The organism is Arthrobacter sp. SPG23 (genome assembly GCF_000876655.1).
Lineage (GTDB): Bacteria > Actinomycetota > Actinomycetes > Actinomycetales > Micrococcaceae > Arthrobacter.
This window is the reverse complement of record NZ_JYCN01000017.1, coordinates 114,217-171,887: the sequence shown is the minus strand read 5'-3', so window position 1 is coordinate 171,887 and position 57,671 is coordinate 114,217. Positions and strand designations below refer to the sequence as shown.

General features: G+C 66.7%; 50 protein-coding genes and 2 pseudogenes (2 of these 52 only partly in view). 19 read left to right on the top strand and 33 right to left on the bottom strand.

What is annotated here, in order from left to right:
• Positions 1–1,049, bottom strand: the 5' portion of a protein-coding gene (locus TV39_RS10615; RefSeq protein WP_043481496.1) for an ABC transporter ATP-binding protein. 688 nt of this gene lie to the left of the window's left edge; only the first 1,049 of its 1,737 coding nucleotides appear in the window; it begins with the start codon at positions 1,047–1,049; the stop codon falls past the left edge of the window.
• A gap of 40 nt (positions 1,050–1,089) precedes the next feature.
• Positions 1,090–1,869: a trans-aconitate 2-methyltransferase gene (locus TV39_RS10610; RefSeq protein WP_043481386.1), complete on the bottom strand. Its 780-nt coding sequence runs from the start codon at positions 1,867–1,869 to the stop codon at positions 1,090–1,092.
• A 112-nt stretch (positions 1,870–1,981) separates the two neighbouring features.
• Here TV39_RS10610 and TV39_RS10605 point away from each other — a divergent pair, with 112 nt between their 5' ends.
• The 3 genes from TV39_RS10605 to TV39_RS10595 are packed head-to-tail and all read left to right on the top strand — an operon-like array spanning position 1,982 to position 6,432.
• A complete protein-coding gene (locus TV39_RS10605; protein WP_043481385.1) occupies positions 1,982–4,528 on the top strand; it encodes a DEAD/DEAH box helicase in 2,547 nt (848 codons plus the stop codon).
• 19 nt (positions 4,529–4,547) lie between these two features.
• Entirely contained in the window at positions 4,548–5,048 is a 501-nt protein-coding gene (locus TV39_RS10600) for a GNAT family N-acetyltransferase (protein ID WP_043481384.1), read from the top strand.
• 31 nt (positions 5,049–5,079) lie between these two features.
• On the top strand, positions 5,080–6,432 hold the full coding sequence (locus tag TV39_RS10595; RefSeq protein WP_043481494.1) for an alpha/beta fold hydrolase: 1,353 nt from the start codon (positions 5,080–5,082) through the stop codon (positions 6,430–6,432).
• Between the two features lie 74 nt (positions 6,433–6,506).
• Here the strand turns inward: TV39_RS10595 and TV39_RS10590 are convergent, their stop codons facing one another.
• From TV39_RS10590 to coaE, 3 genes are all read right to left on the bottom strand, one after another.
• The gene (locus tag TV39_RS10590; protein WP_043481383.1) at positions 6,507–7,535 is read right to left on the bottom strand and encodes a TerC family protein; all 1,029 of its coding nucleotides are present in this window, start codon (positions 7,533–7,535) and stop codon (positions 6,507–6,509) included.
• A gap of 164 nt (positions 7,536–7,699) precedes the next feature.
• On the bottom strand, positions 7,700–9,781 hold the full coding sequence (gene uvrB / locus TV39_RS10585; RefSeq protein WP_043481381.1) for an excinuclease ABC subunit UvrB: 2,082 nt from the start codon (positions 9,779–9,781) through the stop codon (positions 7,700–7,702).
• 40 nt (positions 9,782–9,821) lie between these two features.
• Complete coding sequence (coaE, locus tag TV39_RS10580; protein WP_043481379.1) at positions 9,822–11,099, bottom strand: dephospho-CoA kinase; 1,278 nt, start codon at positions 11,097–11,099, stop codon at positions 9,822–9,824.
• Positions 11,100–11,193: 94 nt separating this feature from the next.
• On the opposite strand from coaE, the gene TV39_RS10575 reads away from it, so the two are divergent.
• The 3 genes from TV39_RS10575 (at position 11,194) to TV39_RS10565 (ending at position 12,938) form a co-directional block, all read left to right on the top strand.
• A complete protein-coding gene (locus TV39_RS10575) occupies positions 11,194–11,880 on the top strand; it encodes an IMPACT family protein (RefSeq protein WP_043481377.1) in 687 nt (228 codons plus the stop codon).
• Positions 11,867–12,415, top strand: a complete 549-nt coding sequence (locus tag TV39_RS10570; RefSeq protein WP_043481376.1) for a GNAT family N-acetyltransferase — start codon at positions 11,867–11,869, stop codon at positions 12,413–12,415. Before TV39_RS10575 ends, TV39_RS10570 begins: the two co-directional genes overlap by 14 nt.
• 94 nt (positions 12,416–12,509) lie before the next feature.
• Positions 12,510–12,938 carry a DUF1810 domain-containing protein gene (locus tag TV39_RS10565; RefSeq protein ID WP_043481374.1) on the top strand — a complete coding sequence of 143 codons (429 nt, stop codon included), beginning with the start codon at positions 12,510–12,512 and terminating at the stop codon, positions 12,936–12,938.
• 111 nt (positions 12,939–13,049) lie between these two features.
• On the opposite strand, the gene rpsA is transcribed toward TV39_RS10565, so the two are convergent.
• The 3 genes from rpsA to polA form a co-directional block, all read right to left on the bottom strand.
• Positions 13,050–14,525, bottom strand: coding sequence for a 30S ribosomal protein S1 (gene rpsA / locus TV39_RS10560; protein ID WP_011691911.1), 1,476 nt, complete (start codon positions 14,523–14,525; stop codon positions 13,050–13,052).
• 251 nt (positions 14,526–14,776) lie between these two features.
• A complete protein-coding gene (locus tag TV39_RS10555) occupies positions 14,777–16,066 on the bottom strand; it encodes a GNAT family N-acetyltransferase (protein WP_043481491.1) in 1,290 nt (429 codons plus the stop codon).
• A 75-nt stretch (positions 16,067–16,141) separates the two neighbouring features.
• Entirely contained in the window at positions 16,142–18,997 is a 2,856-nt protein-coding gene (gene polA, locus TV39_RS10550; protein WP_144406390.1) for a DNA polymerase I, read from the bottom strand.
• On the opposite strand from polA, the gene TV39_RS10545 reads away from it, so the two are divergent.
• Positions 18,996–19,460 (top strand): hotdog fold thioesterase, encoded by a 465-nt coding sequence (locus TV39_RS10545; RefSeq protein ID WP_144406389.1) that lies wholly within the window; start codon positions 18,996–18,998, stop codon positions 19,458–19,460. The two genes, polA and TV39_RS10545, sit on opposite strands and share 2 nt — an antisense overlap.
• A gap of 24 nt (positions 19,461–19,484) precedes the next feature.
• On the opposite strand, the gene TV39_RS10540 is transcribed toward TV39_RS10545, so the two are convergent.
• The 8 genes from TV39_RS10540 to TV39_RS10505 all read right to left on the bottom strand — a co-directional run bounded on the left by TV39_RS10540 (position 19,485) and on the right by TV39_RS10505 (position 26,863).
• Positions 19,485–20,057, bottom strand: a complete 573-nt coding sequence (locus TV39_RS10540) for a dihydrofolate reductase family protein (RefSeq protein WP_043481372.1) — start codon at positions 20,055–20,057, stop codon at positions 19,485–19,487.
• Positions 20,058–20,070: 13 nt separating this feature from the next.
• The gene (locus TV39_RS10535) at positions 20,071–20,940 is read right to left on the bottom strand and encodes a hypothetical protein (protein WP_043481369.1); all 870 of its coding nucleotides are present in this window, start codon (positions 20,938–20,940) and stop codon (positions 20,071–20,073) included.
• Positions 20,937–21,707, bottom strand: a complete 771-nt coding sequence (locus tag TV39_RS10530; RefSeq protein ID WP_052500560.1) for a hypothetical protein — start codon at positions 21,705–21,707, stop codon at positions 20,937–20,939. Before TV39_RS10530 ends, TV39_RS10535 begins: the two co-directional genes overlap by 4 nt.
• Before the next feature lie 395 nt (positions 21,708–22,102).
• A complete protein-coding gene (locus TV39_RS10525; RefSeq protein WP_043481366.1) occupies positions 22,103–22,324 on the bottom strand; it encodes a hypothetical protein in 222 nt (73 codons plus the stop codon).
• Positions 22,325–23,533, bottom strand: a complete 1,209-nt coding sequence (locus tag TV39_RS10520) for an inorganic phosphate transporter (RefSeq protein WP_043481364.1) — start codon at positions 23,531–23,533, stop codon at positions 22,325–22,327. It abuts the gene before it with no gap.
• Positions 23,534–23,702: 169 nt separating this feature from the next.
• Complete coding sequence (locus tag TV39_RS10515; protein WP_043481362.1) at positions 23,703–24,197, bottom strand: HAD domain-containing protein; 495 nt, start codon at positions 24,195–24,197, stop codon at positions 23,703–23,705.
• A gap of 145 nt (positions 24,198–24,342) precedes the next feature.
• The gene (locus TV39_RS10510; protein WP_043481360.1) at positions 24,343–25,593 is read right to left on the bottom strand and encodes an FAD-dependent oxidoreductase; all 1,251 of its coding nucleotides are present in this window, start codon (positions 25,591–25,593) and stop codon (positions 24,343–24,345) included.
• Positions 25,586–26,863: an MFS transporter gene (locus TV39_RS10505; protein ID WP_043481358.1), complete on the bottom strand. Its 1,278-nt coding sequence runs from the start codon at positions 26,861–26,863 to the stop codon at positions 25,586–25,588. Before TV39_RS10505 ends, TV39_RS10510 begins: the two co-directional genes overlap by 8 nt.
• A 118-nt stretch (positions 26,864–26,981) precedes the next feature.
• On the opposite strand from TV39_RS10505, the gene TV39_RS10500 reads away from it, so the two are divergent.
• The 4 genes from TV39_RS10500 (at position 26,982) to TV39_RS10485 (ending at position 30,716) form a co-directional block, all read left to right on the top strand.
• Positions 26,982–27,815, top strand: coding sequence for an IclR family transcriptional regulator (locus TV39_RS10500; RefSeq protein ID WP_043481356.1), 834 nt, complete (start codon positions 26,982–26,984; stop codon positions 27,813–27,815).
• A 140-nt stretch (positions 27,816–27,955) separates the two neighbouring features.
• Positions 27,956–29,089, top strand: a complete 1,134-nt coding sequence (locus TV39_RS10495; RefSeq protein WP_043481354.1) for a cupin domain-containing protein — start codon at positions 27,956–27,958, stop codon at positions 29,087–29,089.
• Positions 29,086–29,913, top strand: a complete 828-nt coding sequence (locus tag TV39_RS10490) for a fumarylacetoacetate hydrolase family protein (RefSeq protein WP_043481352.1) — start codon at positions 29,086–29,088, stop codon at positions 29,911–29,913. The genes TV39_RS10495 and TV39_RS10490 overlap by 4 nt, the downstream gene beginning before the upstream one ends.
• Positions 29,913–30,716 carry a maleylpyruvate isomerase family mycothiol-dependent enzyme gene (locus tag TV39_RS10485; RefSeq protein WP_043481350.1) on the top strand — a complete coding sequence of 268 codons (804 nt, stop codon included), beginning with the start codon at positions 29,913–29,915 and terminating at the stop codon, positions 30,714–30,716. Before TV39_RS10490 ends, TV39_RS10485 begins: the two co-directional genes overlap by 1 nt.
• Positions 30,717–30,824: 108 nt before the next feature.
• On the opposite strand, the gene TV39_RS10480 is transcribed toward TV39_RS10485, so the two are convergent.
• From TV39_RS10480 to TV39_RS10470, 3 genes are all read right to left on the bottom strand, one after another.
• Complete coding sequence (locus TV39_RS10480; protein ID WP_043481348.1) at positions 30,825–31,694, bottom strand: universal stress protein; 870 nt, start codon at positions 31,692–31,694, stop codon at positions 30,825–30,827.
• A gap of 168 nt (positions 31,695–31,862) precedes the next feature.
• The gene (locus TV39_RS10475; RefSeq protein WP_043481347.1) at positions 31,863–33,194 is read right to left on the bottom strand and encodes an erythromycin esterase family protein; all 1,332 of its coding nucleotides are present in this window, start codon (positions 33,192–33,194) and stop codon (positions 31,863–31,865) included.
• Positions 33,191–34,573, bottom strand: a complete 1,383-nt coding sequence (locus TV39_RS10470; protein ID WP_043481345.1) for an MBL fold metallo-hydrolase RNA specificity domain-containing protein — start codon at positions 34,571–34,573, stop codon at positions 33,191–33,193. Before TV39_RS10470 ends, TV39_RS10475 begins: the two co-directional genes overlap by 4 nt.
• Positions 34,574–34,829: 256 nt before the next feature.
• On the opposite strand from TV39_RS10470, the gene TV39_RS10465 reads away from it, so the two are divergent.
• Together TV39_RS10465 and TV39_RS10460 are read left to right on the top strand one after the other, a co-directional pair.
• Complete coding sequence (locus tag TV39_RS10465) at positions 34,830–36,473, top strand: helix-turn-helix transcriptional regulator (protein ID WP_043481343.1); 1,644 nt, start codon at positions 34,830–34,832, stop codon at positions 36,471–36,473.
• A gap of 207 nt (positions 36,474–36,680) precedes the next feature.
• A complete protein-coding gene (locus TV39_RS10460) occupies positions 36,681–37,793 on the top strand; it encodes a class I SAM-dependent methyltransferase (RefSeq protein WP_235347357.1) in 1,113 nt (370 codons plus the stop codon).
• Positions 37,794–37,836: 43 nt separating this feature from the next.
• Here the strand turns inward: TV39_RS10460 and TV39_RS10455 are convergent, their stop codons facing one another.
• Positions 37,837–38,253: a VOC family protein gene (locus TV39_RS10455; protein WP_043481342.1), complete on the bottom strand. Its 417-nt coding sequence runs from the start codon at positions 38,251–38,253 to the stop codon at positions 37,837–37,839.
• A 186-nt stretch (positions 38,254–38,439) separates the two neighbouring features.
• On the opposite strand from TV39_RS10455, the gene TV39_RS10450 reads away from it, so the two are divergent.
• Positions 38,440–39,060, top strand: a complete 621-nt coding sequence (locus tag TV39_RS10450; protein ID WP_043481340.1) for an L-threonylcarbamoyladenylate synthase — start codon at positions 38,440–38,442, stop codon at positions 39,058–39,060.
• Positions 39,061–39,103: 43 nt separating this feature from the next.
• Here the strand turns inward: TV39_RS10450 and ligD are convergent, their stop codons facing one another.
• Positions 39,104–40,126 carry a non-homologous end-joining DNA ligase gene (ligD, locus tag TV39_RS10445; protein ID WP_043481339.1) on the bottom strand — a complete coding sequence of 341 codons (1,023 nt, stop codon included), beginning with the start codon at positions 40,124–40,126 and terminating at the stop codon, positions 39,104–39,106.
• A gap of 159 nt (positions 40,127–40,285) precedes the next feature.
• On the opposite strand from ligD, the gene TV39_RS10440 reads away from it, so the two are divergent.
• Positions 40,286–42,202, top strand: coding sequence for an alpha-amylase family glycosyl hydrolase (locus TV39_RS10440; protein WP_043481337.1), 1,917 nt, complete (start codon positions 40,286–40,288; stop codon positions 42,200–42,202).
• Between the two features lie 19 nt (positions 42,203–42,221).
• A complete protein-coding gene (locus TV39_RS10435; RefSeq protein ID WP_043481335.1) occupies positions 42,222–42,899 on the top strand; it encodes an alpha/beta hydrolase family protein in 678 nt (225 codons plus the stop codon).
• A gap of 18 nt (positions 42,900–42,917) precedes the next feature.
• On the opposite strand, the pseudogene TV39_RS10430 reads toward TV39_RS10435, so the two are convergent.
• From TV39_RS10430 to TV39_RS10390, 10 genes and pseudogenes are all read right to left on the bottom strand, one after another.
• Positions 42,918–45,099, bottom strand: a pseudogene (locus TV39_RS10430) (elongation factor G-like protein EF-G2).
• A gap of 111 nt (positions 45,100–45,210) precedes the next feature.
• Entirely contained in the window at positions 45,211–45,363 is a 153-nt protein-coding gene (locus tag TV39_RS22265) for a hypothetical protein (RefSeq protein WP_160292500.1), read from the bottom strand.
• Positions 45,364–45,501: 138 nt separating this feature from the next.
• Complete coding sequence (locus tag TV39_RS10425; RefSeq protein WP_043481482.1) at positions 45,502–46,104, bottom strand: PadR family transcriptional regulator; 603 nt, start codon at positions 46,102–46,104, stop codon at positions 45,502–45,504.
• Positions 46,105–46,177: 73 nt separating this feature from the next.
• Positions 46,178–47,206, bottom strand: a complete 1,029-nt coding sequence (locus TV39_RS10420; protein ID WP_043481334.1) for a sensor histidine kinase — start codon at positions 47,204–47,206, stop codon at positions 46,178–46,180.
• A complete protein-coding gene (locus TV39_RS10415; protein WP_043481332.1) occupies positions 47,199–47,873 on the bottom strand; it encodes a response regulator transcription factor in 675 nt (224 codons plus the stop codon). The genes TV39_RS10420 and TV39_RS10415 overlap by 8 nt, the downstream gene beginning before the upstream one ends.
• Positions 47,874–47,878: 5 nt before the next feature.
• Positions 47,879–48,646, bottom strand: coding sequence for a DedA family protein (locus TV39_RS10410; protein WP_326942416.1), 768 nt, complete (start codon positions 48,644–48,646; stop codon positions 47,879–47,881).
• The gene (locus tag TV39_RS10405) at positions 48,606–49,382 is read right to left on the bottom strand and encodes a phosphatase PAP2 family protein (protein ID WP_235347355.1); all 777 of its coding nucleotides are present in this window, start codon (positions 49,380–49,382) and stop codon (positions 48,606–48,608) included. Before TV39_RS10405 ends, TV39_RS10410 begins: the two co-directional genes overlap by 41 nt.
• A gap of 109 nt (positions 49,383–49,491) precedes the next feature.
• Positions 49,492–49,812: pseudogene (locus TV39_RS10400) on the bottom strand (AAA family ATPase); the annotation flags it as partial.
• Between the two features lie 153 nt (positions 49,813–49,965).
• Positions 49,966–52,659, bottom strand: a complete 2,694-nt coding sequence (gene hrpB, locus TV39_RS10395) for an ATP-dependent helicase HrpB (protein ID WP_043481329.1) — start codon at positions 52,657–52,659, stop codon at positions 49,966–49,968.
• A 30-nt stretch (positions 52,660–52,689) separates the two neighbouring features.
• The gene (locus TV39_RS10390; protein WP_043481326.1) at positions 52,690–53,451 is read right to left on the bottom strand and encodes a VOC family protein; all 762 of its coding nucleotides are present in this window, start codon (positions 53,449–53,451) and stop codon (positions 52,690–52,692) included.
• A gap of 206 nt (positions 53,452–53,657) precedes the next feature.
• Here TV39_RS10390 and TV39_RS10385 point away from each other — a divergent pair, with 206 nt between their 5' ends.
• Positions 53,658–54,623: an amidohydrolase family protein gene (locus tag TV39_RS10385; protein WP_043481323.1), complete on the top strand. Its 966-nt coding sequence runs from the start codon at positions 53,658–53,660 to the stop codon at positions 54,621–54,623.
• Between the two features lie 47 nt (positions 54,624–54,670).
• Here TV39_RS10385 and TV39_RS10380 read toward each other — a convergent pair whose 3' ends face one another.
• Positions 54,671–55,015: a hypothetical protein gene (locus TV39_RS10380; protein WP_235347347.1), complete on the bottom strand. Its 345-nt coding sequence runs from the start codon at positions 55,013–55,015 to the stop codon at positions 54,671–54,673.
• Between the two features lie 227 nt (positions 55,016–55,242).
• Here TV39_RS10380 and TV39_RS21415 point away from each other — a divergent pair, with 227 nt between their 5' ends.
• Together TV39_RS21415 and TV39_RS10370 are read left to right on the top strand one after the other, a co-directional pair.
• Positions 55,243–56,394: a DUF6226 family protein gene (locus TV39_RS21415; RefSeq protein ID WP_144406388.1), complete on the top strand. Its 1,152-nt coding sequence runs from the start codon at positions 55,243–55,245 to the stop codon at positions 56,392–56,394.
• A gap of 213 nt (positions 56,395–56,607) precedes the next feature.
• The gene (locus TV39_RS10370) at positions 56,608–57,135 is read left to right on the top strand and encodes a DUF427 domain-containing protein (protein ID WP_043481321.1); all 528 of its coding nucleotides are present in this window, start codon (positions 56,608–56,610) and stop codon (positions 57,133–57,135) included.
• Positions 57,136–57,185: 50 nt separating this feature from the next.
• Here the strand turns inward: TV39_RS10370 and TV39_RS10365 are convergent, their stop codons facing one another.
• Positions 57,186–57,671, bottom strand: partial view of an MFS transporter gene (locus TV39_RS10365; protein ID WP_144406387.1) — the 3' portion only. Its footprint extends 378 nt past the window's final position; 486 of the gene's 864 nt are visible here — the last part of the coding sequence; the start codon falls outside the window, past its right edge; its stop codon occupies positions 57,186–57,188.

The window sequence follows — 57,671 nt, the reverse complement described above, 5'->3', positions numbered from 1 at the left end:
GGCGCTTCCGCTCCGGGATAGGCAAAGGTGACGTCGCGGAATTCCACCGTGCCGCCCGGCGTGCGCCGGCCCGGGGGCAGCCCTGCGCGTGAGATCGGAGGATCAGCGATGGCCGGGCTGGTGTCCAGCACGGCCTGGATCCGTTCGGCGCAGACCGCGGCGCGGGGAGCTGTCATCAGCACGTACATCGCCATCATGATGGCGATGAGGATCTGCAGGATGTAGGCGATGAAGGCTGTCAGCGAGCCGAGCTGCATGTCGCCGGCCTGGATCCTGTGGCCGCCGAACCAGACGACCGCCACGGACGACAGGTTGACCACGATCATGATCAGCGGAAGCATCCCTGCCACCATGAGTGCCGACTGCAGGTTGTTACGGGTCAGTTCGCGGTTGACGACGGCGAAGCGGCGCGCCTCGTGCGCCTGGCGGACGAACGCGCGGATCACGTTGGCGCCGATGATCTGCTCGCGCAGCACGCGGCTGATCCGGTCGATCAGCACCTGGCCCTGCCGGTACAGGGGTACCAGGCGGCGGACGATCACATACATGATGAGGACCAGCACGGGCACGATGGCCACCACGATGCCGGAGAGGACCACGTCCTGGTTCAGGGCCAGCACGATGCCGCCGATGCCCATGGCGGGCGCCGCCACCAGCATGGTGAAGACCAGGACGGCCAGCGCCTGGATCTGCTGGACGTCATTGGTGGCCCGGGTCACCAGGCTGGTCACGCCGAACGTCCCCACTTCCTGGGAGGACAGCGACTGGACTTTCGCGAAGAGCTCCTGGCGCAGTTGACGGCCAAGCTTCATGGCCACGTTCGCACTGAAGTACCCGGCAGCCAGGGCGGCGGCAACCTGGACGGCGGCAATTGCGGCCATCCACCCGCCCAGCCGCAGGATCAGGTCCGTGTTTCCCTTAACGATTCCATCGTCGATGACGGAGGCATTGAGCGTGGGCAGGAAGAGGTTGGCCGTGGTCTGGACGAACTGCAGCACCACGATGGCCAGAACGGCAGGCTTATGCGCGGCGAGCAGCCGCATCATCATGCCCCGGAGCACCGCAGCTCCTCCCGCCGTGGCGCCATATTCAGCCCCGTTTCCGCGCGACTGCGAAGATCCTTCGGAACGGAAACACTGTGCCGTGGGCCGTGGCCGGATAGGCATCCCGCAGCCCCGCGGAGTACTCCGCTTCGAATTCAGCCGCCTCGTCGGGTGAGAGCGCCGCCAGCACCGGCCGCAGCCCGGCTCCCCTGACCCACTCCAGCACCGGATCCGGCCCGTGGAGCACCTGCTGGTAGGTGGTTTCCCACGCATCCGCGTCGCAGCCGGCGTCGAGCATGATGTTCAGGTATTCGGCCGGTTCGGCGACGGCGTCGTCGTGGCGCAGCACGCCGTCGAGCGTATCCTTCCAGCGGCGGGACTCCGCGAGCTGCCGCATGAGCACATGCGAGGATGACGTGAAATTGCCGGGAACCTGCAGGGCGAACCATGCGCCGGGCCTGAGTGCCTCCAGCCAGCCGGCCAGCAGTGCGGGGTGTCCGGGGACCCACTGCAGCGCCGCGTTGGACACCACCACATCGGTGCGTGCCGATGGCCTCCAGTCGGTGATGTCCTGAAGCGTGAAGGACAGGTTGGCAGCCTGTGCCGAGTGCTCCGCTGCCTTGAGAAGCATCTCGGCGGACGAGTCGACTCCCACCACCCGGGCATCAGGCCAGCGTTCCGCCAGGGTGGCGGTCAGGTTGCCTGGCCCGCAGCCGAGGTCAACCACGTGGCGGGGACCCTCGGCGTGGATGCGCGCAGTCAGGTCAAAATACGGCCTGTCGCGGTGGTTGCCGAACTCCACGTACTTCGCAGGATCCCACTTCAAAGACGCCCCCTCCAATGGCTCATGCTGTTGCCGTCAGGCCGAGCCTAGCCCGGGCCGGGCCCGCGACCAAGGAAGAACCACCCATTGGCGGCTGGCACTAAGCTTGAAAGCAATGAAACTCGTTGAGCAGCTCCCCGTCCCGGCCGAACGCACGTCCAGCGGGACGGACCTCGATCCGGACGAGCTCTACACCCGCTTCGTCGAATGGACCGAAAGCCGCGGATTGTCCCTTTACGCCGCACAGGACGAAGCCATCATGGAGCTGGCGTCCGGGGATAACGTCATTCTGGCTACTCCCACGGGTTCCGGCAAGTCCCTGGTGGCAATCGCCGCACACTTCCAGGCCATGGCGCGCGGGGACCGCAGCTACTACACGGCGCCCATCAAGGCGCTTGTGTCGGAGAAATTCTTCGCCCTGTGCGAGATATTCGGCGCCGAAAACGTGGGGATGATTACCGGCGACTCCGGCGTCAACCAGGACGCCCCCATCATCTGTTGCACCGCCGAAATCCTCGCCAACATCGCCCTTCGCGAGGGTGCGGGAGCGGATCTTGGCGCGGTCATCATGGACGAGTTCCACTTCTACTCCGACCCGCAGCGCGGCTGGGCCTGGCAGGTGCCGTTGCTGGAACTCCCGCAGGCGCAGTTCCTGCTGATGTCCGCCACACTGGGCGATGTCAGCCGCTTCGAGGCCGGCCTCACGGAACTGACGGGGCGCCCGACGACGACAGTCAGTTCCGCTGAACGCCCGATTCCGCTCCACTACTACTACGAGCAGACTCCTGTGCACGAGACCCTCGAGGAGCTTCTGTCCACCAAGCAGGTCCCGGTCTATGTGGTCCACTTCAGCCAGCTTGAGGCGATAGACCGGGCTCAGAACCTGATGAGCATCAACGTCTGCACCCGCGAGGAGAAGGACAAGATCGCGGAGCTGATTGCCGGCTTCCGTTTCGCGGCCGGCTTCGGCAAGACCCTCAACCGGCTGGTGCGGCACGGCATCGGCGTCCACCACGCCGGGATGCTGCCAAAGTACCGGCGGCTGGTGGAACAGCTGGCGCAGGCCGGCCTGCTCAAGGTCATCTGCGGCACGGACACCCTGGGCGTCGGGATCAACGTGCCCATCCGCACCGTCCTGCTCACCGCCCTGAGCAAGTACGACGGCGTCCGCACCCGGCTGCTGAACTCGCGCGAGTTCCACCAGATCGCGGGCCGCGCGGGGCGGGCCGGCTACGACACCGCCGGCACCGTGGTGGTGCAGGCTCCCGAACACGTCATCGAGAACGTCAAGGCGATGGCGAAAGCAACCGCCAAGTTCGGCGACGACCAGAAGAAACTCCGCCAGGTGGTCAAGCGCAAGCCGCCGGAAGGCTTCGTGTCCTGGGGCGAACCGACTTACAACCGGCTGGTGAGCTCAGTCCCGGATCCGCTGACCTCAAGCTTCACCGTGACGCATGCCATGCTGATGAACCTGATGGAACGTCCCGGCGACCCGTTCAAGGCGGCACGCCGGCTGCTCACCGAAAACCACGAGCCCCGCAGTTCGCAGCTGCAGCTGATGAAGAAGGCCCTCGGAATCTACCGCGAGCTGCTGGCCGCAGGAGTGGTGGAGCGGATCCCGCCGGAGGAGCAGGGCCCCGACGGCAGAACCGTCCGGCTCACGGTCCACCTGCAGGCCAACTTCGCGCTGAACCAGCCGCTCTCGCCGTTTGCGCTGGCGGCGCTGGAGCTCCTTGATCCGGAGTCGCCGTCGTACGCCCTCGATGTGGTGTCCGTCATCGAATCCACGCTGGAAAAGCCCCGGCAGATCCTCTCCGCCCAGCAGAAGAAGGCCCGGGGCGAAGCCATCGCCGCCATGAAGGCCGACGGCATCGAGTACGACCAGCGGATGGCCATGCTGGAGGATGTCTCCTACCCGCAGCCGCTCGCGGAAATCCTGGGTGAGGCCTTCGATGTCTACCGCAAGGCCGCACCGTGGGTGGGCGACTTCGAACTCGCCCCCAAATCGGTGGTCCGGGACATGTACGAACGGGCCATGAACTTCGGAGAATTCGTCCAGTTCTACGGACTGGCCCGCTCCGAAGGCATTGTGCTGCGGTACCTCGCCGACGGCTTCAAGGCACTGCGGCAGACGGTGCCGCAGGACGCCCTGCGGGAAGACCTCGAGGACCTGATTGCGTGGCTGGGCGAGCTGGTCCGCCAGGTCGATTCCAGCCTCCTGGACGAATGGGAAGAGCTGACCTCCGGGGCAGCCCCGACTCCGCATGACGCTCCCCCGCCTCCCCCGCCGTCACTGACCTCCAACATCAGGGCTTTCCGGGTGATGGTCCGGAACGAGATGTTCCGGCGCGTGGAGCTTTTCGCCGACGAGGCGGCCACGGAACTCGGTGAGCTCGACGGCGGCGCCGGCTGGGATGCCGACCGCTGGGAGGACGTCCTGGATGACTACTTTGACGAACACAACGACATCGGCACCGGGCCGGACGCCCGCGGGCCTGGCCTGCTGATCATTACCGAGGAACCCGGGATCTGGAAAGTGCGGCAGATCTTCGACGATCCCGCCCGAAACCACGACTGGGGCATCTCGGCGGAAGTGGACCTTGCGGCATCCGACGAGACGGGCACGGCCGTGGTCCGGGTGACCGACGTGAACCGCCTGTAGGCGCTAGTAAACTCGAACAATGAGTGTAATCCGCCCCGCAACCGTTGAAGACGTCCCCGTCATCCTGCAGATGATCCATGAACTGGCCATCTACGAAAAGGAACCCCACGCAGTCCGGAACACCCCGGATATGCTCACCAGGGTCCTCTTCGGCGAAAACCCTCGGGTGTACGCGGCAATGGCCGAGAATGAATCCGGCCAGGTCCGCGGCTTCGCGCTCTGGTTCCTGAACTACTCCACGTGGGAAGGCGTCCACGGCATCTACCTGGAGGACCTTTACGTGACTCCGGAGGCCCGCGGCGAAGGCCACGGCAAGGCGCTGCTGCAGCACCTGGCGGCCACCGCCGTCGAACGCGGTTACGCGCGCGTTGAGTGGAGCGTCCTGGACTGGAACGAACCGTCCATCAACTTCTACAAGAAGCTGGGCGCGTTACCCATGGACGAGTGGTCCACCTTCCGGCTGACCGGGGAGGCCCTCAAGTCGTTCGGAACGTCCCGCGAGGCGCAGGTCATTGGCTGATCTTCCGATGACCGGGCTGGCTGCCGTGGGGATGCTGGAGGCTGCGGCCGATGCCGCGGCCACGCTTCCCAACACCGTCCCGCACACCGTCAAGGCGCGCCACGAGTACCGCGGGATGCGCACGGCAGAACACTATTTCGAGGTGCCGCTGGACCATTTCAGCGGCGGCACCGGGGAGACCGTCACCGTGTTTGCGCGCGAGTACGTCTCCGCCGGCCACACCGAGGAAGAAGCCGCCAAGCTGCCGTGGCTGCTCTACCTGCAGGGCGGTCCCGGCGGACGGGGCAACCGGTTCCCCTCCCTCGGCGGCTGGAGCAAGGCCGCCGCCAGGGACTTCCGCATCCTCATGCTGGACCAGCGCGGGACGGGGCTGTCCACGCCGATCGACCGGAACACGCTCCCGCTCCGCGGGAACGAGACAGACCAGCTTGAGTACCTGGCGCACTTCCGGGCGGACTCGATTGTTGCCGACGCCGAAGCGATCCGGCATGCCCTCGGGTCCGCGCCGTGGACCATCTACGGGCAAAGCTACGGCGGCTTCTGCGCACTCAGCTACCTCTCCTTCGCCCCGGAAGGCCTGCGCGGGGCGCTCATCACCGGCGGCCTGGCTCCGCTGCACGGTCCTGCGGACCGGGTGTACCAGGCCACCTACCGGCGCGTCGCCGCCCGCAACGCAGAATACTTCAAGTCCTACCCCGAGGACCGCGCCGCGGTCACCCGGATTGCCCGGCACCTTCGCGAAACGGAAGAGCACCTGCCCGACGGCGAGCGGCTCACCGTGGAGCGTTTCCAGATGGTGGGGTCGTTCCTTGGCGGAAATACCCGCGTGGACACCCTGCACCATCTGCTGGAGGACGCCTTCGTGGCCACGCCCGGCGGCGAACGCCTCTCGGACGCGTTCCTGGAGCAGGTACGCGGAATCGTCACACGTGCAGGGAACCCGCTGTATGCCCTCATGCACGAGTCCATCTACGGGCAGGGGGAAGCCACGGACTGGGCCGCGTTGCGCGTGCTCCAGGACTTTCCCGAATTCCGCCCGGACGCGGCCGAGCCGCTGCTGACCGGAGAAATGGTCTATCCCTGGTATTTCGAACAGGACGCGGCGCTCCGGCCGCTGCGCAATGTTGCCCAGCTGCTGGCTGAGAAGTCTGACTGGAAGCCGCTGTATGACGCAGGGCAGCTGGCATCGAACGCCGTTCCCGTGGCCGCCGCGGTGTACAGCGAGGACATCTACGTCGACCGGGACCTTTCGCTCGAAACGGCGTCGGCCGTCCGCGGGCTCCAGGTCTGGGAGACCGCGGACTTCCACCACGACGGCATCGCGGACGACGGCGAAGGCATCTTCGGGCGGCTGTTGGGCATGGTGCGCTCAGTCCGTATCTGAGCGGATCCGCAAAGCAGACAACCCCGGCCACCCATATGGCCGGGGTTGTCTGCTACGTGGTACGGCGCGGAGGCCTACTCGGCGTCGCTCATGCTCTTGCGGGCGTCCTCTTCGAGGCGAGCGTCCACCTTCGCCTGGGCAGCCTTGGAGCTCACCAGGCTGGCGATCACGGCCACGATGATGGTGCCGACGATGACGGCAAGGGACACGAACGTGGGGATCTCGGGAGCCCACTCGATGTGCTTGCCGCCGTTGATGAACGGCAGTTCGTTGACGTGCATCGCGTGCAGGACCAGCTTGACGCCAATGAACGCCAGGATGAAGGACAGCGCGTGCTTCAGGTAGATCAGGCGGTTCATCAGGCCGCCCAGCAGGAAGTACAGCTGGCGCAGGCCCATCAGGGCGAAGAGGTTGGCGGTGAAGACGATGAACGGGCTCTGCGTCAGGCCGAAGATTGCCGGGATGGAGTCAACAGCGAACAGCAGGTCGGTCAGCCCGATCGTGACGAAGACGATCAGCATCGGGGTGAAGACCTTCTTGCCGTCAACCGTGGTGCGCAGCTTGCCGCCGTCGAACTTCTCCGACATCGGGATCACCTTGCGGAGCTTCGCGATCAGCGGGTTTTCCTTGTCCTCCTCGTCTTCACCCTCGTCCTGGGCCTGCTTCCAGGCGGTCCAGAGCAGGAAGGCGCCGAAGATGTAGAAGACCCAGCTGAACTGCTCGATCACGATGGCGCCCAGCAGGATGAAGATGCCGCGCAGGATCAGGGCAATGATGATGCCCACCATCAGTACTTCCTGCTGGTACTTACGGGGCACCGAGAAGCGGGCCATGATGATGATGAACACGAAGAGGTTGTCGATGCTGAGGCTGTACTCCGTCACCCAGCCGGCAACGAACTGCCCGCCGAACTCCGGGCCCGTAAAGGCAAACATGGCACCCGCAAAGACCAGGGCCAGGGCCACGTAGAAGGTGACCCACAGGCCGGCTTCCTTCATGGACGGCTCGTGCGGGCGCCGCAGCACCAGGAGGAGGTCGAAAGCGAGGATGAGGCCGAGGACGACGAAGGAGCCGACCTCAAACCAAACGGGTAAATCGAGCACAGGGATGCCTTTCGCAGGGTACAGAGAAGCGGTGTAAGTCTCTCCGGCTTGCCTGTGCACTTGGTGCTGAATTGGCAGCCCGCTACGCCCGGCAGGGCATCTATGCCGTGCGTGTTGACGATCGTAGCGCTTGGGATACTCCCCTACGTGAGAACAACTTTACCCTAGGCGTGGCCGGCGGCCTGCATCTGCCGCAGTTCCTTCTTCAACTCCCCTACTTCATCGCGCAGCCGGGCCGCGAGTTCGAACTGGAGTTCGCCGGCCGCGGCGTGCATCTGTTCCGTCAGCTGCTCGATGAGGCCCACGAGGTCCTCCGCCGGTGCGGCCGCCAGGCCGTCCGCCCGCACGGTGGACGCGCCCTTGCCCTTGCCGCGGGTCTTCCCTGCGGCGGCAAGCAGCTCGCGGGTGTCCGCGTCCTCCTTGGCCAGTTGGTCGGTGATGTCCGCGATCTTCTTGCGCAGGGGCTGCGGATCGATGCCGTTTTCCGTGTTGTAGGCCACCTGGATGGCCCGCCGCCTGTTGGTTTCGTCGATGGCGTGCGCCATGGAGTCCGTGATGCGGTCGGCGTACATGTGCACCTGTCCCGAGACGTTACGGGCGGCGCGGCCGATGGTCTGGATCAGCGAGGTGGACGAGCGCAGGAAACCTTCCTTGTCCGCATCCAGGATGCTCACCAGCGAGACCTCCGGCAAGTCCAGGCCTTCACGAAGCAGGTTGATGCCCACCAGGACGTCGAAGACACCCATCCGGAGTTCCCGGAGGAGTTCCACGCGGCGGAGCGTGTCAACATCGGAGTGCAGGTATTCCACCTTTACTCCGTGGCCCAGCAGGTAGTCCGTGAGGTCCTCCGCCATCCGTTTGGTGAGGGTGGTGACCAGGACGCGTTCGTTCTTCGCCGTGCGCGTCTTGATCTCGCCCAGCAGGTCATCGATCTGGCCCTTCGTGGGCTTGACCACCACCTCGGGGTCGATCAGGCCGGTGGGACGGATGATCTGTTGCACGAAACCGTCGGACTTGCCGAGTTCGTACTTGCCGGGGGTGGCCGAAAGGTAGACCGTCTGGCCCACGCGCTCCTGGAACTCGTCCCACTTGAGCGGCCGGTTGTCCATGGCCGAAGGCAAGCGGAAGCCATGGTCCACCAGGTTCCGCTTGCGGGACATGTCGCCCTCGTACATGGCGCCGATCTGCGGGACGGTGACGTGGGATTCGTCGATGACCAGCAGGAAGTCGTCCGGGAAATAGTCGAGGAGGCAGTGTGGCGCGGTTCCGCGGGCGCGGCCGTCGATGTGCGAGGAGTAGTTCTCGATGCCGTTGCAGAAGCCCATCTGCTGCATCATTTCGAGGTCGTAGGTGGTGCGCATGCGGAGCCGCTGGGCTTCCACTAGCTTGTTCTGGCTTTCCAGCACCTGCAGCCGCTCGGCCAGTTCGTCTTCGATGCGCTTGATGGCCCGGCTCATGCGTTCCGGACCTGCCACGTAGTGCGAGGCAGGGAAAACGTACATTTCGTCTTCGTCACGGATCACTTCGCCGGTCAGCGGATGCAGGGTGTGGATGTTCTCGATCTCGTCCCCGAAGAACTCGATCCGGATGGCCAGTTCCTCGTACATCGGAATGATTTCCACGGTGTCGCCGCGGACCCGGAACGTGCCGCGGTGGAAGTCCATGTCGTTGCGGGTGTACTGCATGGAGACAAACTTCCGGAGCAGGTCATCGCGGTTCATCTCCGCCCCCTTGCGGAGGGTGACCATGCCGGCGATGTACTCTTCCGGCGTGCCCAGACCGTAAATGCAGGACACGGTGGCAACCACGATCACGTCGCGGCGGGTCAGCAGCGCGTTGGTGGCGGAGTGCCGGAGCCGTTCGACTTCCTCGTTGACCGAGGAGTCCTTCTCGATGAACGTATCCGTCTGCGCCACGTAGGCCTCGGGCTGGTAGTAGTCGTAGTAGGACACGAAGTACTCGACAGCGTTGTTCGGGAGCAGTTCCCGGAATTCATTGGCCAGCTGCGCGGCGAGGGTCTTGTTCTGCACCATCACCAGGGTGGGCCGCTGGACCTGCTCGATGAGCCAGGCCGTCGTCGCGCTTTTACCGGTACCGGTGGCGCCAAGCAGCACCACGTCTTTTTCGCCGTTCTTGATGCGCTCCGTCAGTTCCGCGATGGCGGCCGGCTGGTCGCCTGCCGGCTTGAACTCGCTGATGACCTCGAACGGAGCCACGACGCGGTTGATTTCCTGGGCAAGACTCATGAATCTAATCTACCGCCGGGCACCGACATCGTGCCCTGATTCAGCTTTGGGCGGTACGGCCCGCGGTGGCGCCGGCCGCGCTGCCGCCGGAACCGGCGGCCGTGGCCGTCGCATACGACGGCGGCTGCCATCCCGTGCGCTTCACCCAGTCGTCCATCCGGCCCGCGGCGTGCTCGCTAAACCATGCTTCCTTGTCCGCAGCGTAGCCCGCCGTCGACCTGTCCACACTGTGAAGGGCCGCGACCCTCCGCTTCTCCGCCAGGTATTCGGTCCTGGCCGCAGCGTCGTCGCGAAGCCAGTCGCGGAAACACAGGGCAAACCGCCACCCAGGCGAGCCCGCAGGCCGGATATGCAGGTTCACCGGACGGCCGGGGTCCGCGTTGCCGTGCAGGCGCTTGGCCCAGGCCGCCGGATCGGGGTGCGAAGGCTTGGGACTGTCAGCAAATACCCCGGGCCACAGCGGAAAGCCTGCCGCGGCGAGCAGCGGCGCAATCCGGTCGGCAGTCGCCAGGTCGGCAACAGTCAGCTGGAGGTCGATGATGTCCTTGGCGTCGAGCCCGTGGACCGCCGTGGACCCGATATGATCCACCGCCAGGATATCCGCCGGGACGGCAGCCTGGATCCGGGCGGCGAGCCGCGCCGCCTGCGTTGCCCACGTGGGATCGGCCGGGGCAAGCACGGGGCCGCCCGTGCGCGGGGCCGGCCGTTCCTTGCTGATGTTGTCCGCGAAGGGGGCCAGCCGGCCGGTCCACAGCGCGTCGACGGCGGCTTTAAGCTCGTCGACGGTTCCGGAGTTGTCCAGCACCACGTCCGCCGCAGCAAGGCGGACATCCCTGGCGGCCTGCGCCGCCATCCTGGACCGCGCCTGCTCCTCGGTCATGTCCCGGTGTTCCACCATGCGCTGAACCCGCGCCTCGTCCGGGGCATCCACCACCAACACCAGATGGAAATTACTGCCCTGGCCCGTTTCCACCAGCAGGGGTATGTCCTGCACGACGACGGCGCCGCGGGGGGCGGTGCCGATCATCGCTGCGGCCCGCTCCCGGACCAGCGGATGAACGATGCTGTTGAGTACTGCGAGCCGGTCCGGGTTGCCGAACACCAGCGCGCCCAGCCGCGCCCGGTCCAGTCCGCCATCGGCACCCAGCATGTCCTCCCCGAAGGCCTCCACCACGCTGGCAAGTCCGGGGGTGCCCGGCTCCACCACCTCACGGGCGAGGGCGTCGGCGTCGACCAGCACCGCCCCCAGCTCCCGCAAACGCGAAGCAACAACTGACTTCCCAGAGGCGATGCCGCCCGTCAACCCGATCTTCAGCACCCCACCAGACTAGTCCCCACCGCCCCCCTGACCTCGCTCCGCTCGCCCAGGGAACCCTGGCGGCGTGGGCCCATGCCCGGACTAGACTTGTGCGGTGCAAGAGCAAGAAAGCAGGGCAACTGCCTACACCACCCTTGCGGCCGGGCCCGACTTCCGCCATGAACTTGAGATCAAACGGTCCAGGTTCATCACCGTGCTCCGGCGAACCGGGGACGAGGACGGCGCAAGGGCACTCGTGGCCGGACTGCGCAAGGAATTCCACGACGCCCGTCACCACTGCTCAGCGTTCGTCCTGGGGCCGGACCGGGGCATCCAGCGTTCCAGCGACGACGGGGAGCCCTCCGGAACCGCGGGCATCCCCATGCTGGAGGCTCTCATCCGGCGCGAAACCGCTCCCGGGGTGACGGACCTCAGCGACGTCAGTGCCGTCGTCGTCCGCTATTTTGGCGGGATCCTCCTGGGAGCGGGCGGCTTGGTGCGTGCCTACTCGGAGTCCGTGTCCTCCGCGCTGGACCTGGCACCACTGGTTCGGCGGAGCCGGCTGAGGATCTGTTCCGTGGAGGTTCCGCATTCGGCGGCCGGCCGGCTGGAGAACGACCTCCGGGCTGCCGGCTACGTGATGGCGGAAACCAGCTACGGGGCCAGCACCACGGTCCTCAGGCTTGCCCTGGCTGACCAGGCTGAAGAACTTGAGCGCGGCGCCGAACGGCTTGCGTCCATGACAGCAGGAAGCGCCGTCCTGCGTCCGGGAGAAACGGAATGGATCGATGTGCCCTTCTGAACCGACGGCCCCTTCTTCGCCGGCACCTCTCGCCGGCCGCGTGGAACTGCTGGACGTCACCGAGGAGATCCTGGAGAAGCTCCTGGACGTCGCCCTCACCGACGCCGCTGCCGACGACGTCACTCCCCCGTTGGGTGCATCTGCCGGTTGGAACCAGGAGCGGATCAGCTGGTTCCGCAACTACCACCGCGCCGCCGCAGCGGGCCTCGACGGCCCGGCCGCCGAGAAATCCTGGGCGGTCAGTTGCGGCGGACGACTTGCCGGTTCCATCCGGCTCAAGTGCACCGGGACGGAGCCGTCGGGGATGCCGGCGCTGGAAACGGGGCTGTGGCTGGGCCGCAGCTTCCGGGGCCGGGGCATCGGACGGGAGGCGTTGAAACTCGTCAGTGCCGTGGCCTCAGCCGTCGGCGCCGCGGTGCTGCAGGCCGAAACCACCGCCGGGAATACGGCTGCCCAGGCACTCCTGCGCTCTGCCGGTGCGGAGCTTGCCGGGGACGGCGTTATCACGCCCCTGACGGCCAGGATCACCCTCTAGCGGTCAGCAGCCCCCTCGCCCCACGGCGGGGCCGGTGGTTGGATGGACGGACGGTACCCGACCGGAGTACCCAACTCAGTTAGGGAGGCAGCCCGTGGAAGATCCCTTCAACCTGGAACGGTTTGTGCAGGCCCAGGACGCCAACGGAACCTATCGAAGGGCCCTTGCCGAGCTAACCGGCGGGTCCAAGGAGTGCCACTGGATGTGGTTCATCTTTCCCCAGATAGCCGGGCTGGGACAGAGCCCCACCTCCCGGAGGTACGCGATCACCTCCCTGGCCGAGGCAAAAGCCTATTTGGGGCACCCCGTACTCGGCCCGCGGCTGCTCGAGTGCGCCCGGGCTGTTGTTGCCCACACCGGGGTCAGTGCAGTCCGGATGTTCGGCGGGATCGACGCCCGGAAGCTGCAGTCCTCCATGACACTCTTCCTGCGTGCGGATCCTGCGGAACCGGTATTCCAGGAAGTTCTTGACCAATATTTCAACGGGAGCGCGGATCCTGCGACCGACCGGTTGCTGGGGTAGGCACCGTTGCTGCGTTAAACAAAAGGTGGCCGCCCCCTTTCGGGGACGGCCACCTTCAGCGTGCTAACTGCCTGGGCTCTCCGGAATCACGTCCGGAGGAGAACCGGGAAATTAGTTGCCGGTCAGCTTCTCGCGCAGTGCAGCAAGAGCCTCGTCCGAAGCAAGCGTGCCTGCACCGGTCTCGGCTGCAGCCGGCTCGGAGGAGTAGCTGGTGGTGCCGGAATCGCTGTCACCGGACGTTGCAGCTGCAGCGTCGTCGGCAGCGTGCTGGGCAACCTGCTTCTTGTGTGCTTCCCAGCGGGTCTGGGCGTCAGCGTACTGCTGCTCCCAGGCTGCGCGCTGGTTCTCGTAGCCTTCAAGCCACTCGTTGGACTCCGGGTCGAAGCCCTCCGGGTACTTGTAGTTGCCCTCTTCGTCGTACTCAGCGGCCATGCCGTAGAGAGCCGGATCGAATTCGGTGCTGTCGGCGTCAACGCCCTCGTTAGCCTGCTTGAGGGAGAGGGAGATGCGGCGGCGCTCGAGGTCGATGTCGATGACCTTGACGAACAGCTCGTCACCAACGGAGACAACCTGCTCTGCCAGCTCCACGTGGCGGACTGCCAGCTCGGAGATGTGAACGAGGCCTTCGATGCCGTCTTCGACGCGAACGAACGCACCGAACGGAACCAGCTTGGTGACCTTACCCGGAACAACCTGGCCGAGGGCGTGGGTGCGGGCGAAGGTCTGCCACGGATCTTCCTGCGTAGCCTTGAGCGACAGGGAAACGCGCTCGCGGTCCAGGTCGACCTCGAGAACCTCGACAGTGACTTCCTGGCCAACTTCGACAACCTCGGACGGGTGGTCGATGTGCTTCCAGGACAGCTCGGAAACGTGAACCAGGCCGTCTACGCCGCCCAGGTCCACGAAGGCACCGAAGTTGACGATGGAGGAAACGACGCCGGGACGGACCTGGCCCTTTTCCAGCTTGTTGAGGAACGTGGAGCGGACCTCGGACTGGGTCTGCTCGAGCCATGCACGGCGGGACAGCACAACGTTGTTGCGGTTCTTGTCCAGCTCGATGATCTTGGCTTCGATCTGCTGACCGATGTACGGAGCAAGGTCGCGCACACGGCGCATCTCGACGAGGGATGCGGGCAGGAAGCCGCGCAGACCGATGTCGAGGATAAGACCACCCTTGACAACCTCGATGACGGTACCGGTGACGACACCGTCTTCTTCCTTGACCTTCTCGATGTCGCCCCAGGCGCGCTCGTACTGAGCACGCTTCTTGGAGAGGATCAGGCGGCCTTCTTTGTCTTCCTTGGTGAGCACCAGGGCTTCGACCTGATCGCCAACGGAGACGACGTCTCCGGGATCAACGTCGTGCTTGATGGACAGCTCGCGGGAGGGGATGACACCTTCGGTCTTGTAACCGATGTCGAGCAGAACTTCGTCGCGGTCGACCTTGACGACGGTACCTTCGACGAGGTCTCCGTCGTTGAAGTACTTGATGGTGGCGTCGACTGCTGCGAGGAAGTCCTCAGCGGTACCGATGTCGTTAATCGCGACTACGGGGGTACCGGGCTTCTCGGTGGAGGTGATGGTCATGTAGTAGGGGCTCCGTTGTGGATAGTTAGTCGGTCAGGCGGACCGCCGCACACCCGTATGGACGGGGGCGCGGGTGATGGCCGACCACAGGGGTCTGCCAGGTTCATCCTGATTTTGTGGATTCTAGACACGTGCACGTAGTACACGCCCGTTTATTCTAGTCGCCGCGGCCAACACCGGTCAAAGCGGCCGGCATGGTCGCCGGCCGCTTTCACCTGGGGCTGGCCGCGGGGCGGCCGGCCGGAATCGGCTTAGAAATGCGTCAGGCAGTGGGGCGCGCGTTCGACGGCGAACATCAGCCGCGCCCGAAGGGCGGCACCGGGCGCGTGTTCCTGGATCCGTCCTGCCGCCTTCAAGGTCACCGGACACACGGCACCGAGGTAGATGGAGGCGAGGTCGGCCACGTCCATGGACAGGTCCGGCCGCGCCCCTGCCGGCGCCGCCGAAACCCTGGCCTCGCCGCCGCTAACGTCCAGGATGAACGTGCCGCCGGCGAATCCCAGGGCATCCTCAATAGCGAGGACCAGCCTTCCGTCCGCGGAGTAGCGCCGGGCACCCAGGGCCTTATCGCTGTCCAGTATCCGCAGCCACAGCATGTCCCGGTGGTCGGAGGCCTCAACACAGCGCGGGTCCGAGAGGGCCCACACCAGCGGATCGTCCAACGGCGCATCCGCCCAGCTGACCCGCTGGATCAGGTCGATGCTGCCGAGGAACTGCCAGAGCTCCAGGTACGCGGCATCTGTTCCTGCCACGAGGTCCACCACTTCCACCGTGTAGGGCTTGGTGTCCCAGCCGGCGAACTTGTACGAGACGTAGCCGTCCACTGTTCCGGCGGCGTCATAGTGGAGCGCGCACTTGATGGCTTCGTCTTCGTTCCCGTCACGGCCCACGGTTCCGGAGACGTTCTGCCGGTAGGCGTCCTGGCGGACGATGGAGCCCGGGGTGTGCCGGTGCACGCGCTCAAACACTTCAGGGGCCAGTTCGAGCAGCACCTTGCGGTCGGCGATCTCCACCGTGCCGGAAGGCTGGTGACGGAGGCCGAACCGTGGTCCGGTATCCACCTTGATGCTGCGTTCAAAGGTCGCAACACCGTAGCCGAACCTGCCGTAGATGGAACCCTCCGACGCGGTCAGGGCCGCCATGGCCAGGCCGTCACCCTTCGCCGCGGTCAGGTCTTCGGTCATCATGCGGCGCAGCAGGCCCTGGCGGCGGTGCGTCCCCCGCACGGTCACCGCCGTCACCATATGGGTCAGCAGCTGGCGGCCGTAGCCGACGTTCAGGTCCCTGCGGAGTGTGCCGAAGGTCGCCACGGGAATGACGGCGCCGAGGGCATGCGGCGGGGCCTCCCCGGTTTGGTAGACACCGGTCAGCTCGCGCCCGTCCGACCGGTACATGGACATGATCTTGTCCACGAAGCCGTCGTTGCGGCGGGTGTCGTGGAATCCGAAGCCCACCGCCTGGATCCAATCGGTTCCCTGTTCGTAGCCGGGCTCACCCTTCTCTGCCGCCCTGAACCGCCGGATCTCGTACTTGTCTGCCACGTGCTGCTCCCCCTTGAACCGAATGAATGACACACGCAGGACGCCTGTCGCGGCGTCCTGCGTGCCTTGTAACGCTTAGTGGCCGGCGTCGTACCAGCTCGGCCCGACGCCGATCTGGACTTCCAGCGGCACGCTGAGGTCCGCAGCGGAGCCCATCTGCTCTGTCACAAGTTTCTCCACCGCCTCCCGTTCGCCTGCCGCCACTTCAAGCACCAGTTCGTCGTGGACCTGCAGGAGCATGCGGGACTTGAGGCCCTGCGCCTTCAGTTCGGCATGCACGCCCAGCATGGCCCGCTTGATGATGTCCGCCGCCGAGCCCTGGATGGGTGAGTTGAGCGCAATGCGTTCCGCGTTTTCCCGCAGCTGGCGGTCCGTGCTGGTGAGGTCCGGCAGGTACCGGCGGCGCCCCTCGATGGTGGCGGTGTAGCCGTCGACCCGGGCCTGCTCCACCACGCCGCGAAGGTAGTCGCGGACGGCTCCGAAGCGGTCGAAGTACTCCTTCATCAGCGTCCGCGCCTCGTCGACGGAAATCTCCAGCTGCTTCGAGAGCCCGAACGAGGTCAGGCCGTAGGCAAGGCCGTAGGACATCGCCTTGACCTTGGAACGCATGGCGCTGGTGACCTGGTCGGTGGGCACATGGAAGATGTTCGATCCCACGAACCGGTGCAGGTCCTCGCCGTCCCGGTAGGCCTGGATCAGGCCGGCGTCCCCTGAGAGGTGGGCCATGATCCGCATCTCGATCTGCGAATAGTCTGCGGACAGGAGGCATTCATAGCCGTCGCTGACCACGAAGATGCCACGGACGCGCCGGCCCTCTTCGCTCCGGATGGGGATGTTCTGCAGGTTGGGGTTGTTGGATGAGATGCGGCCGGTGGCTGCGACGTTCTGCGCGTAGGTGGTGTGGATGCGGCCGTCCTCGGTGACGGACTTCTTCAGCGACTCCAGCATCTGGCGGAGTTTCGAGGATTCCCGGTGCGCCATCAGCTGGACCAGGAATTCGTGGCCGGTCTTTTCGAGCAGGTTCTTGAGCGAAGCGGCGTCGGTGGTGTATCCGGACTTGATCTTCTTCGTCTTGGGCAGCTGCAGTTCGTCGAAGAGCACGGTCTGCAGCTGTTTGGGCGACCCGAGGTTGACCTCGTGGCCAATGGCGGCGAAGGCAAGTTCCTGGGCGTTGTCGATCACCTTGGCAAGGTCAGCCAGCTGCTCATCCATCCGCTGCATGTCGATGGCGATTCCGGCGAGTTCCATATCGGCAAGGACCCGGCTCACGGGAAGTTCCAGCGTGGACAGCAGCTCCTCCGCCTTGCGCTCCTTCAGTTCCGCTTCGAAGTAGCGGCTGAGGGCGTTCACGACGGCGGCAGCGTGGACCAGTTCGCCGGCGGCGGCTGCATCGTCGCCGTCGAACGCCAGTTCCAGCTGCCCGGCCTTCGCAACGGCCGTGGAGATTTCGATGTTGAGGTGGTGCTGAGCAAGCTCCGCGAGCTCGTAGGTGCGGCGGTCCGGCTGGATCAGGTAGCCGGAAATCGACGTGTCATCGACGACGCCTTCCAGTTCCAGGCCGCGGGCGGTCAGGGCCTTCAGGGCGGCCTTGAACCCGTGCATCACCTTGGGCGCTTCCGGGTCGCGCAGCCACGCTGCCAGGACGTTCTCGGCCTCGGCGTCCTGGCTGGACAGGTCAAGGTAAACCGCCGCTCCGTCCCGGACAATTGTCAGCGCGGCGGCGTCCTCGCCGATGCGGCCGGGAACGAGGTCGACGGCGACGGCGGACCGCTGTCCGGCACCCGCGGCCAGGAATGCGCTCAGCTCGGCCGCTCCGGCGGGCGTGCTGTAGTCGGGGATGTCAAGGCTCTCCCGCTCCGCGAGGTCCACATCGTCGGCGCCGTAGAGGGCAAAGAGCCGGGTGCGGATGGTCTTGAACTCGAGGTCGTCAAACAACTGTTCCAGCGCAGCCTGGTCGGGCCGGGGATCCGCGAGGTCGTCCAGCGTCACGGGAAGCTCCAGGTCGGTGTGCAGCCTGTTCAGCCGGCGGTTCCTCTTCACGGCCTCCACGTTTTCGCGGAGGGCGTCCCCCACCTTGCCGCCTATTGAGTCGAGGTGTTCCAGCACGCCTTCCAGCCCGCCATAGAGGTTGATCCACTTGGCGGCCGTCTTGGGGCCAACGCCGGGAACGCCCGGGAGGTTGTCCGCCGACTCCCCCACCAGGGCGGCAAGGTCCGAATACTGTGCCGGGCTGACGAAATACTTTTCCTGGATGGCGGGGGCGTCCAGCCGCGGAATATCGCTGACGCCCTTCCTGGGGTACAGCACAAAGACGTTGTCCGTAATCAGCTGGAAGGCGTCGCGGTCGCCCGTCACCAGCAGCACTTCATAGCCCGCCTTTTCCCCCATCGCGGCGAGCGTGGCCAGGACGTCATCTGCTTCGTAGCCGGGCATCTTGATGGTTTTGATGCCCCACGCGCCCATGACCTTGTCAATGAGGTCGATCTGGCCGCTCATCTCGCGGGGAGTCTCGTTGCGGCCGCCCTTGTACTCGCTGTACTCGGCCTTGCGGTGGGTGGTCTCATCGGAGACGTCAAAGGCAACCGCGACGTGGGTGGGCTTCTGTTCCTTGATCAGGTTGATGAGCATGGACGTGAATCCGTGGATCGCATTGGTGTGCTGGCCGGCTGCGGTGGAGAACTTGTCCGCGGGCAGCGCGAAGAACGCCCGGAACGCCATCGAGTGCCCGTCCAGCACCAGGAGGCGGGGCTGGTCGGTGATGGGAATCACGGGGGCCACGGTGGCGGAAACCGGCTCCGCGGTGCGTGTGGTTTTCCGGGCGGGTTTGGCCGCAGTCGCTGATTCGGACTCAGCTGCCGGGAAGGTGTCTGTTGCAGAGGGGGCAAGGGCCGGTTTGGTAGTTTCGCTCACAGGTGCCAGCCTAGTTCCCATGATGGACAATTTCACGCCCGGGCAGTTCGCCGACGAACTGGCAGCCGCCGGAGTCCCGGAAGAAATGCATGAGTGGCTCGGCGAATACGGCGTGGGTGCGCTGGTGGTGAAGATGGGCATCCACTTCCTCGAAATGAGCCCGGAACGCACAGTGGCCACCATGCCGGTCGAAGGCAACACGCAGGTTGCGGGGATCCTGCACGGCGGCGCCCACGTGGTGCTGGCCGAGACCCTCGGTTCGTTCGCTGCCGGGATGCACGCCGGCCCGGGACGGCAGGCACTGGGCATCGAGGTGGGGGCGACGCATCACCGCGCCATCGCCTCCGGCACTGTGACGGGAACCTGCACGGCCATCCACTTGGGCCGCACGCTCACCACGCACGAGATCGTGATGACCGACGAGAAGGGCCGCCGGCTCTCCACTGCACGGATCACCAACCTGATTCGGGACATCGCTGACTGACTGCCCGCTCTGGCTGGCAGGGGCTCAGCCGGAAGCTGCGCCGTCGGACGGCGCTTTGCCGAGCCGGTAGCGAAGCTCGACGATTCCCCTGCCCATGGTGCTGGACGCCGCCAGCTCCAGCGGCCGGGTGGGCCCTGTCCTGATGGGCAGCACGGGCTTTCCGGCACCAAGTACCACCGGGATGATGGAAACGATGATTTCGTCCAGCAGGCCGGCATCGGCGAACTGGGCCGCGAGCTCTCCCCCGCCAACCAGCCAGATGTTGTTGCCGGCCGCCTCAGCGGTGAAATCGTCCATGAACTCTCGGACGTCGCCGCGGACGAACGTGACGTCCGCGCCCCGGGGCGCCGAGTGTTCATGGTGCGTGAAGACCCAGCACGGGGTGTCCGGGTACGGCCAGTTGCCCGGCTCATGCTCCATCAGCCAGGCGTAGGTGTCCCCGCCCATCACAATGCAGCCGACCTCGGCCATAAAGGCTTCGTAGCTTTCCCGGCCGCCCTCGAACCCGTCGAACTGGAGGAGCCATGCCAGGTTGTCATCGGGCGTGGCGATGAATCCGTCGAGGGATGAGGCCACGAAGTACTGGAGTCTGGACATGGCCCCAGCCTAGTCATTTGGACTCCGGGTTCCCATACTCCACGCGGACGCCGGGATCATCGCGGAGCACCACCACCTTGCCGCTCCGGAGCGTCCAGCCCTCGTTGAGCAGGAAGATACGTCCGCCGCTGACCACGAGCAGCCGCAGGCCGCTGTACTGGTACACCGGATGTTCCGCCGTGCCGCTGGATTGTTCGGTGACGTTGGGTGCGCTGATGCCCAGCCGGTCCTTGCTGTAGACAACTGCGGTGGGCAGGAGCGCGGACCGTTGCTCGTAGCTCACCGCAAGTCCCCGGCCCAGGGCCTGGGCGTAGTCGGACGTTCCCCAGAAGAGCAGGAGTGTCACCAGGCAGAAGATGAGCGTCTTCTCGGACCCGCGGGACAGTGCGGCGAGGCTGCGTCCCGGTGCGTCCGCGGACCGCCGCCAAAGGCTCAGGCCCCAGGCCGCCAGAAGGACGCCGCCGGCCATAACGTACGGCACGAACAAGACGGTGCGTTCAGGCTGGAGAATCACCACCAGCCACATGGTTGCCGCACAGGCCAGTCCGGCAACCAGTATTGCCGCGGCGAGCCTCCGGATGCCCGCGCCCCGGCCGGCAGTGAGGCGTCCGGCCAGGAACCTGTCCACGGAAAGCCATATGGCAGCCACAATCAGCAGCCAGACCAGCGGGATGAACAGGGACGGGATGCTCCTGAGGACAAAATCCTGCACGGTGTAGCCGAAGAGGCTGACGTCCAGCCCCATGGCCTTTGCCTGGGCATCCGTCCGCGCCCAGCCGAAATAGACCAGCAGGGCTGTCGCAATGGTCAGTGGCGGCCCGATGACCGCCAGCATGTCCACGGCACGTTTCCAGCGGGGGTCGGCCTCGGGTTCGCCGGTCATGGCGTCGCTCCTGCCGGCGTCTCCGGCGGCGGCGAGGAAGTGTCAGGGGGTGGGGTGGGCGGTGTGGTTGGCGTGGGGCCGGGAACGGGCGGTGTCGGGTCGGCGTAGAGGAGCGCGGCTTCACCGGAGACGGGCGGCGTGGCTACGACTGCCACGGTGGCGGACGTGGCGCCGGAAGCGGCCGGCGGGGCATAAAACTCGAAGGGACCGAACGGCGTGCCTTGGACATCGACCGGGTTGCCGTCCACCAGGACTTTGTCCACGTTCACGAAGAACCCCTCAAGCCGCACTTTGGCGCCGCCGCCGAAAGGAACGGATGGCGGGGCGGCGCCGGCGGAAGGCCCGTCGAGGACCGTTAAGCCGGTCAGCTGCCGGGGGCAGTCGTCCCCTGCCCCGGCGGCATTTACGAGGAGCTGGACTCCCGGGTGGGCGGTCCGCAGGGCGACTGCCTGATGCAGCGATTCCGTGACCTTGATTTCCCAGCACCGCCCGGGCGGCAGGCCGGGAACCCCGGCCAGCGCGGCCTGTGCCTGCTGCCAGTCCGCGGGCAGGTCCGTGGCCAGTGCCTGGCACGTGGCCTCCGCGGCCTTCCAGACAGCAGGAAACGCCGTGTTCAGCGTTGACTCGCGAAGACCGGCGCAGTCACGGTTGCGCAGGAGCTCGTAGAGCGTCCCCTCTGGCGGATCGGTGGGTGCGGCCGGTCCGATGGGGACCCACCGGATGACAGGGCCACCGGCTACGGGCGGGCCGTCTGCCGGACCGGGCAACGGCGCAGCCGTGGGCGGATTCGCGCTGGAGGAGGTGGTGGCGGCGGGCTCCGGCGCGGGAGGTGCCGCCGTCGTCGTCGTACTTGCCTGCGATTCCGGTGGCGCGGAAGGCTGAGCGGCGCATCCGACGGCGAGGACCAGGAGGCACAACGCCGCTGCGGTTCCTGGGAGTCGGGCCGCAGGCCGAGCTGCTGCCCCGGTTTGACTGTGCATGAGAGACCCACCTGCTTGCGGTTCCCGGCAGGGGAACCGGCCTGGATAAACCCTTCGGGATGGCTCCCGGCACCGGCCGGCCGCGGAGCCGGACCAAACACGCTGAAACAGTGTTAACTATTCCCCCGTTGGGTGATATCCGCCAGAGCAGTCCCGTGCGCTCCAGGGGTAACGGCCTGTGGCTACTTGCTGAAGTAAGGAATGATCAGGTAAAGGCCGAACAGCACCGCCAGGCCGCACAGCCCGAAGCAGGCGTAGGCGAGCGATTTCATCCACCGCGGCGTAGCCTGCTCGGGATCACCGGCGATGGCGGTAAAACGGACCCCGACGGAGTAAAGGACCACCACCGTCACGGCGGCCAGCAGCGTGGCACCGGCCACCTGGACCAATTCCAACCATTTCATTTAGTTGCCACCCTTCAGCTTGTTGGCGCGGCTGGCGGCCAGTGCCTTCTTCTTGCGGAAGCGGACGGCCTGCCCTGCTTCCTCGACCTCCACGGCGTTGTGGTGGCCCACATGGGACTTGCGGGAGTGGAGGAACATGAACAGCACTGCACCGGTCCCGGCAACGGCGGCAATGATTACCCCCACGGGTCCGGTCATCACGAGCAGGGCGGTCAGGGCACCGACGATTCCGGCGGCCGGGAGGGTGAAAAGCCAGCCGACGGCGATGCGACCGGCAGTGCCCCAGCGCACCGAGGTGCCCTTGCGGCCAAGCCCGGAACCAATCACTGATCCGGAGGCCACCTGGGTGGTGGACAGCGCGAAGCCCAGGTGCGAGGACGCGAGAATGGCCGAGGCCGTGCTGGCTTCCGCTGCGAAGCCCTGGGCGGGCTTGACGTCGGTGAGGCCCGAGCCCATGGTGCGGATGATCCGCCAGCCGCCGGCATACGTGCCGATGGCAATGGCGAACGCACAGGCTGCAATGACCCAGAACTGCGGGCCTGAGCCCGGCGCCTGCGTTCCGGCGGCGATGAGCACCAGGGTGATGATGCCCATGGTCTTCTGCGCATCGTTGGTGCCGTGCGCCAGGGCCACCAGGCTGGACGTGAAGATCTGGCCGGTTCGGAAACCACCGCGCTTCTGCGTGAGCTTGCTGCCGGTCTCAGGATCGTGACGGGACGTCAGCGCGTACGCAAGGCGGGTACAGACGTAGGCCACTCCGCCGGCGATGACCGGGGCGAAGATGGCGGGAAGGATGACCTTCTGCATGAGGGATTCGAAGTTCACCGAATGGATGCCGATGCCGGCGATCGCGGCCCCGATCAGCCCGCCGAAGAGGGCGTGCGACGAACTAGACGGCAGGCCCTTCAGCCACGTGATCATGTTCCAAAGGATGGCGCCCATCAGACCGGCGAAAATGATGTCCGGGGTGATCTGAATGCCGTCTGAACCTTCCTTGATGATTCCGCCGGAAACCGTCTTGGCCACTTCCGTGGAAAGGAACGCTCCGACCAGGTTCAGGACTGCTGCCAAGGCAACTGCCGTCTTGGGTTTGATGGCACCGGTGGCGATGGGCGTAGCCATTGCATTGGCGGTGTCATGAAAGCCGTTGGTGAAGTCGAAAAAAAGTGCCAGCGCTATTACCAGCGCCACCATGAAGGTGATTTCCACCTGTTGCCCAATCTGCAGAGTCGACGGTCAGCAGTTCCACTTCCCCGTGCCCTGTCCGCACGCAGCATTACCCGGATGTTTGCCGGAGATTCACGTGTTGTTGTTCGGAAGGGGCTTGAAACCCTAACGATCGTACGCGTCAACGCCCTGAGGACAAAACAACCAGCGGTCAAAGGAAAGCACGCACGGCCTCCAGTTCAGCGCGGGACAATCCCCGTCTGGGATGCGGTGAAATCAGCAGCAGTCTCCTGCCGAGGACGGACGCCCACGCGCGGGCCTCAGCTTCGAAATCGAGTTGGTCGTCGATCCACACGGCACGGTCCGGTGCCGACGCCTCGATGTCCCGTTGCAGGGCCTGCAGCTTCCACCAGCCACCGCCGCCGCCCAATCCATCGCTGGCAAGGACGGGCCATTCCCGTCCTGCCAGCCCGATGGCGGGGCACAGGTAGTCCGGCGCCATCTCCTCCCAGCTGGTAAGCCAGACGCACCGGAGGCCGGGTGTCACGGCCAGCGCGTTGAGGGATTCCACGAGCTCCCCGGCGTACGTCACTTCAAGAAGGCCGGCGTCGGAGGTCCGCCACGGGCTCCCCCAGTCCGTGGCCCCGGCGGCCCCGAACGGGCAAATCACGCCGTCCACGTCCAGGTAGAGGGAGACATTCCTCACGGCCGCGTCCTCTCGTCCAGGAGCCCCACCAAAAACGTTACCGAGGGGCCGTGGGGCGGGCAATACGGCACCAAACGGAAAAGTACCGGACACAGAATGGTGTCCGGCACTTTTCAGGGTGCTGCGCTATGCCTGGGGCGGAAGATCAGGCGGGGACTTTCGCCGCCGCTGCCGCGCTCTTGGCGGCGGGAACTCCCTCGCCCTCCTGGCCGTACAGCCAGTCGTTGTACTGGAAGTCGTTGTCCTTGCGGCTCTTGAAGAGCAGGTTACGCAGTGTGCGGGCCAGGCCGGAGACGTGCCACGATTCGCCCCAGACGCGGGCGGTGCGCTGGACGCGGGCGGTGCGGCCGGCGCGGATGTTGTTGAACTCCTTGATGGCACCGTCCCAGGCGTCCGGGTTGACGCCTTCGGCGGTGAAGACAGTGCCCATGCTCGCGTCCTGCAGCACGGCGGCGTCCTCAAGCGCCTGGCAGGCGCCCTGGGCGAGGTACTGGAGCATCGGGTGCGCTGCGTCGCCCATCAGCACCATCCGGCCGGCAACCCAGTTTTCGATCGGGTCGCGGTCGTACATGGGCCAGCGGATGCCGGTAGCCAGGTTCTTCAGAGCTTCCTGAACGACCGGGACGCAGTCCTTGTAGGCTGCCTCTAGCTCGTCCACTCCGCCGTACTGCTCAACACCGGCTTCGAAGGACGGCGACTTGAAGACGGCCACTGTGTTCAGCAGCTCGCCCTTGCGCAGCGGGTACTGCACCAGGTGGCAGTCGGGGCCGAGGTAGACGATGACGTCCTCAAGGTCGGCCTTGGGGGTGTTCTCGGTGATCGGCACCGTGCCGCGGTAGGCGACGTAGGCCGAGGAGACGGGCTCGTCGTTGGCCACGAGCGGGCGGAGGGTGGACCGGAGACCGTCGGCACCAATCACGACGTCGGCTTCGTAGTCAACGCCTGCGGCTGTGTGCGCCACGCCTCGGCCGTTCACGGTTTCGACGCTCTCAACCATGACGTCGTTGACGAGCGTGACGCCGGCAGCTTCGCAGCCTTCGAGCAGGACCCGGTGCAGGTCGCTGCGGTGGATCACGACGTAGGGTGCGCCGTAGCGTTCCTCGAATCCCGCGCCGAGGGTCTGGCGGGTGAGCTCCTCGCCGGTGACGGCGTCGCGGAAGACCAGGTGCTTGGGCTGGACACCGATTTCCAGCGCTTTCTCAAGCAGTCCCCAGCGCCGAAGGACGCGGGAGGCGTTGGGGGCCATCTGCAGGCCCGCGCCGACCTCGCCGAATTCCGGAGCGCGCTCCACGAGGGTGACGTTGGCGCCGTTTTCACGCAGCGCGAGGGCTCCGGCCAGTCCGGCCATTCCCCCTCCGATGACGAGGACATCGGTGGACGTGGCGTGCTCAGACATTGCTTACTCCTGTTGGTGAGGGTGAGGGTGAGAGTTTCGACTTGAGTTTGATGCCGACGGCGGCCAGCAGGACCGCTGCAATGGCGGCTGCACCGGCGAAGGCGAGGAAATTGGAATTGACGCCGAGTCCGGCAGCGAGGAGGAGTCCGCCCACCTGGGGCGCGACGACGGCGCCGATACGGCCCGTCCCCAGCGCCCAACCCAGGGCGGTTCCCCGCAGGTGGCCGGGGTAGTGGCTTGCGACGGCGGCGATGATGAGGCACTGCGTGCCGTGGGTGCCGACGCCGGCAAGGACCAGCATGAGGTACACGACGGTGACGGACGGTCCCGTGATGAGGACCACCAGCGCGACGGCGGCGACGGCGGCCGCTGCGATGGCAGTCGGCACCGGACCGAAGCGGGTCCCGGCCCAGGCCGTGATGACCGAACCGGCCACCGCACCCAGGTTGAGGGCCAACGCGAAGGTCAGGGCGGAACCGAGGTTGTAACCCGCCAGCTGCATCAGGTTGGGCAGCCAGGTTCCGAGTCCGTACCAGGCGAACAGGGTGGCGATCGTCGCCAGGGCAAACAGCATGCTGACGCCCAGGTACGGGGCGCGGAGCAAGGAGGAGAAACCGGACGGTTCCTTCATCGTGCCGGCACTGCCCGCAGCCTTGCGGGCGGCCTTCTCGGCCGCACTGACCGGCACCAGCGTCTCCGGGAGGTATTTCAGTCCCAGCGGCACCACGATCACCAGGGCCAGCACGGCCACGAGGAACATGGCCTGCCACCCGAAGGCTGGAATCAGCTGGATGCCGACAAGGGCGGCGATGGATCCGCCGATCGGTACACCGGACATCATCAGGGTGGCAATGGTGGACCGCCACTTGGTGGGGACGAGTTCAGCAACGAGGGCGTTCGCCGAGGGCACCAGGCCGCCAAGCCCGATGCCGGCGAGGAGCCGCAGGCCGCCGAAGACGGCAGCGTTGGGAGCGAAGGCACAGAGGGCGGTGAAGACCGAGAAGACCACGGCGCACCCCAGAATGGTGCGGCGTCGACCCCACGAGTCAGCCATCCGGCCGGCGAAGATCGCTCCGATCATCATGCCGAGGAAGGCCATGGACCCGATGGTCCCGGCGGTGGCCTTGTTCAGGCCCCAGCCGGTCTCGGAGATCAGCGAAGACTGGACAGTGCCGTAGACGATGAGATCGTAGCCATCGAAGACCACCAACAGCCAGCAGACGAGGACGGCCGCGGCCGACGCTTTGGAAAACCGCGAATGCAGGCCCATCAGCGGAAGTGGGGACGGGATCCCCTTGAGAGGACCGTTGCGGCGCTGCAGCGGAAGTTGTGTGATTCATGCCACTACTGTCATGGCCAGGGAAGGTGAACCACAATAGAATTCTGATGTGCAGAAACAGCAAACCCCCAAACCGGCATCCAGATCAGCCCGGAAACCAGTGCAGAAGCGGCCCACCTATTCCATTGAGGCGGTCGACAACGCGCTGCAGCTCCTGCAGCTGCTCCGTGACGGTGGAGCGCTGCGCCTCAAGGACGCCGCCGAGGAGCTGGGCGTGGCCCCTTCCACTGCCCACCGCCTCCTGGCAATGCTGGTTTACCGGGGTTTCGCCGTCCAGGATGAAACCCGGCGCTATGTGCCCGGCCCGGCAATGGGCGTGGGGCCGGCGGGGCTGAGCTGGACCCGGCTGCTTCGCTCGCTCGCCCAGCCGCACATGGAACTGCTCTCCGCGCAGCTGAACGAGACCGTCAACCTCATGGTGAGGGTGGGTACGAAAGTACGTTTCCTGGGCACCGTGGAAGGGAACAACGTGTTGCGGGTCGGTGACCGGCAGGGAACGGTGATGCCCGCCAACAGGACCTCCGGGGGCAAGGCCATGCTCGCCGAACTGGATGTTCCCATGATCGACCAGCTCTTCCGCAGCAACAACGCAGAGATCGGCGGGGACACCATCGCGGCTGCGGAGTACCCGGCATTCCTGCGCGAGCTGGAGTCGATCCGCAACAACGGCTTCGCCGCCAACTTCGAAGGAACCGAGGAAGGTGTGAGCGCCCTCGGGATCGCCCTGCACAACAGGCACGGGAAGGTGGTGGGCGCGCTCAGCGTGGCCACCCCCGCGACCCGCTTCCGCAGGGTGTTTGACGCCGGGCTGGTGCCCGCCCTGCGGGAAACCTGCCGGCAGCTGGAAATCGACATCGCAGCAAATCCGGCCGAGCCGGACTGAACACCGGGCAAGGCGCCCGCAGGTCCCGCCGTCGGACCGCTCAGTCAATTCTGCCCAGCAGAATATGTTGGGGGTCACACCACGGCATCCGTAGAGTCGAACTACGCCAAGAACCGTTCTGACCTATCGAGGAGGCCCACGTGTCCATCAGCGCCGAGAACACGACTCATGAATCAGTGGCCGCGGGGCACACTGCTCCGGAGCCGACGCCCGAAGAAGCTGCCCAGCTGAAAGAGCTGTACCGGGATTTTGACCGGGAGAACCTGATTCCTTTGTGGACTGAGATCGCGGATTTGATGCCGATGGTCCCGTCCCCGAAGGCGGTGCCGCATGTGTGGCGCTGGAGCGACCTGTATCCGCTGGCCGCCCGTGCCGGTGACCTGGTGCCCGTGGGCCGCGGCGGGGAACGCCGCGCCATTGCCCTGGCCAACCCCGGCCTTGCCGGTACCCCGTACGCCACCCCGACGCTGTGGGCTGCGATCCAGTACCTCGGTGCCCGCGAGACCGCCCCGGAGCACCGCCACTCGCAGAACGCCTTCCGCTTCGTCGTCGAGGGCGAAGGCGTGTGGACCGTGGTGAACGGGGACCCGGTCCGGATGTCCCGCGGTGATTTCCTGCTGACCCCGGGCTGGAACTTCCACGGCCACCACAATGACACTGATGAGCCGATGGCCTGGATCGACGGGCTGGACATTCCGTTCGTGCACTACGCCGACGCGGGGTTCTTCGAGTTCGGCACCGAACGGGTCACCGATGAGGCCACCCCGGACATCTCCCGCTCCGAGCGGCTCTGGGCCCACCCGGGGCTGCGTCCGCTTTCGGGCCTGGATGACACCACCAGCTCCCCCATCGCGGCGTACCGCTGGGAATACACCGACCGGGCCCTGCGCGAGCAGCTTTTGCTTGAGGACGAGGGCCACCCGGCCACCGTGTCCCAGGGCCACGCCGCCGTCCGGTACACGAACCCCACCACGGGCGGGGACGTGATGCCCACCATCCGGGCCGAGTTCCATCGCCTCCGCACCGGCGCGTCCACCCAGGGCGTCCGTGAGGTCGGCTCCAGCGTCTGGCAGGTCTTCGAAGGAACCGGTTCCGTGGTCCTGAACGGCGAAACCAGGAACCTGGAAAAGGGCGACCTTTTCGTTGTCCCGTCCTGGGCCGAGTGGTCCCTGCAGGCCGGGAGCGAATTCGACCTCTTCCGGTTCAGTGACGCCCCCATTTTCGAACGACTGAACTTCAACCGCACCTACATCGAAGGACGCAAGAACGCATGAGACTCCTCACCCTCCGCACCGGCAACGGCACGACCCGGGCTGTCCGCCAGGACGGGACCACCCTGACCGAAATCGACGGGTTCTCCGATGTGGGAGCGCTCCTGAAGGATTCCGCCTGGGAGTCCATCGCCGCCGCCGCGAACGGCGCGACGCATCCGGCCGAGGGCGCCGACCTCGCCCCGGTGGTCCCGTTCCCGGGCAAGATCATCTGTGTGGGCCACAACTACCGGAACCACATCAAGGAAATGGGCCGGGAAATCCCGGAGTACCCCACCCTGTTCGCGAAGTACCAGGAATCCCTCATCGGCCCCAACGATGACCTGGCGCTGCCGCAGGAATCGGACACCGTGGACTGGGAAGCCGAACTCGCCGTGGTGATCGGCAAGAAGGGCCGCCGGATCAGCGAAGCCGACGCCAAGGACCACATCGCCGGGTACTCCGTGCTGAACGATGTGTCCATGCGCGACTACCAGTTCCGCACCATCCAGTGGCTCCAGGGCAAGACCTGGGAGAACTCCACCCCGTTCGGCCCCGCCCTGGTCACCCAGGATGAGTTCACCGCAGGTCCCCTGATGACCTCGGCCGTGGACGGCGAGGTCCAGCAGAGCACCCCCACCGGGGACCTCGTGTTCACCCCGGAGTTCCTGGTCTCCTACATCTCCACGATCATCACGCTGAACCCCGGGGATGTGATCGCGACCGGCACCCCCGGCGGCGTCGGCCACGCCCAGGATCCCAAGCGCTACCTGCAGGAAGGCCAGATCCTGGTCACCACCATCGAGGGCCTGGGCCAGCTGAGCAACCGCGTGGTCAAGGAAGCCTGATGGTCGCCCGCCACGACCAGACCACCGACCCGCAGCTCCTTGAGGGTTTGCTGCAGGCACGGCGGGGCACGGCGTTCTTCGCCCGCAAGCTCAACGAGCTCTCCGACGCGGACCTCGATGGGGACTCGCTGCTGCCGGGCTGGACCCGGCGGCACGTAACGGCCCACATCGGCTACAACGCGCGGGCCATCGCGCGGCTCATCGAGTGGGCAGCCACCGGCGTGGAGACGCCCATGTACGCCTCCACGTCGGTGCGCGACCACGAAATCAATTTCGGGGCAACCCTTCCGCCGATCGCGCTGCGGCACCTGTTCGACCACTCCGCCGTGCACCTGAACGTCGAATGGCGGGACCTCCCGGCAGAAGCCTGGCACCACAAAGTCAAAACAGCCCAGGGCCGGATCGTCCCGGCCGAGGAAACCGTGTGGATGCGGACCCGCGAAGTCTGGGTCCACGCCGTGGACCTGGACAACGGCGCCACCTTCACCGACATCCCCGCCCCCGTCCTGTCCCGGCTTTTGGCGGACATCACCAGTGCCTGGCACACCCGCGGCACCGACACCGGCCTGCTCATCAAAGTCACCGACCAGCCGGGCGGGATGACCTTCGGCGACACAACCGCCGAAGCACCAACAGTAATCTCCGGCCCGCTCGCCGCCATCACCCAATGGGCCACCGGCCGCGGCACCCACGGTGTGACGGCAACGAGCACCGCAGCACCAGCCGGCACGGGAACGGACGCCGCTCCACCGGCGTCGGACGCTGACCTGCCCGAGGTGCCCGCAGCACCGAAGTGGATCTAGCGCCGAGGACCTGGTGTCCGGAGCGGCAGTGAAGCGCGACGGCGACTTCCGCACATGGCGATGGCCCCCTCCTCGGAGGGGGCCATCGCCATGCACTGACAGTGCCCGCTATTCCTCGTGCTTGACCTTGTGGACCCTGGTGACCACCGTGGGGCACGGAACACGCAGCAGAACCGCGTGGGCCGTGGAGCCAAGGACAAGGCGGCTGAATCCCCCGCGTCCGCGGCTGCCGATGACCAGGAGGCGCGCGTTCGCAGCGGCCTCTACGAGAGCCTTGGCCGGATCGGTGTCCTTGTCCAGCACCTGATTCACCACCAGGTCCGGGTATTTATCCCGCAGCCCGGCGACCGACTCGGCAAGCACAATCTTGTCCTCTTCTTCAATGACCTCCGCCAGCCCGCTGGCCGGCATCCCGCTCTGCACCCAGCGGGCGGGGCGGCGGAAAGCCAGCACGGCAGTCAGTTCGTCCCCTTCGCGGTCCGCTTCAGCCGCAGCAAACGCAACGGCCTGCAGGGACTCCTCGGAGCCGTCCACGCCCACCACAACGCCGCGGCCCTCAGGCCCCTGGTCCTGCGGAATAACCGCCACGGGACTGTCCGAGGCCGTAACGACCTGAAGGGCCCGGTCGGTCATCGGTCCTCCGTCGGCCCAGTGGCGGTGGTGGGATCCGATGACCACCATGGCGGCGTCTTTGGACATTTCCTTCAGTGCGGCGCCGGCGCTGCCGTGCCGCAGCTGCACGTCGACGGCCACGTCCGGTTCCTTCTTGGCGGCATCCTCCTGCACCTGCCTCAGGAGCTCCATGCCTGATTCCCTGATCAGTTCGTGGTACTGGAAGTCCGGCGACATCCACCGGTCATCCACCGCATGGACGGCGATCACCGGAAACTTGAGCCTGGCTGCCCGGTGGAGCGACCACGACATTGCGGCCTCACTTCCGGTGGAGCCGTTGATGCCGACGACGATTGGTTTGCTCATTCTGAATCCTGCTCTTCTCCATCGCGTTTTCGGATCAGCACGCCGGAGGCCGCTGACACCTTCAGTGTGCTCCGGTGGCAGACACGGGGGTTAGGGCCTTAAGCCCCTCAACCCGGCGCTGGTGACCGGGCTGGTGATGAACCGGCTGCTGCGCGTCCAAACGGCAGCTCAGAAGCCCGTGGGTTCCGTTTCGAACTCCGGCTCACCCGGCGGAGCCTCGTGATGGAGCGGACGGAGCGCCGAGGTCTGTTCCAGCCAGATAAGGGCGTCATAGCGCCCTCCCATCCGGGTGGGCACGTAGTTCCCGTATTCCCGGGCGGGGCGGTAGACCACCCCGATGGCGCGGTGCCCCAACCAGGCCGACAGCCACGGCCCGGACCTGTCCCTGCCGAATTCCAGCAGCGCAGGTGCACCCAGGGCCCTGTGCAGCAGGTCCTCGTGGCTGCCGGTCCGGGCTTCCGGCACGGTCAGTACCCGTTCAGGGGACCCCCACGCATCCGCGGCCATCACTGTTCCCCGGTACGATCCAAAACCCACCAGGGTCACGCCTTCGGCCCCGTGGCGCTCGCGGAGCATCTGGCCCACGTTCACCAGCCCGTCCCGTGCCATGTCCGTGGCCCGGGCATCGCCCACGTGGGTGTTGTGCTCCCAGATGATCCCTTTGGACGCAGGGCCCAGATGCGCGCTCACCCTGTCCACCGTGTCCGCCATGTGACGGTCCCGGACGTTCCAGGACTCCCGGCTCCCCTGCACCATGATGCGGTAGTAGTGCTCGGCGTTGGCGGCAACCACGGCATTCTGCACTGCGTCGAACGCTTCGTCGCTTTCGGCGCGCGGTTCGTGGTCCCGCAGCGCCAGTGCCCGGTTCCGCACCTCGGTAAGCAGGGCAACGACGTCACCCTCGCACGATTCGGGGACCAGCCGGGTGCTCCAGGCGTATTCGTGCGGGTCTTCGTGATGCGGAAGGAAACACTGCCACGCCCGCATGGCCGCGGGAACGGCGTCGGGCTCGTTTTCCTCCAGCCAGCCGATGATTTCCCGCAGGGAATCCCATAGTGAGTAGACGTCCAGGCCGTAGAAGCCCACCCGCTCCTCCAGGGGACGCTCCAGGTTCCAGCCGCGCAGCCAGTCGAGGAAGCCCGCCACTTCCTCGTTCGCCCACATCCAGGTGGGCCAACGCCCGAACCCGGCGAGCATGGTGTGGACGCCCGTGTCCTGCCCGCTTTGTCCCCGCACCCAGCGGTTGATCCGCCAGCAGTCCGGCCAGTCGCCTTCCACCCCGATCCAGCTGTAGCCCTGTTCTTCGATCAGCCGCATGCTCAGGCGGGCGCGCAGCGTGTAGTACTCGTGCGTGCCGTGGGATGCTTCGCCGATGGCCACAAAGCGTCCGGCACCGGCCCTGTGGACCAGCCGGTCAAGATCCCGGAACCCGCTGAGCGGCCGGGCCAGGGTGCGGATCTCGTCCAGCATGCTCAGGACGGCACGGTTTCCGTTGGTCATGTCGGGTCCTCGAGCGAGATGCTTTCGAGGTACTCCGGAACGCGCACCCGCCACCCGAGTTCGCGCTTGATGCGGATCCGGAGGGCATCGGACGCCTCGGGTTCGCCGTGGGTGATGTACGTCATCCGCGGTTCCCGCTCGGCGGCCCTCATCCACTCGATCAGCCCGTCGGAATCCGCGTGCGCCGAAAGGCTTTCCATCTGGATCACTTCGGCGCGGATGCGGACATCCTCTCCGTAGATCCTAAGTTCCCGTTGGCCGGCGGCGAGCGCCGCTCCGCGGGTTCCACCGGCCTGGTACCCGCTCAGGATGATGGCGTTCTTCGGATCGGGCCCGTATTCGGCGATGTGGTGCAGGATCCTGCCGCCTGTGAGCATTCCGCTGGCGGAAATAATCACCATCGGCCCGCCGCGGAGGTTGAGCAGCTTCGAATCGTCCACCGTCCGCGTCATCTTGGCCACTTTGTACATGTCCTCGTACTCCCGCTGCTTGAGCCTGTGCTCGTCGGGGTGCCGCTGGTACATGCCGGAAGCGTCGATGGCCATGGGGCTGTTGAGGTACACGGGGATGTCCGGAATCGCGTTCCTGGCGCGCAGGCGGGACAGATGCAGCATCAGTGTCTCCGCCCGTCCGACGGCGAACGCGGCAATCATGATCACGCCGTTCTTCTTTGCCACACGGGTGATGATTTCGCCCAGCTGCAGTTCAGGAGCCAGACTCGAGTGCTTGCGGTTACCGTACGTGGATTCGGTGACCAGGATGTCAGTGGCACCAAGCCCCCGGGGCGGAAACATCAGCGGATCATCATTGCGGCCCAGATCGCCGGTGAAATGGATGGAGTGCTGGCCGACCTCGAGCCTGATCTGGGCGGCCCCGAGGATGTGGCCCGCGGGCAGGAACGTCGCGGAGACGCCCCCGCCCAGCTCCAGCGGAGTGTCGAAGCCCTGTTCGCGGAAGCTGTCGAGCGACCGGACCGCCTCGGCAGCCGTATAAAGCGGAACCGGCGGGCTGTGCCGGGACGATCCGTGCTCGTAGGCGTATTTGGCTTCCTCTTCCTGCAGGTGCCCGCTGTCCGGCAGGAGCAGGGTGCAGAGCTCGGTGGTGCCTTCCGTGGCGTACACCGGTCCGTTGAAGCCGTCCCGGACCAGGGCGGGAACGTAGCCGGTGTGGTCCAGGTGGGCATGGGTCAGCAGGACGGCGTCGATGGAGTCCGGCCGGACGGGGAAGGGGATCCGGTTGCGGTCGCGGAGGACCTTGTAGCCCTGGAACAGCCCGCAGTCCACCAGGATGCGTTTCCCGCCGGCTTCCACCAGGTACCGGGAGCCGGTCACGCTGTCCGTGGCTCCGAGGAACCGGAGTTGCGGGTGTTGGTGTTTCATGGTGCTCCCTGCTCCCGTTGCGCAGCGTTCCCGTTGCCGTCCGGCAGTCGGCAGCGTCGCGGAAGCGCCAGGGCCGCGGCAGGCGTGGCAGGCGCACGGACTGCAACGAGCCGGACTGCGCAGTCGCGATGTACGTCCTAGCTTCCGCTTCTTCCGGCAGCCCACCTAGGGCCGAAAGTCACGGCTGCGGGCGCATTCGTGCCTTTCGGGGAACCGGAGCCGGCAGTACGCTGGAACCACCCCTTGGAGACGTCGTATGGCTGAACAGGATTTGATCACCGGCGCCCGCGCGGCGTTCGCCCGCAGGGACTGGCCCGCGGCCCGGAACGGGCTGCTTGCAGCCAGGACCACCACCGGCCTGGAGCTGCAGGACCTCGATGCCCTCGCCGACGCGATGTGGTGGCTGGGCGACATTCCCGAAGCGCTGTCGGTAGCAGAGGACCTGTACCGCGGCCTGGCCGGGGCCGGCGACCTGCGGGCGGCCGCGATGAAGGCCATCATCCTCTCCCTGCAGTGGGGTACCCGGGGGGACCTCGTGGTTGCCTCCGGCTGGCTCAACCGGGCACGGCGCCTGCTGCAGGACCTTCCGGAGGGGCCTGAACACGGCTACCTCCTCTATCTGGAGAGCGCCATGTCCCTGGACCTGGAGGAAGACCCCGGACCGGCGCAGGATGCCGCAGCCAGCCTCGACGCCCTGGCGGGCCGGCTGGCGGACACCACCCTTGGCTGCTTTGCCCGGGTCATCGCCGGCCTTGCCGGCGTCCGTGCCGGGCGGACCGAGGAGGGTTTCAGCGACCTGGACGAGGCCATGCTTCCCGTCCTCGCGGGTGACGTCGCCGCCGTATGGGCCGGGGACATCTACTGCACGGTCATCCACCTGTGCCACCAGCTCGGGGACCTGGCCAGGATGCGCGCCTGGACCGGCGCCCTGGAGCACTGGACCGCGGGCCAGTCTGCCACCTTTGTGTACACCGGCGTCACGCGCATCCACGAGCTTCAGCTGGTGAGCGCGGAAGGCGGCTGGGATGTGGTGGAACGCGAAATAGGCGCCTCCAGCGACAACCTGGTCACTGCGCACGGCTGGATGGCCGGCGCGGGCTACTACGAACTGGGAGAGGTCCGCCGCCTCCGCGGCAACGCTGCGGGGGCGCTGGCCGCGTACCGCCGTGCACGGGAGCTCGGGGTGGACCCGCAGCCGGGTGAGTCCCTGCTCCACTATGCAGCCGGGGACAGCACCCTGGCGCTCAACCAGCTGCGCGCAGCCCTGGGCGAGAGCCGGCTACTGGACCGGACCAGGCTGCTGCTGCCCGCCACCGAGCTGGCACTGGACCAGCATGACGGGGCGCTCGCCGAAGCGCTGGCAGCGGAACTGGAACGGATAGCAGCCCGGTTCGCCTCTCCGGGACTCCAGGCGTGGGCTTCCCAGGCCCGCGGCGCCGTCCTGCTGGCGTCCGGCCGCGCGGGCGACGCCCTGCCGTTCCTGGAGGCGGCCGCCCGTACGTACCGCACGCAGCGTGCACGCTACCGCACCGCCCGGATCCACGAGCTCCTTGCCGATGCGCGCCGGGCCCTCGGCCAGCCCGGCGCAGCCGATGCCGACCTCGCCACAGCGCTCGCAATCTACCGCCAGCTCGGGGCCGGCCCCGACATCGACCGGCTGGAGCGGGGCGCCGGTAGGGCCGGCGGCAGCGCCGACAACCCTGACAGGGGCGGCCTGACGGCCCGCGAATGCGAAGTCCTGGCTCTCATCACCACCGGTGCCAGCAACCGCCAGGTGGCGGACGCGCTGGTCATCAGTGAAAAGACGGTCGGACGGCACCTGGCGAACATCTTCGGCAAGATCGGTGTGTCCACCCGAACCGCCGCGGCCGGCTGGGCCAGGGAACACCGACTTGCGTGAAGTACGACGACGGCGAGCGCCGCTGCCGTCGTCGTCCTGCGTTCGCTTGTCCGTATTCGCTTGGCCGCCAGGTCCGGGGAACGCGCCCCTGCATCATTCGCCCCACAGCCCGGCGAAAGATGCATGATCCGCCCGACGCGGCGTGCCCGGCCGCGAACGTACTTTCGAAGTAGCCGGACAGGAAGTCCGCCGACGAAAGGAAAGACAATGACCACCACAGACCTCCATCTCACGGCAGGAGACGGGGCGGCCGCCCGCGGCGACGTGCTGGCCGCACAGGACGCCGTTGAAGCGGCCGCTGCACGGCTGCTCGGCATCCTCAATGACAGCTCGGCTGCCGTCCTGGCCAGCATCGGCCACCAGACCGGGCTTTTCGACGCGATGGCCGGGCTGCCGCCGGCCTCGAGTGAGCAGATTGCCGACGCTGCCGGACTGAACGAACGCTACGTCCGCGAATGGCTCGGCGGCATGGTGACGGCCCGCTTCGTGGAGTACCGGCCTGCCGCAGGCACCTACCGGCTGGACCCTGCGCTGGCGCCGTCCGTGGCCGGCCCGGGCGTCAACAACCTGGCCCGGACGCTGCAGTACATCACCCTCATGGGTGAGGTGGCGGGCAAGATAGCGCAGAAATTCCGGACCGGCGGGGGGCTGGGGTATGAGGACTATCCGGATTTCGTCGGCATTCAGGCCGCTGACAGCGCCTCGGTCCACGACGCGTCCCTGGTGTCCGCCATCCTCCCGCTGACCGGGTGCCTGGACAGGCTGCGCACGGGGATCGACGTCGCGGATATCGGTTGCGGGGCCGGCCACGCCGTGAACCTGATGGCCGAAGCCTTTCCCGCAAGCCGTTTCACCGGCTACGACTTCTTCGGGGACGCTGTTCTCGCCGGACGGGCGGAGGCCCGGCGGATGGGGCTGGGGAACGTCCGGTTCGAAGTCCTGGATGCTGCGGCCCTGGACGTGGTGGAAGGCCTGGACCTCATCACCGTTTTCGATGCCATCCATGACCAGGCCCGGCCGGCGAAGGTGCTGCAAAACATCCACCGGGCGCTGCGTCCCGACGGCAGGTTCCTGATGGCTGACATCAAGGCGTCAAGCAACCTGCTGGACAATGTGGAGCTTCCGTGGGGAACGTTCCTCTACGCGATTTCCACGTTTCACTGCATGTCCGTGTCCCTGGCACAGGGCGGGGACGGCCTTGGAACGGTCTGGGGCGTGCAGCTGGCCGAGTCCATGGTCCGCGCCGCAGGCTTCGGCACCGTCGACGTGAAGGAACTCGAGGAGGACCCGTTCAACGCCTACTTCGTGGCACGGAAGTAGGCGCCGAACGGCTCAGTCGGCGCCGGTCCCCTGCTGCCGGGACCTACTGCTGGGGACCGGCGATGTTCACCAGCCAGGCGACGCCGAACTTGTCCGTGCACATGCCGAAGGTATCGCCCCACGGCGCTTGTTCGAGCGGCACCGTCACGGTGCCGCCGTCGGACAGCTTCTCCCAGTACCCGCGCAGTTCACCGTCGTCATCGCCGCTGAGGGAAACGGAGAAGTTGTCGCCCGGGGTGAAGCTCATGCCGTTGGGCGTATCGGCACCCATGAGCACCAGGCCGGATTCGGTGGTCAGCATGCCGTGCATGATCTTGTCCTGCTCGGAGGCGTCTTCGCTGGCATGGAATTCACCAAAGGTGCTCATTGCCAGTTCGCCGCCAAAAACTGACTGGTAGAAGGTCATAGCGTCCCGCGCATTGTCCCGGAAGCCAAGGTAGGGGTTCAGTCTCGTGGTCATCTTCAGGTGTGTCCTCTCGTACCGGTCGATACCCGGACCACGCGTGGATCCGGTGTGGCCGCCCGGGCATGGAACACTTCATATGTTGCCCCAGTCATGCCGGGCTGCATAGGGGGACTCCCGGGCCGGCCGCCGCGCGCCGGGCCGGCGAGTGCGGATTTCCCCGCCGGGCCATAAGCTCAGGACATGGCGAGATACTTTGACGTGCACCCCGACGATCCCCAGCCCCGCGCGATTGGCCAGATCGTGGAGCTCCTGCGGTCCGGCGGACTGATCGCGTACCCCACCGACTCCTGTTATGCCCTCGGTGCCCAGCTCGGCAACCGCGAGGCCCTGGACCGTATCCGGGCCATCCGGCAGCTGGACAGCAAACACCACTTCACCCTGGTCTGCAAGGATTTTGCCCAGCTGGGACAGTTCGTCCAGATCGACAACGATGTGTTCCGCAGCATCAAGGCAGTCACCCCGGGCAGCTACACGTTCATCCTTCCCGCCACGAAGGAAGTGCCCAAGCGCCTGTTGCACCCGAAGAAGAAGACCGTGGGCGTCCGGATCCCGGACAACGCCGTGGTCCAGGCGCTGCTGGCCGAGCTGGGCGAGCCGCTGCTCTCCAGCACGCTGCTGCTTCCCGACGAGGAAGAACCGCTCACGCAGGGCTGGGAAATCAAGGAACGGCTGGACCACGTGGTGGATGCCGTGGTTGATTCCGGGGACTGCGGGGCGGAGCCGACGACGGTCATCGACTTCTCGAGCGGGTCCGCGGAAGTGGTCCGGCGGGGTATGGGAGATCCGTCCCGGTTCGAGTAGGTCCCTTTCGCCGGCGGGCGGCCCGACGGCTGCCCGCCCGGGTTTAGTCCTTCTTGCGTGCCCTGCTCGGCTGGACCCGCGGAGGTTCGCCCGGCATTTTCGGGTAGTCCGGCGGGAACGGTAGTTCCCCGAGCCCGGCGCCGACGTCGCGCTCCCACCACTCGAGCAGCACGTCAATCTTCCCCGGTTTGGCGTTCATGTCCGCCCACGGGTCCCCGACGGTTTTGAGCCGTTCCGGGACGGTGAGGATGGTGAAGTTCTTCGGGTCCGCGCTGCCCAGTTCGTCCCAGGTGATCGGACAGGACACCGGGGCGTGGCCCAGTGCGCGGGGGCTGTAGGCACCGGCTATGGTCCGGTCCCGGTTTGCCTGGTTGAAGTCCACGAACACGCGTTCGCCGCGTTCTTCCTTCCACCAGGCCGTGGTGACTTTGTCCGGCATCCGCCGCTCCAGTTCACGGGCGGCCGCGATCACAGCGTGGCGGACGTCCAGGAACTCGCGGGTGGGCTCCACCGGCGCGTAGACGTGGAGGCCGCGGTTCCCTGAGGTCTTGATGAACGAGGTGAGGCCCGCTTCGGCGAGCACCTCCTTCAGCGCCAGGGCCGCGGGGACTGCGTCGTCGAAGTCCGTTCCCGGCTGGGGATCCAGGTCAATCCGCAACTGGTCCGGGTTGTCCGTGTTTTCAGCGCGCGACGGCCAGGGGTGGAACACCACGGTGTTCATCTGGGCGGCCCACACGGCGGCGGCGGGTTCGTCAAGGACCAGCATGGGATGCGAGCGCGCACTCGGAAAGACCACCTTCACTGAGCGGATGAAGTCCGGTGTGCCCTTCGGCGGATTCTTGGAGAAGAACTGCTCGCCATCCACGTTGTCCGAAAACCGCTGCAGCGCCACCGGCCGGCCGCCGTTCGCCGCGATGAAGGCCTCCCCCACCTCCGCAAGGTACCGCGCGAGGTCCAGCTTGGTCAGGCCGATGTCCGGCCACAGGACCCGGCCGGGACTGGAGATCCGCATGTCGCGGGGACCGTTCGGCCCGTCGACGGTGAGGGTGGTGGTTTCGCTCGCCATGGTGACAACCTACCCCCGGCCGGTCCGCCGCGTCAGCACTTGGCCACGAATGGAAGAAACTTGGGCCTGTCCACTGGGCACGCGCCTGCCGGTCTGTCAGGATGTGAACTGGCCGGATGCCCTGCGGTGCCCGGGAAATCGTCGAAGGAGACCCGTTCCATGGTTGAAGCCGCTGGTGTGGACCAGGCATCGAGGCAACATGCCCTGAACGCGCTGGGCGCGCAGGCTGACCTCACGTCCCCGGGGCAGGACAGCAAGGACTTCCGTCAGCGCTTCGACCGTCACTTCCCTGACCTGTACCGGCTCTTCCACACCCTGTACGGCGGCCGGCCCGACTTCCAGGAGCAGCTGACGGCGCTGGTGCTCCAGACAGCCCGATCCTGGAACGAACGTCCGGCGGAACTCAAGGCCCTGGACGCAGAACGGGAGCACCATTCCGGGTGGTTCCAGTCGAACCGCATGCTGGGCGGCGTCTGCTACGTGGACCGCTACGCCGGGGACCTTGAGGGTGTCCGCGCCCGGATCCCCTATTTCCAGGAACTCGGCCTCACCTACCTGCACCTGATGCCGCTGTTCCTGGCACCCGAACCGCATTCCGACGGCGGCTACGCCGTCTCCAGCTACCGCGACGTCAATCCAAAACTGGGCACCATGACGCAGCTGCGGGAACTCGCTGCCGAACTGCGCTCCAACGGCATCAGCCTGGTGGTGGATTTCATTTTCAACCACACCTCGGATGAACACGACTGGGCCCGGCGCGCGGCCACGGGCGACCCGGAGTTCAGCGACTATTACTGGATCTACCCGGACCGGACCATGCCGGACGCCTTCGAACAAAACGTGCGCGAGATCTTCCCGGACGACCACCCCGGCTCCTTCATCGAAATGCCGGACGGCCGCTGGGTCTGGGCCACGTTCCACACGTTCCAGTGGGACCTGAACTACTCCAACCCGGCCGTCTTCCGGGCCATGGCCGGGGAGATGCTCTTCCTGGCCAACCAGGGGGTGGACATCCTGCGGATGGACGCGGTCGCCTTCATCTGGAAGCAGCTCGGAACCCCGTGCGAGAACCTCCCTGAAGCCCACACGCTGCTGCAGGCCTTCAACGCGGTCTGCCGCCTTGCAGCGCCGTCCCTGCTTTTCAAGTCAGAGGCGATCGTCCACCCGGACGAAGTGGCTCTGTACATCGACCCCGCCGAGTGCCAGCTGTCCTACAATCCCCTGCAGATGGCCCTGATCTGGGAGGCGATGGCCACCCGCGATGTGTCGCTTTTGTCGCAGGCCCTGGAACGCCGGCACAACATCGCCGCCGGGACGTCCTGGGTGAACTACGTGCGGAGCCATGACGACATCGGCTGGACGTTCGCGGACGAGGACGCCGCGGAGCTGGGCATCAACGGCTTCGACCACCGCCGCTTCCTCAACTCCTTCTACGTCAACCGCTTTCCGGGCAGCTTCGCCCGGGGCGTCCCCTTCCAGGACAACCCGCGGACCGGTGACTGCCGCATCTCCGGCACGACGGCCTCGCTCTGCGGCCTGGAGGACGGCACCGGCCAGGCGGTAGACAGGATCCTGCTCGCCCATTCGGTGGCCTTCAGCACCGGCGGGATCCCCCTGCTCTACCTCGGCGATGAGGTGGGGCAGCTCAATGACTACGGCTACGCCCTGGAAGAAGGCCACGGCACGGACAGCCGGTGGGTGCACCGCCCCCACTACCCTGCCGAGCGGTACGCCAAGCGCCACGACCGGGCCACCCCTGAAGGCGCGGTGTTTGAGGGGCTCCGCACTATGATCTCGGTGCGCGCGGCGACGCCGGAATTCGCCGGGACACGGCTGGTGCACTTCGACACCAACAACCGGGGCGTCCTGGGCTACCAGCGTCCCGGAGAAGGAACCCGCATCCTGGTCCTCGCCAACTTCAGCGACGGGCACCAGACCGTCACGGCCCATACGCTCTCCGGCTTCGCGGTGGGGGCAGTGGATATCCTGACCGGCAACCCGGTGCGACTCGACGGTGGAATCAGGCTCCGGCCGCAGGAGTTCGCGTGGCTTCGCGTCACCCCTGCGCGGGACTAGGTGCTGGCATCATGGACTCATGCCCGTACCCGAATCCCCCGTAACCATCACCGTCGGCGATCTCCAGGTCTCCGGCGTCTACGCCCGGCCGGACACCCCGTTCGCCACGCTCGTCCTGGCGCACGGGGCCGGCGCCGGCATGGAGCACCCCTTCATGGTCGGATTCACCAATGCGTTGAACGACGACGGCGTCGCCACCTTGCGCTTCAACTTCCCCTACCGCGAGGCCGGACGGAAGTTCCCCGACCGGCCACCGCTCGCGATCGCCACCTGGCGGGCGGCCATGGAAGAGGCTGCGGCCAAGGCGGCCGCACACTCCGACACCGGTCCGGTATGGGCGGCCGGCAAGTCGTTAGGCGGCCGGATGGCGTCCATGGCCGTCGCCGAGGGAATGCCGGCGGCCGGGCTGGTGTACCTCGGCTATCCGCTGCATCCCCCGGGCAAGCCGGAGAAGCTGCGGGACGAGCACCTCTACGGCCTCACCCTTCCGATGCTGTTCATGCAGGGAACGCGGGACACGTTTGCCACCCCTGAACTGCTGGAGGGCGTTGTCGGCCGGATCGGGCCCACGGCCACGCTCCACTGGTACGAAGGCGGCGACCACTCGTTTGCGGTCGCGGGCAAAAAACGGAGCGCCGAGGACATCGGGGCTTCCGTTGCCGGCCCGGTTGCGGCGTATCTGCGCTCACATGGCTAGCTTCGGGCCGCCGGGAGCTCACTGCCTCGGAGCCGTATGCGCCATGTTCGGTGGCAGGGGCTCGTGGCGAAGGTAGGTGCGCCGGAAACGGCCGGTGCCTGCTGTCAATGCCCGCAGATCAACCGCGTAGCGCAGCAGTTCCTGTTCCGGTATTTCTGCGCTGATCTGGGTGCCGCTGCCGTCGGCCGAGGCGGTGCCGGTCAGCCGCCCGCGCCGGGAAGAGAGGTCGCTCATCACCGCGCCCACATAGTCGTCGGCAACGCTGATGGTCACCGCCAGGACGGGTTCGAGGAGCTGGATCCGCCCCGCGGCCGCGGCCTCCCGCAGTGCCAGCGCCCCGGCCGCCTGGAACGCCGCATCTGAGGAATCCACGCTGTGCGCTTTGCCGCCGGTAAGGGTCACCCTGATGTCCACCACCGGGAACCCTGCTGCCACGCCCTTCTGCATTTGCGCCCGGACGCCCTTTTCCACCGAGCCGATGTACTGCCCCGGGATGACCCCGCCAACGGTCTTGTCAACAAATTCGAAGCCCGCGCCGCGTTCGAGGGGCTCCACGTCAATGTCGCAGATGGCGTACTGGCCGTGGCCTCCGGACTGTTTGACGTGCCGGCCGTGGCCCGAAGCCGGCGCGGCGAACGTTTCGCGCAGCGGCGTCACAACGTCCACGGTCTGCAGCTTGACGCCTTGCTCGCGCAGCCTGTCCAGCACCACCTCACCGTGGGCTTCGCCCATGCACCAGAGGATGAGCTGATGGGTTTCGCCGTTCCGCTCAACGCGCAGGGTCGGGTCACCGGCTGCAACCTTCCCCAGGGACTTCGCAAGGGCGTCCTCGTCGCTGCGGGTTGCCGCTTCCACCGCAACGGGCATCAGCGGCTCCGGCATGTCCCACGAAACCACCAGCAGCGGCGCCTCCCTGGCTGACACGGTGTCGCCGGTTTCGGCATTGGCCAGCTTGGCGATGGCGCAGATGTCCCCCCGCCACGCAATAGGGCACCGGCCGGAGGCTGGACCCCGCCGGGGAGTAGAGGTGGGTGAGCCGCTCGTCGCTGTCGTGGTCCTCGTGGCCCCGCTCCGCCAGCCCGCGGCCGCTGACGTGCACGGCGGAATCCTCGCGCAGCGTCCCGGAGAAAACCCGCACCAGGCAGACCCGGCCCAGGAACGGGTCGATGGTGGTCCGCACCACCTCGCCGGCCAGTGGGCCCGCGGGATCGCACGCCAGCGGCGGGACCGGCTCACCGGCCAGGCCGGTGACCTGCGGCAGGCTGCGCTCCAACGGAGAGGGAAATGCACGGGTCAGCATCTCCAGGAGTTCGGCGACCCCCAGCCCCGTTTCAGCGGACGTTGCCAGCACCGGAAAGAACGTTCCGCGGGCGACGGCGGTTTCCAGGTCGCTGACAAGGGCATCGACGTCTATTTCCTCGCCGCCGAGGTAGCGGTCCATGAGGGTCTCGTCCTCGCTCTCCGAGATGATTCCCTCAATGAGTGTTCCGCGGGCGCTTTCGGACGCCGTCACCTCCTCCGTGCCGGCTTGCCGCACTTGCGGTACCGGTGAGCCGGCGGAATAGTCCGACACTGTCTGCGAGAGGAGTCCCAGCAGCCCGGTGCTTGCGTCTCCGGTGCGCACCGGGAGGTAGGCCGGCACCACCGAATCACCGAACGAGCGCTGGCACTCGGCCACTGTTGCCTCGAAGTTCGCGCGCGGGTGGTCCAGTCGACTGATCACGACCGCCCGGGGCATCCCCACCTGGTCGCATTCTGCCCACAGTGCAGTGGTGGCGGCGTCGATGCCCTCGATGGCGGACACCACGAACAGGGCGGCGTCCGCTCCCCGCAGTCCTGCGCGGAGTTCGCCGGTGAAATCACCGTAGCCCGGCGTATCGAGGAGGTTGACCTTGATGCCGTCCACCATCAGAGGGGCTACGGAGAGCACCACGGAGCGCTGCTGGTGCACTTCGGAGGGTTCGGTGTCGCTGACCGTTGTCCCGTCTTCGATCGATCCCATCCGTGAGATCACACCGGTCGCGGCCAGCAGCGCTTCCACCAGCATCGTTTTGCCGGCACCGGAGTGGCCTACGAGAACCACGTTGCGGACCTTCTCCGGCGAATCGGCAGGAGCCCCGGCGGAGGCGTCCGCCCGCCGGGAATCAGAGGTGCTGCGGGCCGGGCTCTTGGCCCGGCCGTTTGAGCTTTTTACCGACATGAGCAACTCCAGGCGTCTTAGTCGTGAGCCGCCATGCGGCCTCTGTAAGACGATTCGACACCCTGAGGCCGCCGAACTTCAAGAGGGTGCGGTGCAGCCCTGCCCGCAGGGTTAGCTTTCGTCGTGCCACCAGCCTTCCCAGGGGGTGGATGTGAGTTGCCCGCTGGGGAAGGCGCCCTTGGAACCCGCCCCGCCGGCGTGCGGATCCTTGTCCTTCCAGCCGGAGTGAAGGGAGAGTGTCAAAGTGCTCAAAAGAGTCATCATGGTGTGTCCTTCCGTTCGCTGCATGGACCGCCATGTCCAGGTAGGAATGAGCGTAACCGGGCAATGTTTCGCGGCAACGACGCAAGGTTTCCGGTGTGTATCAGTTACCTCACTGGGGCACTTTGGGGTGCTGGAGATCTACTCTGCGAGGATCAGATACAGCGCCCGGCGGGCTTCGTCAATCTTTTCGACGGCGGCCAGGCGCTGTTCGTCTGTCGCCGCAACCCGGAACTGATGAATGACGCCCATGAGCTTGCCTACGCTCTGATGAAACGCGGGACCCGTGCCCTCGGGGTCGGTGTTCCAGGCATTGCCCAGCTCGTCCGCATGGTCCTCCACATACGCCTTGCCGGCATCGGTGAGGGTGAACTCGGTGCGCCTGCCCTCACCAACGGGCGCGATGAGTTCTTCGTCGACGAGCTGCTGCAGCGTCGGGTAGACGGAGCCTGGGCTGGGACGCCAGGCCCCGGACGTTTTTTCCGCGATGGTCTTGATCAGCCCGTAGCCGTTGGAGGGTGCTTCCGCCAGGAGGGACAGAATGGCCGAGCGGACATCGCCCCTGTTGGCCCTGCGCGGGCCGCCTGGTCCGAAACCAGGTCCAAAACCCGGCCCGAAGCCTGGGCCGAAGCCCCGCCCGAATCCGCCGCCGCCATGTCCGTGGGGTCCGCGGCGGCTGCGGCCTCGCTCGAAACGGCCCCGTTCCGGGCCGTTGTCTGAAAATTTGTCGTGAATGCCTCTCATGATGGCATCGTCCTTCCGCTTCTTATCACCGACCATCGGCGATAATTAACGATATATCGGTAAGTATCGCCGGTCAAGAGTTTTCGCGGGAACCCGCAGGAGGCGCTTCTCCACTGGCAGCCAATGGCAGCGCCAACCGCATGGTGGTTCCCGCCGGACCGGTCCGGGCGATCTGAACGCTCCCGCCGGCGCCCGACGCGATGTCGCGGACCAGGGACAGACCGATGCCGAAGCTGCGCTGCGTGCCCTGGTGGCCCTGGGTCCTGACAAACCTTTCGAAAATCCTGTCCTGGTCCACTCCGGTTATTCCCGGGCCGGTATCCGCCACCGTAATTACGGCCTGGTGTTTGTCCGAGACCGCGGTGAGCGTGATCCGGCCGCCGGCGGGGGTGTGCGTCAGGGCGTTGTCGGCCAGTGCGAGCACGGCACGGCGCAGGCTCCCTACGTCGATCCAGGCAAGTGGACGGCCTTCGTTGCGGACCACAACACTGATGCCCCGGTTACGCGCCAGTTGCTGCAGGCTCTCGGCAACGGCGGCGGTCACGTCGGCCAGGTCAGTAGGTTCTGTCGGTGCGTCCTGTTGCGCCCCGGTCGCCGCAAGCAGGAGTTCGTTGACGATGGCCGTCAGCGCAGCCGTGTCGTCACGGATCCGGGCCAGAGCCTTCCCGGGTTCCGAATCCGGTATTGCGTGGCGCTGGGCTAGCTGAATACGGGCGTCCAGGATCGCCAGCGGGGTGCGCAATTCGTGGCTGGCATCCTGGACAAACCTCCGCTGCAGTGCCAGTGCTTTTGCCAAAGGCTTAATGGCGCTTCGTGCACTGGCCCAGCCGACGCCTCCGGCCAGGACGATGCCAGCCACGCCGGCGATGATCAGGGCTTCGAACAGGTCCTTCGCATCGAGGTAGGCATAATCCGGGGCCGGCACTCCCGAGCCGGGCACGGCGGGGTGGGCCAGCTGGTTCGTGAGGTAGAAGGCGGCCCCGGCGAGAAGGCAGAGGACCATGACGGCGCACGCTGCGCTGATCCGGACGGCAACCTTGAGGGCCGCCCGCCGAAGGGTTGCGCGGTCGGGACCGTCGCCCCCGGCGGGTGCCTCATTCATGGGCGTCACCGATCTGGTATCCCACACCGTGGACGGTGCGGATGACGGTCCTGGCGATTTTTCGGCGAAGGTGGTGCACGTAGGTGTCGATGACGCCAGGCTGGTCAGTGGGCTGGAACAGGGACGAAAGCAGCTCGTCACGGGTGAAGACCCGTGTTGGCTCGTTGGCGAACGCGGCCAGGAGTTCGGTCTCCTTCGCCGTGAGGGAAACCAACGGCCCGTACACGGAGCGGATGGACCGGGAGGTTGTGTCCAGTTCCCAATCCCCGATGCTGAGCAGGGGCCGGGCGCGGGTGAAGCTCCGGGTCAAGGCACGGAGCCGGGCGCTGAGCTCTGCGACGTCGAACGGCTTGGTCATGTAGTCGTTCGCACCTGCATCCAGGCCGTTGACTTTGTCTTCCGTGGAACCCAGTGCGGTCAAAATGAGGATCGGAGCCGCGACTCCCTTCGAACGCAAGGCAGTTATAAGCTCCACGCCGTCCATCCCAGGCAGCCCGCGGTCGATGATCATCACGTCCCAGGCTTCTGTCAGGCCGAGATGAAGGCCATCCCTCCCGTTGGCAACCAGCCGGATCCGGAAGTCGATGCCAAGAAGTTCAACGATGAGGGGACCCAGGGCGGCATCGTCTTCGACCAGAAGCAGGGCGGGCAGGATATCCGTTGTCATGACGGCTATTCTTCCGTGGCTGGTTCTTTGGCACGTGATTCGTCCACCGCGACTTCCCGCTCGGCGGCCCGTAAAGTGCGGCGGCGTTTGAGTAGCTCGATACCCCAGGGGAGCACGGAAACGAGGACCATGACAACGGCGATCACATCAATGTTCCGGGCGACGATCTCGAAGTGTCCCAGCCACGTGCCCAGCAGGGTCACGGAGACGGCCCAGGCCACGGCACCGATGATGTTCCAGAACGTGAAGGCCTTGTACCCGTAGCGGGCGATGCCGGCTGTCAGCGGCGCATACGTGCGGACGAGGGGAACGAACCGGGCAAGGACGATGGCCGGGCCGCCGTGGCGGTGGAAGAATTCCTCAGTCCGGGTCAGATGGGCGGTCTTCAATACCCTGGCATCGTCCCTGAACCATCGCCTGCCGAATGTACGGCCAAGCAGGTAACCCACCTGGTCCCCGGCCACAGCCGCCGCCGCGACCACGCCGATCAGTACCGGCAGGGTGAGCTGCAGCTGTTGGTGCAGCAGACCGGCGGTGAACAGCAGGGAGTCTCCGGGCAGGAAAGGGAACAGGACACCGGATTCGACGAAGACCATGGCGGCGATGACCCCTAAGGCGGCAGGTCCCAGGCCCTGGAGCAGGCCCGCAGGATCAAGCAGGGACAGTCCGCCGGTTGAAGCTGCGAAGGCCGGGGAACCGGCAAAGGCCTGGACGATGTGAATGACGCCCTCCTCAGGACAAAAAACGTCGGGTTGCCGCGTTGACGGGCACACGCTGAAGGATCCTGGCCGCGAACCGGTTCCAGAGACCCGTGAGCAGGACAAGGGCCGCGCCTGCCGCCAGGAACGAGGCAGCCACGTCCGTAGGGTAATGGACCCCGATATACAGCCTCGACCACGCCACAACGGGTGCCAGCGCCACGCCTGCGGCCGCCGCGGGACGGGCCCAACGTGTCCCCCGGACCAGGCAATAGAGGGCGAAACCCAGCGTGATGGAGAATGCGACATGACCGCTGGGAAAGCTGTTCGAGCCGGTTTCCGGGGCCAGCGGGTCAAGCAACAGGCCAGGGTTGGGCCGGTCGCGCCGGATGATGAGCTTGAAGAATTCGCTTGCCACCCACCCCGACGCCGCCACCACACCGAACGCGACCGCGTCCACCGCCGACCTGCGGACCAGCAGGACGATCAAGGCGATCAGGGCAATGACAACCACACCGCAAACAGGGCCGAAGGCGGTGTTCAAGGCCATCGCTGCGGCCGTCAGGATGGCGGAATGATGCCGGCTGAGGTCCTGGTCGACGCCCAGTTCAATAACAGTCTCCCCTGGAAGGAATTGCACGGTCAGGCCCAGCCCGAGAACTGCGGCACCCAGGAGTCCCGCGGACATGATCCAATGCCGTGCCTGGGGAAGTTCCAGCAAGCCGGGACGCGCCTCTGCTGTGTCGGTGCCGGCAGTGCCGGCAGCCCTTGCCGGGCGTGGTTCCGTGCGGTCGCGGTGAACTTCGGTCATGGTGTCTTTCCTTCAGGGCACGGCGGACGGTTGGCCGCTAACACAACCTTCGCCTCCTGCCATTAAGGAATCCGTAAGAACTTCAGGCGCCTCCCTGTACCGGCTGCGCCTACAGGTGCCGGAGGTACCTTTCGGGCGACTCGAGGAATGACCGCCAGTTGGAGACAAGATCGAGGTCTGCCCATTCCTGACGCCGAAGCCCCCAGGGTCCCGTTTCGAGAATCTGCGCCCCGGGAAGGGCAGCGAGGACGGGTGAGTGGGTGGACATGATCACCTGCGAGTCACCCTCGGCAAGGAGATCCTTCAGGACCGACAGGAGGCTGAGGCAGCCCGCGAAGGACAACGCCGATTCAGGTTCATCGAGCACCCACAATCCGCGCCCCCGGAAGCGATCCACCGCCAGCTCCAGGAACGATTCGCCATGTGACAAGTGGATCTGGTGCTGTGGCAGGACAGCCGGCCACTGGCTGCGGTCGAGGGGCCGGGCCGGATCTTCCGTCAGCCGTCGGATCGGGACGCTTTGTGCGGGCATGCCCCATTCTTGCAGGCACGCGCCTGAACCTCCTTGGAACCGGGTACGGCCCTACATCCTGCTCTTGGTCCGGGCGGTGGCCGGCGCCGTCCACGGGTCCTCCGGCCAGGGGTGCTTCGGGTAGCGGCCGCGCATCTCCGCCCGCACCTGCGCATACGGACCCGACCAGAACGATGCCAGATCATCCGTCACCGCGAGGGGCCGCCTTGCCGGTGACAGGAGGTGGAACAGCACCGCAACCCTGCCGCCGGCCAGCCGCGGCGTTTCAGCCCAGCCAAAGCATTCCTGCAGCTTGACCGCCACAACCGGCCGGCCGTCGTCGTGCTCCGCGTCCGGGTAATCGATCCTGACGCGCGAACCGCTCGGCACTTCGAGCGTCTCAGGCGCCAGCACTCCGAGCCGGGCCGCTTCCGGCCACGGCAAGAGACGGCGCAGCGGTTCCGTGAGGTCGATCCCGGCGGTGGCGGCCCCGCCGGCAAGCGCTTCCAGTTCGGGCGCCAGCCAGTCGCCAAGGCGGGACAGCAGCGCTTGTTCGGAAACGTCCGGCCAGGGGCTGCCCAGTTCCCGGTGGAGCAGCGCGAGACGGCGGCGCAGGGCATCCGCCGCCGTCGACCATCCGATGGTTCCCAGGCCTTCTTTTCCCAGCGCGCGGGCCACGGCTGTCCGCCCCTCGGCGGCGGAGGGCCGCACCGGCGTCGAGGACAGCATGATCGCGCCGAGGCGGCGCTCCCGGCGGGCCTTGACCCGTCCTTGTTCGAATCCGGCTTCGACCGTTTCAGCCAGCAGGTGCCGGGCTGCGGCCTCCGCCGTGTCAGCGGAAAGCGGCGCGGCCGAACGGATGACGGCGCCGGTTCCCGCTGCGTCGCGGCCCTCAGCGCGCGAGACTTCAGCGACCGCCAGCCACTCATGGCCGGACAGCGGGCTGCCCGCCGGCAGGCCTGCCCGGGTGCCGGAAGAGAGCAGGTAGCGCTCCCCCGCGCCAGGCACGCGGCGCGCCACCCGGTCCGGGAAAGCCAGGCCGACGACGAACCCGACGGCCTCCGCGGCGGCCACCGGCGCCACGGTCAGGGATTGTTCGACGACGGCGATCTCCTTGCGGACGATCGCTTCCATCCGCCGGACGTCCTCCTTCCAGCGCCGGGCCGCCGGATCCTTGCCTGAACGCAGCGCCGCCAGTAGCCGCGTGAGGTCGGCGCCCGGGGCGCGCTGGTCACCGGCGACGACGGCGACAGTCTCCGCCGCGGTCCGGTGGCCGACGGTTGCGGCGCCGTCCAGCAGGGCGCGGGCCAGGCGCGGGTCGGCGGGAATCCGTGCCAGGACCTTGCCCAGCCCTGTGGCGAGGCCCTCCGGACCGATGGCGCCCAGCTCGCGGAGGACTTCAACTGCCTCTCCCATGGCGGCCGCCGGCGGCGCGTCCGGAAGGGCCAGCCCTTCTCCGCCGGGTGATCCCCAGCAGGCCAGGACCAGCGCTGCGCCGGTCAGGTCGGCCACTGCGATTTCCGGGGTCTGGTGGGCCGGGGCGGCGCCGAAGGTCCTCTGGTCATAGCAACGGACCACACGCCCCGGCCCCTGGCGCGCGGCGCGTCCGGCCCGCTGTTCAGCGGAGGCGCGGGAGCAGGACACAGTGACCAGGCCGGACATGCCGCGGTTGGTGTCGCGCCGCGGCTCCCGGGACAGCCCCGAGTCAATGACCAGCCGGACTCCCGGAACGGTCAGCGAGGATTCGGCAAGCGCGGTGGAGACGATGATCCTGGCACGTCCGCCAGGTTCCCGCCCCGACACTGCACGGTCCTGCTCCGCCGGGCTTGCCTGGCCGTGCAGCTCCAGCACTTCGGCGTCCGCCCTGCCGCGGAGACGTCCAGCGACGTGCGAGACCTCCCACGCGCCGGGTACAAACACCAGGGCATCCACGCCCGGGTCCGCCGCAAGCGCCGCGGCATGTGATGACGCGGCGGTGTCCGCCACATGGTCCAGGAACGCCCGGGTGACGCCCCGCGGGTCCAGGCGCGCCACAGCGGCGGGCGCCCACTCGGTCTCCAGGGGGTACAGCGCGGACGGACAGTCGACGACCCGAGCCAGCCCGCCGCCGTCGTGCGTCACTTCAGCGCCGGTCCCGTGGTCCCCCGACCCGATCAGGGCGGCAAAGCGCGGTGCATCCAACGTGGCGGACATGGCCACCAGCATGAGGTCGCCGCGCAGTTCGCGGACCTCCGCGAGCATGCCGAGCAGCAGGTCGGTCTCCAGTCCGCGTTCGTGAACTTCGTCGAGGACCACGGCGTCCACGGTTTCCAGGCCCGGGTCGGACAGGAGCCGCTGCAGCAGGATGCCGGGCGTGACGAACTCGATCACGGTCCCGCCGCCGGCTACGCGCTCGCCGCGGACCGTGTAGCCGATGCGGTCCCCGAGCCGGCTGCCGTCCAAGGTGGCCAGGCGGCGCGCCGCCGATCGCGCGGCAACACGTCGCGGCTGAGTGACGACGATGCGCGGGCCACGGTCCCGTCCGGCGGCAGCCCCTGAACCACCGGACACGGCTTCGGCTGCGATGTTGGCGAGCAACGGCGGGACCAGGGTGGTCTTGCCGGTACCGGGTGGCGCCTGGACCACCGCGGTTCCGCCTTTTCCTCCCGCACGCAGGGCGTCGGCCAGCTCCCCCAGCGACGCGGCGAAGGCCAGGCCCGCGCCGATGACACCCAGATCGAAGGGTGCGTTGGGGCGTGCGGAGGCCGGAGGGAGCGGAGAAGTCACGCCTCCATTGTGCCTACAAAGTTCAAGGGTTCAGCTCGCGGGTGCGCTGACCGCGATGAAGCCGCCCTGGGGGTCGCCGATCACCGCGTTGCGGAATCCCGGCGTGTTCATCGGCGCCATCAGGATGGTGCCGCCCAGCGCGTCGGCGTGCCGGGCGACGGAATCCGCATCACTGACAGCGAAATTGACGCTCCAGTGGGGCGGCACAGCGACGCCGTCAGTCGCGGTCACGACGGCCACCACCTGGCCGGAGCGGCGCCACAGCGCAAAGGGAGCGTCCGGCACCGATTCACGTTCCCAGCCGAACATGGCGCCGTAAAACGACTGCGCTTTCCCGACGTCGGTGGTGTGCAGAGAGCTCATCGCCCAGGTGTTCGGCTCATCGGCCAGCACGGCATCGTCGCTCCCTCCGGCCTGCCACAGGCAGAACGGCACTCCCGTGGGGTCGGCCACCACGGCCATGGCTCCATCTGAACCGACACCAAACGGTCCTGCCAGGAGGCTGCCTCCCGCTTGCCCGGCCCGAGCCAGGGAATGGGCCACGTCGCCAACACGCACGTAGGTGTTCCACGTGGGCCCGGACAGCGCGGGTGCCTGGCCGATCCCGGAAACCAGCTGCCCGTCCAGCCGTGCAGCATAGTAGCTGCCCTCGAGCCCGGCCGGCATCGGGGCGGGATCGTCAAAGCTCCAGCCGAAGAGCGGGCCGTAGAAGTCCATTGCCGCCCGGGGATCCGGCTGGAAGGTGTCGACCCTGCACGGCGCGCCGATCGAGCGGGTATCTCGGGTTGTCACTATGGCGCCTTCCTGTTCCGTCTGGACTCGTTCCTTTGTGCAGCGTATGCAGGCACCGGCACTGCTTCAAGCCTTTGCGGACGTTCCTGACCGCCGCCCGTCGGCCGGCGCCTGGGTCTGAGTCCGCTGAGCGAGTAGATTGTTCGCATCCGCTGACCTTTTGCGTCACGCGGTTCAGCGCAACGAGCACGTGGACAAGGACCCGGATGAGCCGGCCGTACCGCATCGACACTCACCAGCACATCGTTCCACCGGGCTATGCAGGCTGGATGCACGAAAAGGGCATCCGCCCCGGCGGCGTGGGCCTGCCGTCGTGGTCCGAGCGCTCCGCGTTGAAGTTCATGGACAGGCACGACGTTCAGACCGGGATCCTGTCCCTGTCCACACCCGGCGTATATTTCGGGAACGCGGCGGAGGCGCGGCGGCGGGCGCGGGAAGTCAACGAATACAGTGCCAAAGTGGTGGCCGGCCGGCCGGAACGGTTCGGGTTCTTCGCCACGCTCCCGCTGCCGGACGTGGAGGGTGCCCTGGCGGAAGCCCGGTACGCCCTGGACACCCTGCTCGCGGACGGGATCGTGCTGCTGGCTAACAACGACGGCCGCTATCTGGGCGATCCGGGCTTTGAGCCCCTGCTGGAGTTCCTAGACCACCGCCGGGCCGTCGTCTTCATCCACCCCGGTGAACTGCCCGCTCCAGCGGTACCGGGCGTACCCGCCTTCGCCGCAGATTTCCTGCTCGACACCACCCGCACCGCGCTCAGCCTCATCCTGTCCGGTGCGATGGAGAAGTACCAGGGAATCAAGTTCATCCTGGCCCACGCGGGCGGCTTCGTGCCTTACATCGCGTCCAGGATCCTGCTGACGATGCTCACTCAAAAGGACCTGGCCCTCAGCGCGCTTGCGGCGCTGACAGATAAAAAACAATCCATCCTGCGGCGGTTTTACTATGACGTCGCCCTGTCCGCCAGCCCGGCGGCGCTTCCCAGCCTGCTCGAGGTAGCTGACCCCGGCCGCATCACATTCGGCACTGACTTCCCGTTCGCCCCATCGGCGGCTATCGATTTCCTGACCATGCAGTACGAGAATTACCCTCTGGAACCCTCCCTGCGTGCGGCGATAGACCGCGGCAATTCGGAGGCGCTGTTCCCCCGGCTGAGGCAATCCACCATGTAGGAGTCCCGTCACGAGTGGTGGTTTCCACCGTCGGTGGCCGGGAGGACCTAGCGGGTAATGCCTAGAGTCTCAATGCGTGCTGCACACGACACGCGTTCCAGAGTGGCCGCTGCCCCGGCGCGGTTGTTCCTGCCAGTGTCATCACACCAATCGATGCCGTACGGCGTAGCCTCAACGGCCGCGTCTCCGATAGCCGCTTGGAGCGGAACCTCAAAGGTGTAAGCGAATCCGCCGGCGTCATTCATCGGGGCAGTTGTGTTAATGACCTTCGCGCCGGCCGCGTCGGTGACAATCACCTGGACGCGGGCATTCCGCCCGTAGCGGGGATCACAGTCGGCGTCCGACGCTTGGACCGTTACCGTGTCGCCGGCTTTCGCCCTCGGCGGGTTCACGGAAAAGGCGGGCGGCATGCACGGCGGGGGCCCGTCCCCAGAAGACACGACACACCCTGACGAAGAAGCCACCGCGATGACCGCGCTGACGGCAATGCCCACCGAGAATGGCCTGCGTCCCATGCGGGAAATCGTAGACCGGGATTCTCAAGCTCTCCGGCCGAAATGCGGTATCACTCCTTCACCGATGCCCGATCCTTCTTTGCCTCGCGGGCTAGGATCTCGTTATGGGCCCAATGGAGGATTTGTTCGAGGGGCCGGCCACCGGATTGCCCGCACCGATCTCACGCGGCGCAGCACTTTATGCGGAGGTGACCGGCCGCGAAGCCCCGGTCAGGCACGTCGCAGGCTACTCCGCGTTCCTCGGGTTCTGCGCCGGCCACGAGGTGAGGGCGGAAGAGTTGGCCGACGACCCGGCTCGGCTCGTGTGGTTCCTGCAGGCATTCTCTGCCGAGATTGAGAGCGGAACTGCTGTCAGCGCCGCGGCAGCTGTTTTCACCGGAAACACCATTGCGCGGCTGAGACCGGATGCGGAGTGGACCGCCTACGACACCGGGTCTCCCCTGGTTGGAAACCGGCAGACAAAGTTCGACGTAGGTCGCCTGCTTGAGGCCCTGCGCACCGCGGACGAGGACTCAGTCCGGGGCCTTGTCGCCAAACTCTCGGACTGGGCCAGGGAAACGGAGGACCCGCCTGCCGTCCGGCCCGCACCGGTCCCGCCGGGCGCAGGCCAGCCCCCTTATATCCGGCCGACACTGCCGAGGACGACGTACTACTCACCGGAAGGTATACCCATCCCCTACGGCAGGCAGTGGGGTGCGGACGGTCCTGACCCGGATTCGTACAGCGTTGACAGCCATCCCGAGCGGTTCGCCGGGCTTCACGCCGTCGCCGTGGCACTCATTGATCACCTGTCCGCCGTCTACGACGTGGAGGTCGATAACGATCCTCGTCATGCCACAGAGTTGCTCACGGACGCCGGGGAGGTGCTGCGGGCTGTCCGGGTCACTCCACGGCGCTCCGGAGCAGCACCGCTGACGTTTGTGCTGACCGGCTACCCGGGCGTCCGGATCCACGCCGGCCTGCTGCATGATTTTCCGTTTCCGGCCTGCGGCTGCGATGCGTGTGACGAAACCGCGGAGACAGTGGCTGACCGGATGGAGATGCTGGTGCTGGCGGTCGCGGCAGGAGGTTACAGCGAACGCTATCCGGTGGGCCGCCGCAGGTGGAGCGAGTACGCACTGACCGCAGTCGACGGTTCCGGGTCGGAAAGCGGGAGCGGTGAACCGGGCCCTGTGGATGCCGCACGGCTCCAGGAAGCGGAGATCGGGCTACGTGAGGTGGCGGGCGGATGGAGCCCATGGCCACTCAGGTCATGACTATGAGCGGGCGGCCAAAGCCTACTCCCGGAGGTGGTTCCGGTGCCGAGGAGGTGGGCCTTCCCGCGAAGTTGCGCCACGAGGTTAAAGTTCCTCCAGCTTGCCGGAGCGGACCTCCGAAGGATTCATGGCCTTAAACCTGCGGCCATATGTGCCGGCCGGGACCTCCCGCGTTCACGGTGGAATCCCAGCGGAAGATGGCAACATGGGGACATGACTCCTGCTCACGGCTTGTCCGGCTTCCATCGGCGTCCCCGACCCATCAAACCCAAGGCCGGTCAGGAATCGGTGTGGGACTACCCGCGTCCGCCAAAGGTCGAGCCGCGATCGGAACGGGTGATCGTGCGGCTTGGCGGCCAGGTGATTGCCGACACCACCGATGCAGTGCGCGTGCTGGAGACGAGTCATCCCCCGGTGTACTACCTGCCATTGGACGCCTTCCGCGCCGGTGTACTCGTCCCGGTCGAGGGCACCAGCTTCTGCGAGTTCAAGGGCGAAGCCCACTACTTCGACGTCGTTGCCGGCGGAGTCGTCGTTCCCCGCGGCGGATGGACCTACCCGGAACCCACCCGGGGTTTTGAAGCGCTCAGCACCCGGGTGGCCCTCTACCCGGGTCGCATGGATTCCTGCGAGGTCAACGGCGAGCAAGTGACCTTCCAGGAAGGTAGCTTCTACGGTGGTTGGATCACCTCGCAGATCGTTGGCCCGTTCAAGGGTGGTCCGGGCACGGCCGGGTGGTGAGCACATCCGTCTTGCGCGCCGGCAGGACGTGCCCCGGCCATCGCACCTGGCTATTCCATTACTGGTTCGCGTTCAGGCCCCACGTTCCCTGGGGGCACGGACCGGTCTTTGCGCGCGTCTTTGCGGGCGTCTTTGCGCGCGCGAAGGACGAGCAATAGGGCCAGTCCTCCCGCGGTGACGGCGCCGAATCCGATGATGCTTGCCGAGATGCCGAAGGTTTCCGCGCCTACTCCCAGGAGGGCCGACCCGAACGGGGTGGTGCCGGCCATCAGCAACACAAACAGGCTCATGACCCTGCCGCGTAATCGGTCCGGCGCCAGTCCTTGGAGACGGGTGTTGACGGGCGTCGTAAACACCGTACCGCTGAGCCCTGCCAGTGCCATCAGCCCCAGACTCACCGGGTACACCTGGGAGAGGCCAAGAAGTACCAATATCAGCGCAAGGGCTGCGCCCGAGGCGATGACCCGGCGATCATTGCTGCCTCCCACTACCACCAGACCGATGCCTGCCACCAGGGAACCGGCACCGAACGCTGA

What these genes read in the sequence shown, in the direction of transcription:
- TV39_RS10440 (WP_043481337.1), top strand. Translation starts at nt 40,286, where the DNA reads ATGGTTGAAGCCGCTGGTGTGGACCAGGCATCGAGGCAACATGCCCTG.
- TV39_RS10595 (WP_043481494.1), top strand. Translation starts at nt 5,080, where the DNA reads ATGCTGGAGGCTGCGGCCGATGCCGCGGCCACGCTTCCCAACACCGTC.
- rpsA (WP_011691911.1), bottom strand. Translation starts at nt 14,525, where the DNA reads ATGACCATCACCTCCACCGAGAAGCCCGGTACCCCCGTAGTCGCGATT.
- TV39_RS22265 (WP_160292500.1), bottom strand. Translation starts at nt 45,363, where the DNA reads ATGATGACTCTTTTGAGCACTTTGACACTCTCCCTTCACTCCGGCTGG.
- TV39_RS21415 (WP_144406388.1), top strand. Translation starts at nt 55,243, where the DNA reads ATGGGCCCAATGGAGGATTTGTTCGAGGGGCCGGCCACCGGATTGCCC.
- TV39_RS10470 (WP_043481345.1), bottom strand. Translation starts at nt 34,573, where the DNA reads ATGAAACACCAACACCCGCAACTCCGGTTCCTCGGAGCCACGGACAGC.
- TV39_RS10415 (WP_043481332.1), bottom strand. Translation starts at nt 47,873, where the DNA reads ATGACAACGGATATCCTGCCCGCCCTGCTTCTGGTCGAAGACGATGCC.
- TV39_RS10540 (WP_043481372.1), bottom strand. Translation starts at nt 20,057, where the DNA reads ATGTCCAGACTCCAGTACTTCGTGGCCTCATCCCTCGACGGATTCATC.
- TV39_RS10405 (WP_235347355.1), bottom strand. Translation starts at nt 49,382, where the DNA reads ATGACCGAAGTTCACCGCGACCGCACGGAACCACGCCCGGCAAGGGCT.
- TV39_RS10570 (WP_043481376.1), top strand. Translation starts at nt 11,867, where the DNA reads ATGTGCCCTTCTGAACCGACGGCCCCTTCTTCGCCGGCACCTCTCGCC.
- TV39_RS10435 (WP_043481335.1), top strand. Translation starts at nt 42,222, where the DNA reads ATGCCCGTACCCGAATCCCCCGTAACCATCACCGTCGGCGATCTCCAG.
- TV39_RS10450 (WP_043481340.1), top strand. Translation starts at nt 38,440, where the DNA reads ATGGCGAGATACTTTGACGTGCACCCCGACGATCCCCAGCCCCGCGCG.
- TV39_RS10465 (WP_043481343.1), top strand. Translation starts at nt 34,830, where the DNA reads ATGGCTGAACAGGATTTGATCACCGGCGCCCGCGCGGCGTTCGCCCGC.
- TV39_RS10605 (WP_043481385.1), top strand. Translation starts at nt 1,982, where the DNA reads ATGAAACTCGTTGAGCAGCTCCCCGTCCCGGCCGAACGCACGTCCAGC.
- TV39_RS10505 (WP_043481358.1), bottom strand. Translation starts at nt 26,863, where the DNA reads ATGGGCCTGCATTCGCGGTTTTCCAAAGCGTCGGCCGCGGCCGTCCTC.
- TV39_RS10425 (WP_043481482.1), bottom strand. Translation starts at nt 46,104, where the DNA reads ATGAGAGGCATTCACGACAAATTTTCAGACAACGGCCCGGAACGGGGC.
- TV39_RS10485 (WP_043481350.1), top strand. Translation starts at nt 29,913, where the DNA reads ATGGTCGCCCGCCACGACCAGACCACCGACCCGCAGCTCCTTGAGGGT.
- TV39_RS10510 (WP_043481360.1), bottom strand. Translation starts at nt 25,593, where the DNA reads ATGTCTGAGCACGCCACGTCCACCGATGTCCTCGTCATCGGAGGGGGA.
- TV39_RS10545 (WP_144406389.1), top strand. Translation starts at nt 18,996, where the DNA reads ATGATGGACAATTTCACGCCCGGGCAGTTCGCCGACGAACTGGCAGCC.
- polA (WP_144406390.1), bottom strand. Translation starts at nt 18,997, where the DNA reads ATGGGAACTAGGCTGGCACCTGTGAGCGAAACTACCAAACCGGCCCTT.
- TV39_RS10370 (WP_043481321.1), top strand. Translation starts at nt 56,608, where the DNA reads ATGACTCCTGCTCACGGCTTGTCCGGCTTCCATCGGCGTCCCCGACCC.
- TV39_RS10455 (WP_043481342.1), bottom strand. Translation starts at nt 38,253, where the DNA reads ATGACCACGAGACTGAACCCCTACCTTGGCTTCCGGGACAATGCGCGG.
- ligD (WP_043481339.1), bottom strand. Translation starts at nt 40,126, where the DNA reads ATGGCGAGCGAAACCACCACCCTCACCGTCGACGGGCCGAACGGTCCC.
- TV39_RS10460 (WP_235347357.1), top strand. Translation starts at nt 36,681, where the DNA reads ATGACCACCACAGACCTCCATCTCACGGCAGGAGACGGGGCGGCCGCC.
- TV39_RS10385 (WP_043481323.1), top strand. Translation starts at nt 53,658, where the DNA reads ATGAGCCGGCCGTACCGCATCGACACTCACCAGCACATCGTTCCACCG.
- TV39_RS10600 (WP_043481384.1), top strand. Translation starts at nt 4,548, where the DNA reads ATGAGTGTAATCCGCCCCGCAACCGTTGAAGACGTCCCCGTCATCCTG.
- TV39_RS10480 (WP_043481348.1), bottom strand. Translation starts at nt 31,694, where the DNA reads ATGAGCAAACCAATCGTCGTCGGCATCAACGGCTCCACCGGAAGTGAG.
- TV39_RS10535 (WP_043481369.1), bottom strand. Translation starts at nt 20,940, where the DNA reads ATGACCGGCGAACCCGAGGCCGACCCCCGCTGGAAACGTGCCGTGGAC.
- uvrB (WP_043481381.1), bottom strand. Translation starts at nt 9,781, where the DNA reads ATGAGTCTTGCCCAGGAAATCAACCGCGTCGTGGCTCCGTTCGAGGTC.
- TV39_RS10420 (WP_043481334.1), bottom strand. Translation starts at nt 47,206, where the DNA reads ATGAATGAGGCACCCGCCGGGGGCGACGGTCCCGACCGCGCAACCCTT.
- TV39_RS10490 (WP_043481352.1), top strand. Translation starts at nt 29,086, where the DNA reads ATGAGACTCCTCACCCTCCGCACCGGCAACGGCACGACCCGGGCTGTC.
- TV39_RS10475 (WP_043481347.1), bottom strand. Translation starts at nt 33,194, where the DNA reads ATGACCAACGGAAACCGTGCCGTCCTGAGCATGCTGGACGAGATCCGC.
- TV39_RS10525 (WP_043481366.1), bottom strand. Translation starts at nt 22,324, where the DNA reads ATGAAATGGTTGGAATTGGTCCAGGTGGCCGGTGCCACGCTGCTGGCC.